Source organism: Kitasatospora sp. NPDC034023 (genome assembly GCF_055575795.1).
The window spans coordinates 1-42,077 of record NZ_JBVIRY010000055.1 but is presented as its reverse complement, the minus strand read 5'-3'; the positions used below and the strand labels follow the sequence as shown (position 1 = coordinate 42,077).

The 42,077-nt window shown below is 73.5% G+C and carries 39 protein-coding genes; 15 read left to right on the top strand and 24 right to left on the bottom strand.

The genetic code is table 11. The features are described 5' to 3' along the window. Positions 1-250: hypothetical protein (locus tag ACZ52R_RS40185; protein ID WP_465755266.1), on the top strand; the 250-nt coding region annotated here is incomplete at its 5' end. Positions 251-416: 166 nt separating this feature from the next. On the opposite strand, the gene ACZ52R_RS40180 is transcribed toward ACZ52R_RS40185, so the two are convergent. Further along, the gene (locus ACZ52R_RS40180; protein WP_360507986.1) at positions 417-1,421 is read right to left on the bottom strand and encodes a stage II sporulation protein M; all 1,005 of its coding nucleotides are present in this window, start codon (positions 1,419-1,421) and stop codon (positions 417-419) included. 306 nt (positions 1,422-1,727) lie between these two features. Between ACZ52R_RS40180 and ACZ52R_RS40175 the strand changes: the two genes are divergently transcribed. Further along, entirely contained in the window at positions 1,728-2,732 is a 1,005-nt protein-coding gene (locus tag ACZ52R_RS40175; protein WP_465665251.1) for an RDD family protein, read from the top strand. 79 nt (positions 2,733-2,811) lie between these two features. Here ACZ52R_RS40175 and ACZ52R_RS40170 read toward each other — a convergent pair whose 3' ends face one another. Further along, on the bottom strand, positions 2,812-3,447 hold the full coding sequence (locus ACZ52R_RS40170; protein ID WP_465625915.1) for a hypothetical protein: 636 nt from the start codon (positions 3,445-3,447) through the stop codon (positions 2,812-2,814). 110 nt (positions 3,448-3,557) lie between these two features. Between ACZ52R_RS40170 and ACZ52R_RS40165 the strand changes: the two genes are divergently transcribed. Further along, on the top strand, positions 3,558-4,070 hold the full coding sequence (locus ACZ52R_RS40165) for a SigE family RNA polymerase sigma factor (protein WP_465625917.1): 513 nt from the start codon (positions 3,558-3,560) through the stop codon (positions 4,068-4,070). Then, positions 4,067-5,170, top strand: a complete 1,104-nt coding sequence (locus tag ACZ52R_RS40160) for a hypothetical protein (protein ID WP_465625919.1) — start codon at positions 4,067-4,069, stop codon at positions 5,168-5,170. The genes ACZ52R_RS40165 and ACZ52R_RS40160 overlap by 4 nt, the downstream gene beginning before the upstream one ends. 100 nt (positions 5,171-5,270) lie before the next feature. Here the strand turns inward: ACZ52R_RS40160 and ahcY are convergent, their stop codons facing one another. The 6 genes from ahcY to ACZ52R_RS40130 form a co-directional block, all read right to left on the bottom strand. After that, entirely contained in the window at positions 5,271-6,719 is a 1,449-nt protein-coding gene (gene ahcY, locus ACZ52R_RS40155) for an adenosylhomocysteinase (protein ID WP_360507972.1), read from the bottom strand. 388 nt (positions 6,720-7,107) lie between these two features. Further along, the gene (locus ACZ52R_RS40150) at positions 7,108-8,085 is read right to left on the bottom strand and encodes a cation diffusion facilitator family transporter (RefSeq protein WP_360507969.1); all 978 of its coding nucleotides are present in this window, start codon (positions 8,083-8,085) and stop codon (positions 7,108-7,110) included. A gap of 84 nt (positions 8,086-8,169) precedes the next feature. Next, positions 8,170-9,417 carry an SIS domain-containing protein gene (locus ACZ52R_RS40145; protein ID WP_465625922.1) on the bottom strand — a complete coding sequence of 416 codons (1,248 nt, stop codon included), beginning with the start codon at positions 9,415-9,417 and terminating at the stop codon, positions 8,170-8,172. Between the two features lie 60 nt (positions 9,418-9,477). Continuing rightward, complete coding sequence (locus tag ACZ52R_RS40140; protein ID WP_280686052.1) at positions 9,478-9,660, bottom strand: Trm112 family protein; 183 nt, start codon at positions 9,658-9,660, stop codon at positions 9,478-9,480. Between the two features lie 136 nt (positions 9,661-9,796). Continuing rightward, positions 9,797-11,182, bottom strand: a complete 1,386-nt coding sequence (locus ACZ52R_RS40135) for a phosphomannomutase/phosphoglucomutase (protein WP_465665253.1) — start codon at positions 11,180-11,182, stop codon at positions 9,797-9,799. Positions 11,183-11,314: 132 nt separating this feature from the next. Beyond that, positions 11,315-11,680 (bottom strand): DUF3499 domain-containing protein, encoded by a 366-nt coding sequence (locus ACZ52R_RS40130; protein WP_350520082.1) that lies wholly within the window; start codon positions 11,678-11,680, stop codon positions 11,315-11,317. 163 nt (positions 11,681-11,843) lie between these two features. On the opposite strand from ACZ52R_RS40130, the gene ACZ52R_RS40125 reads away from it, so the two are divergent. Then, positions 11,844-12,296, top strand: a complete 453-nt coding sequence (locus ACZ52R_RS40125; RefSeq protein ID WP_360507960.1) for a metallopeptidase family protein — start codon at positions 11,844-11,846, stop codon at positions 12,294-12,296. Between the two features lie 107 nt (positions 12,297-12,403). Here ACZ52R_RS40125 and ACZ52R_RS40120 read toward each other — a convergent pair whose 3' ends face one another. The 3 genes from ACZ52R_RS40120 to ACZ52R_RS40110 form a co-directional block, all read right to left on the bottom strand. After that, complete coding sequence (locus tag ACZ52R_RS40120) at positions 12,404-14,131, bottom strand: DUF5719 family protein (protein ID WP_465755265.1); 1,728 nt, start codon at positions 14,129-14,131, stop codon at positions 12,404-12,406. Positions 14,132-14,137: 6 nt separating this feature from the next. After that, a complete protein-coding gene (locus ACZ52R_RS40115; RefSeq protein WP_465665257.1) occupies positions 14,138-18,112 on the bottom strand; it encodes a glycosyltransferase in 3,975 nt (1,324 codons plus the stop codon). Between the two features lie 208 nt (positions 18,113-18,320). Beyond that, a complete protein-coding gene (locus tag ACZ52R_RS40110) occupies positions 18,321-18,593 on the bottom strand; it encodes a WhiB family transcriptional regulator (RefSeq protein WP_063349134.1) in 273 nt (90 codons plus the stop codon). Between the two features lie 770 nt (positions 18,594-19,363). Here ACZ52R_RS40110 and ACZ52R_RS40105 point away from each other — a divergent pair. The 3 genes from ACZ52R_RS40105 to ACZ52R_RS40095 are packed head-to-tail and all read left to right on the top strand — an operon-like array spanning position 19,364 to position 22,181. Beyond that, the gene (locus ACZ52R_RS40105; RefSeq protein ID WP_465665273.1) at positions 19,364-19,885 is read left to right on the top strand and encodes a cysteine dioxygenase; all 522 of its coding nucleotides are present in this window, start codon (positions 19,364-19,366) and stop codon (positions 19,883-19,885) included. A gap of 41 nt (positions 19,886-19,926) precedes the next feature. Beyond that, positions 19,927-20,886 (top strand): 2-phospho-L-lactate transferase, encoded by a 960-nt coding sequence (cofD, locus tag ACZ52R_RS40100; RefSeq protein ID WP_360507951.1) that lies wholly within the window; start codon positions 19,927-19,929, stop codon positions 20,884-20,886. Continuing rightward, the gene (locus tag ACZ52R_RS40095) at positions 20,883-22,181 is read left to right on the top strand and encodes a coenzyme F420-0:L-glutamate ligase (protein WP_465755264.1); all 1,299 of its coding nucleotides are present in this window, start codon (positions 20,883-20,885) and stop codon (positions 22,179-22,181) included. The genes cofD and ACZ52R_RS40095 overlap by 4 nt, the downstream gene beginning before the upstream one ends. A 74-nt stretch (positions 22,182-22,255) precedes the next feature. Here the strand turns inward: ACZ52R_RS40095 and ACZ52R_RS40090 are convergent, their stop codons facing one another. After that, positions 22,256-23,185, bottom strand: a complete 930-nt coding sequence (locus ACZ52R_RS40090; RefSeq protein WP_465665259.1) for a DNA-3-methyladenine glycosylase family protein — start codon at positions 23,183-23,185, stop codon at positions 22,256-22,258. A gap of 40 nt (positions 23,186-23,225) precedes the next feature. Between ACZ52R_RS40090 and ACZ52R_RS40085 the strand changes: the two genes are divergently transcribed. Further along, positions 23,226-23,726 (top strand): SgcJ/EcaC family oxidoreductase, encoded by a 501-nt coding sequence (locus ACZ52R_RS40085; protein ID WP_465625935.1) that lies wholly within the window; start codon positions 23,226-23,228, stop codon positions 23,724-23,726. 117 nt (positions 23,727-23,843) lie between these two features. Here the strand turns inward: ACZ52R_RS40085 and ACZ52R_RS40080 are convergent, their stop codons facing one another. Then, on the bottom strand, positions 23,844-24,965 hold the full coding sequence (locus tag ACZ52R_RS40080; RefSeq protein ID WP_465665261.1) for a peptidoglycan recognition protein family protein: 1,122 nt from the start codon (positions 24,963-24,965) through the stop codon (positions 23,844-23,846). 104 nt (positions 24,966-25,069) lie between these two features. Between ACZ52R_RS40080 and ACZ52R_RS40075 the strand changes: the two genes are divergently transcribed. The 3 genes from ACZ52R_RS40075 (at position 25,070) to ACZ52R_RS40065 (ending at position 28,968) form a co-directional block, all read left to right on the top strand. Next, positions 25,070-25,861: a TIGR03089 family protein gene (locus ACZ52R_RS40075; RefSeq protein WP_360507939.1), complete on the top strand. Its 792-nt coding sequence runs from the start codon at positions 25,070-25,072 to the stop codon at positions 25,859-25,861. A 166-nt stretch (positions 25,862-26,027) separates the two neighbouring features. Further along, entirely contained in the window at positions 26,028-27,173 is a 1,146-nt protein-coding gene (locus ACZ52R_RS40070; protein ID WP_465625939.1) for an LCP family protein, read from the top strand. 211 nt (positions 27,174-27,384) lie between these two features. Further along, a complete protein-coding gene (locus ACZ52R_RS40065; protein WP_465665265.1) occupies positions 27,385-28,968 on the top strand; it encodes an LCP family protein in 1,584 nt (527 codons plus the stop codon). A gap of 121 nt (positions 28,969-29,089) precedes the next feature. On the opposite strand, the gene ACZ52R_RS40060 is transcribed toward ACZ52R_RS40065, so the two are convergent. From ACZ52R_RS40060 to ACZ52R_RS40050, 3 genes are all read right to left on the bottom strand, one after another. Next, positions 29,090-30,130: a glycosyltransferase family 2 protein gene (locus ACZ52R_RS40060; protein ID WP_360507930.1), complete on the bottom strand. Its 1,041-nt coding sequence runs from the start codon at positions 30,128-30,130 to the stop codon at positions 29,090-29,092. Positions 30,131-30,402: 272 nt separating this feature from the next. Next, the gene (locus tag ACZ52R_RS40055; protein ID WP_465755267.1) at positions 30,403-32,976 is read right to left on the bottom strand and encodes an ABC transporter permease; all 2,574 of its coding nucleotides are present in this window, start codon (positions 32,974-32,976) and stop codon (positions 30,403-30,405) included. Positions 32,977-32,992: 16 nt separating this feature from the next. Continuing rightward, a complete protein-coding gene (locus ACZ52R_RS40050) occupies positions 32,993-33,781 on the bottom strand; it encodes an ABC transporter ATP-binding protein (protein WP_465625943.1) in 789 nt (262 codons plus the stop codon). Positions 33,782-34,392: 611 nt separating this feature from the next. On the opposite strand from ACZ52R_RS40050, the gene ACZ52R_RS40045 reads away from it, so the two are divergent. Further along, positions 34,393-35,745: an LCP family protein gene (locus ACZ52R_RS40045; RefSeq protein ID WP_465625945.1), complete on the top strand. Its 1,353-nt coding sequence runs from the start codon at positions 34,393-34,395 to the stop codon at positions 35,743-35,745. A 286-nt stretch (positions 35,746-36,031) separates the two neighbouring features. Here ACZ52R_RS40045 and ACZ52R_RS40040 read toward each other — a convergent pair whose 3' ends face one another. From ACZ52R_RS40040 to ACZ52R_RS40025, 4 genes are all read right to left on the bottom strand, one after another. Continuing rightward, complete coding sequence (locus ACZ52R_RS40040; RefSeq protein WP_465755263.1) at positions 36,032-36,634, bottom strand: hypothetical protein; 603 nt, start codon at positions 36,632-36,634, stop codon at positions 36,032-36,034. 199 nt (positions 36,635-36,833) lie between these two features. Continuing rightward, positions 36,834-37,625, bottom strand: a complete 792-nt coding sequence (locus ACZ52R_RS40035; protein ID WP_465755262.1) for an arylamine N-acetyltransferase family protein — start codon at positions 37,623-37,625, stop codon at positions 36,834-36,836. A gap of 160 nt (positions 37,626-37,785) precedes the next feature. Next, positions 37,786-38,280 carry a peptidylprolyl isomerase gene (locus tag ACZ52R_RS40030; RefSeq protein ID WP_465625951.1) on the bottom strand — a complete coding sequence of 165 codons (495 nt, stop codon included), beginning with the start codon at positions 38,278-38,280 and terminating at the stop codon, positions 37,786-37,788. A 71-nt stretch (positions 38,281-38,351) separates the two neighbouring features. Continuing rightward, positions 38,352-38,498 (bottom strand): hypothetical protein, encoded by a 147-nt coding sequence (locus tag ACZ52R_RS40025; RefSeq protein ID WP_465755261.1) that lies wholly within the window; start codon positions 38,496-38,498, stop codon positions 38,352-38,354. Positions 38,499-38,583: 85 nt separating this feature from the next. On the opposite strand from ACZ52R_RS40025, the gene ACZ52R_RS40020 reads away from it, so the two are divergent. After that, positions 38,584-38,961 (top strand): MerR family transcriptional regulator, encoded by a 378-nt coding sequence (locus tag ACZ52R_RS40020; protein WP_360507914.1) that lies wholly within the window; start codon positions 38,584-38,586, stop codon positions 38,959-38,961. Between the two features lie 8 nt (positions 38,962-38,969). On the opposite strand, the gene ACZ52R_RS40015 is transcribed toward ACZ52R_RS40020, so the two are convergent. Next, positions 38,970-39,629 (bottom strand): class I SAM-dependent DNA methyltransferase, encoded by a 660-nt coding sequence (locus ACZ52R_RS40015; RefSeq protein ID WP_360507911.1) that lies wholly within the window; start codon positions 39,627-39,629, stop codon positions 38,970-38,972. 71 nt (positions 39,630-39,700) lie between these two features. Here ACZ52R_RS40015 and ACZ52R_RS40010 point away from each other — a divergent pair, with 71 nt between their 5' ends. Beyond that, positions 39,701-40,315, top strand: a complete 615-nt coding sequence (locus ACZ52R_RS40010) for an NAD(P)H-dependent oxidoreductase (protein WP_465665271.1) — start codon at positions 39,701-39,703, stop codon at positions 40,313-40,315. Positions 40,316-40,324: 9 nt separating this feature from the next. Here the strand turns inward: ACZ52R_RS40010 and ACZ52R_RS40005 are convergent, their stop codons facing one another. The 3 genes from ACZ52R_RS40005 to ACZ52R_RS39995 form a co-directional block, all read right to left on the bottom strand. Then, entirely contained in the window at positions 40,325-40,846 is a 522-nt protein-coding gene (locus ACZ52R_RS40005) for a GNAT family N-acetyltransferase (RefSeq protein ID WP_465755260.1), read from the bottom strand. A gap of 70 nt (positions 40,847-40,916) precedes the next feature. Continuing rightward, a complete protein-coding gene (locus tag ACZ52R_RS40000; protein WP_465755259.1) occupies positions 40,917-41,783 on the bottom strand; it encodes an oxidoreductase in 867 nt (288 codons plus the stop codon). Between the two features lie 204 nt (positions 41,784-41,987). Beyond that, the coding region (locus ACZ52R_RS39995; RefSeq protein WP_144385854.1) for an acyl-CoA dehydrogenase family protein at positions 41,988-42,077 on the bottom strand (90 nt) is incomplete at its 5' end.

The following is a 42,077-nucleotide window of genomic DNA, read 5'->3' as shown; positions in this document are numbered from 1 at the left end:
GTTGACTTTTGGCACGCTGTTGAGTTCTCAAGGAACGGACGCTTCCTTCGGACCGCCTTCCAGCGGGCCCTCCGGGCTTCGTTCTTTCGTGTTTCCAGCTTACCAGATGTTTTCCGCTCCGTTTTCCGGAGTTTCATTCATCCGATTCCCGCTGGCGGGATTTCCTGCAAACTTCGCTCCGAAGCTTATCAAAGCTTTCGGTGTGCTCAGTTCGTGGGATTTGCTTCGTCGGAGGGCGCGCATTTCGTGAAACGCGCTCGCCTCGATTCGGCGGTGTCGTAGACACTAACGCCCGGGCCCGACCGTTGTCCAGTCAGTCCCAACCGTTCAAACCTACTAGCCCACCCTCACCACGTCAATGGTTTGGCCGGGATGAGAGAAGACTAGCAGGTCAGAGGAGTGCTGATCACATCGCCTCAGGCCGCGACGGGCTGCAGGTCCGCCCGGTCAGCCGCGTCCACATCACCGGATTCTCCGCCTTCCGCGGCCTTTCGGCCCAGCACGAGGGCGTACAGAAGGAAGGCCAGCTCTGCCAGCGCACCGATGGCGATGCGCGCCCAGGTGGGCAGGCCGGACGGGGTCACGAAGGCTTCGAGGATGCCGGAGACCGCCAGCACCGTCGTCAGCCCCATCGCCATTCCGATGATCGAGCGGCCCTGTTCCGCCAGGGCCACCGCACGCGTGCGCGGACCGGGGGCGATGACGGTCCAGCCGAGGCGCAGGCCGAGGCCGCCGGCCACGAAGACCGCGGTCAGCTCCAGCAGGCCGTGCGGGATGAGCAGACCGAGGAAGACGTCGAGGCGTCCGGCGGAGGCCATCAGCCCGACCCCGATGGCGAGGTTCACGACGTTGCCCCACATCACGTAGAGCACCGGAATGCCCAGCGCGATCCCGTAGAGCAGGCACTGCACGGCGATCCAGGCGTTGTTCGTCCAGACCTGCGCGGCGAAGGAGCTGGCCGGCCGGTCCGAGTAGTAGGCCTCGTACTGTCCGCCGGGGCGGGTCAGCTCCCGCAGACGGTCGGGGGCGACGAGGCTGTTGCGGACCTCCGGGTGGGTGGCCACCCACCACGCGAGCACGGCGGTGGCGAGCAGCGAGACGATCGCGACCGGCACCCACCAGCGGCGCGCGCGGTAGAGCGCGGCCGGGAAGCTCACCGTGTAGTAGCGGGCGACGTCCTGCCAGCCGTTGGTCCGGGAGCCGGTCACCGCGCTGCGGGAACGTGAGACCAGGCTGGTCAGGCGGCTCAGCAGCGCCGGGTCGGGCGCGGCGGCCTGGACCTTGGCGAGGTGGCCGGTGGTGCGCTGGTAGAGGGTGACCAGTTCGTCGGCCTCCTCTCCGCTGAGCCGGCGCCGGCGTGCGAGGGCGTCCAGCCGGGCCCACTCCCCCTGGTGGGTGGCGACGAAGACGTCCAGGTCCATTCGGCGGCTCCATGATCGGCGGTGGGCGCGGACGTGCGTGCGCGGGCGGGCGGGTACGCGGCGGGCAGGCACGTACGGACAGGTGCGGCCCAGCATGCCAGCAGGGGCCCGGGTCGCGGCCTCCGGGATCTCACTTCCCGTGCGCCCACCGGGCCCCGTATGTTTGCGGCTGCGGATCAGACTGCGGCGGGCGGAGCCTGGGGGGCCGATCCGGGCCGATTCCCTCCCCGGCGCTGCCGCCCCCGGCGGTCCCGGATCCCCATGGGCGAGCCGTACGGGCTCCAAGAACGTGAACGGACAGGTGTCTTGAGCGACCTGGTGACGGGTGAGGCGGTCGTCCTCGGCCTGCAGACGGCGAAGCTTCCGAGCCGGGCATTGGCGATCGTGCTCGACCTGCTCGTGGAGTTCGCCGCCCTGCTGGTGGTCACGCTGCTGCTGGGCGTCGTGCTGGTCGACATCGACAGCGCGGCGCTGGCGGCCGTCATGATCGGCCTGATGGTGTTCTTCCTGGTCGCTGTCCCGGTGATGGTCGAGACCTTCAGCCACGGACGCTCGCTCGGCAAGGCCGCACTCGGCCTGCGGGTGGTGCGCACCGACGGCGGCCCGGTGCGGTTCCGGCACTCGCTGGTGCGCGGGCTGGTCGGTTTCTTCGAGCTGATCGCGCTCACCGGCTCCCCGGCCGTGATCACCTCGGCGGTGCACTCGGAGGGCAAGCGGCTCGGCGACATCTTCGCCGGGACGGTGGTCGTGCGTGAGCGCACCCCGGGGGCGGGCGGCTCCGCCACCCCGCTGCCGCCGGTGCACCCGCACCTGCTGCAGACGATGGGCCACGAGCTGGTCGCGATGGACTTCTCCGCGGTTCCGGAGCCGCTCTGGCTCGCTGTCCGCCAACTGCTCGGCCGGATCGGCCAGTTGGACCCGGCGGTGATGAGCCGGATGACCGCCCGGCTGGCCGACGACCTGTCCGACCGGATCGGCCACCCGGTGCCCCCGGGGCTGCACCCGGCGGCGTACCTGGGCGCGGTGCTCACCGAACGCCAGCGGCGGGAGTGGCTGCGCGCCCAGCAGCAGCTGTGGGCGGCCGCGCCGATACCCGTGCAGCTGCCCGTGCCCCGCCCGGCCTCCGGCCCGGTGCCCGGCACGGCCGACGGACGCCCCCTCCGGGTCCTCGGCATCCCGACGGCGCCCGTACCGACCGCACCCACCCCGGCCGGACCGGTCGCACCGGTCGCACCTCTCGCACCGGCGGCCCAGCCGGCCCCGTCCTTCGACAAGCCCGCCGCCGGCACCGGCTTCGCCCCGCCCTCCTGAGGCCTCAGGCGTTCTGACGCCCGACGAGGACCCCGCTACGAGGACCCCAAGGGGGCAAACACCCGAACCCGGCGGGCCCCTACTCCTCGTCCCCCACCCGCCAGGCGTTCGGCGGAGACTCCAGTTCCTCCAGCTCGACCCCGTCCGCCGACAGCACCACGTCCCCCGCCAGGTGCACGACCTGCTGCTCCCCCGTCTCCAGGTCCGCGACCTGGTACCGCTCGACGAGCAGCGGCCCCGAGTCCGTCTCGTGGGTGTCGACGCCCTCCAGCAGCCATCCCTGGTCGAGGGTGCGGGGTGCCAGCACCGGCTCGGTGAACGCCACCAGCCGCACCCGCGCGCTCGCCCCTTCCCGCAGCCGCAGCAGCCGGGCGGTGGCGACCAGGAAGCCCGGCGAGCGGCCGGTGAAGGCGTGCGCCCGGTCGTGTCCCTCCACCGTGTGCTCGCCGCCCGGGTCGGCCGCGTCGGTCCGGACCCAGGCGACTCCGTCCACCGCGCCGCCGCGCACCTGCCAGCCCCCGGCCCGCAGTTCCATCCGCAGCGGCCGGGCCCGGGAGTCCAGGGTGAGGTCGACGCCGCCGATCACCCGGCCGTCCGGCGCGTAGGTCTTGGAGACGTACCGCCACCCGGCCGGCCCGGGAGCGCAGCTGAAGCGCTCCTCGCCGAGCAGGACGTGGTCGTGCGTGTCGGAGAGGGAGTAGCGGCCGTTGGGCATGCCCGAAAGCCTACGTGCGCACGTCGCGTGCAACCTTCTCCGGTGGTGCGCGCATTAGGGGGGTGGACGGCGCCGGAGCGGTGCCGCCGTCACGACGAGAGGGGGTGCGGATGGCGAAGCAGACGCGCGACGAGGAGTTCACGGAGTACGTGGCCTCCAGGACCGGCTGGCTGCGGAAGGTCGCCTATCTTCTGTGCGGGGACTGGCACCGGGCCGACGACCTGGTCCAGGAGACGATCACCAAGCTGTACGTGAACTGGTCGAGAGCCGCGCGGATGGAGAACCGGGACGGCTACGCGCGCCGGGTACTGGTCAACACCTTCCTGGCCGAGCAGCGCTCCCCGTGGTGGCGCCGCACCGTCCGTTCCGGGACCGATCCGGACGCGGCGGCCGGCGGTGTCGACCTGGACGCCGCCCTCGACCTGCGCCGCGCCCTCGCCGCCCTCCCGCCCCGCCAACGGGCCACGGTGGTGCTGCGCTACTACTGCGACCTGTCGATCGAGCAGGCCGCCGAGGCCCTGGGCTGCTCCTCCGGCAACGTCAAGAGCCAGAGCTCCCGCGCCCTGGACACCCTGCGCGGCAGGCTCACCGCCCGTCCCGCCGTCGCCGAGAGGATGTCATGAGCACCATCGACCCGCACGACCTGGCCAACCGTCTGGCGGCCCTGGCCGACGAACCGGCACCGCCTCCGGGCTTCGACGCCGGCCGGTCCCTGGCCGAGGGCGCGACGCGGCTTCGCCGGCGCAGGCTGGCCGTGATCGGCACCGTCGCGGGCGCGACGGCCGCGGTGGTGGCCGGCGGCGCCCTCCTGTTGCCGGGCAGCGGCACCGCCGCCCCCGTGCTGCCCGCCGCACCCACGGTGGCCACCACCGCACTCCCGACGCTCGCGCCGTCCCCGACCGCCACACCGTCCCCGACCGCCGCACCGGATCGGGCCGGGGCCGACCCGCTGACCCCCGAGCTCCGGTTCGGCTGGCTGCCGGAGTGGGCCGGCGGTGACAACGGCGTGGGGTACCAAACCGCCTTCCACGGAATCCAGTTGCAGGCGAGCGGCCGGGGCGAGGACGCTCCGCAGCTGCAGCTCTCGCAGTACCCGGCCGGGTCCCGTCCCCCGATGACCGGGGCACCCGGAAGTGCGGTCCGCACGGAGGAGGCCGAGCCGGTCGACGGCCGGACCGCCTACTGGGTGGTCTCCGACGCGCAGCCGGACTACCAGCACACCCTGCGGTGGCTGACGCCCTCGGGCCGCTGGGCGGAGCTCGCGGGCTCCGGCGGCCGGCCCGCGGACATCACGCGGGAGGTCCTGCACAAGGTGGCCGTCGGGGTCCGGTACGGCACGTGGGACGTCCCGCTGCCGGTCCGGATCACCGGACTGCCCACGGCGTTCAAGGTCACCAACGTCCGGCTGGCGCGTCCGGACGCGGACGCCAAGGTCCCCTGGAGCATGTGGCTGATGCTGGAGGCGGAGGGTAGGAATGTCTGGTTCAGCGTGAAGCCGTCCACCCCCGGGTCGCCGGCGTCGCCGACCGGGAAGAACGGGTCGCCGGACACCGGCCCGAACCCGCAGTCGTGCTCCGCGGACAACGGGGTGCAGGTGTGCGTCGGAGCCGGGGCCGAGCTGCCGCCCTCGCTGGCGCAGCTCGGCGGACTGCCGTGGATGCTCGCCCACACCAAGGCCCTCGGCCCGGACGCGAGCGCCTGGACGACCGACGTCATGCGCTGAGCCGACCGGAACGCGCCGAGCGGGACCGGAACGCGCCGGTGGCCGGCACCCCCGCGTGGGGGGTGCCGGCCACCGGCGTTCGTACCTCAGCGGCACCGCATCAGTAGCGGTACTGCTCCGGCTTGTACGGGCCCTCGACCGGAACGCCGATGTAGTCGGCCTGCTCCTGGCTCAGGGTGGTCAGCTTCACGCCCAGCGCGTCGAGGTGCAGGCGGGCGACCTTCTCGTCCAGGTGCTTCGGCAGCACGTAGACGCCGATCGGGTACTGCTCGGTCTTCGTGAACAGCTCGATCTGCGCGATCGTCTGGTTCGCGAAGGAGTTGGACATCACGAAGGACGGGTGGCCGGTCGCGTTGCCCAGGTTCAGCAGGCGGCCCTCGGACAGCATGATGATGGTGTGGCCGTCGGCGAAGCGCCACTCGTGGACCTGCGGCTTGACCTCGGTCTTCACGATGCCGGGGAGCTTGGCCAGGCCCGCGATGTCGATCTCGTTGTCGAAGTGGCCGATGTTGCCGACGATCGCCTGGTGCTTCATCTTCTCCATGTGCGAGGCAAGGATGATGTCCTTGTTGCCCGTGGTGGTGATGAAGATGTCCGCGATCGAGACGACGTCCTCCAGGGTGGTGACCTGGTAGCCGTCCATCGCCGCCTGCAGCGCGCAGATCGGGTCGATCTCGGTGATGATCACGCGGGCGCCCTGGCCGCGCAGCGACTCGGCGCAGCCCTTGCCCACGTCGCCGTAGCCGGCGACGACGGCGACCTTGCCGCCGATCAGCACGTCGGTGGCGCGGTTGATGCCGTCGATCAGAGAGTGGCGGCAGCCGTACTTGTTGTCGAACTTCGACTTGGTGACGGCGTCGTTGACGTTGATGGCCGGGAACAGCAGGTTGCCGTCACGGTGCATCTCGTACAGGCGGTGGACACCGGTGGTGGTCTCCTCGGTCACGCCCTTGATGGTGGCGGCGACCTCGGTCCACTTGTTCGGGGTGTCCTTGAGGGTGCGGTTGAGCAGCTCCAGGATGATCCGGAACTCGTCGTTGTCCGCGGTGGACGGGTCCGGCGCGGCGCCGGCCTTCTCGAACTCGACGCCCTTGTGGATCAGCAGGGTGGCGTCGCCGCCGTCGTCGAGGATCATGTTCGGGGTCTTGCCGTCAGGCCAGGTCAGCGCCTGCTCCGTGCACCACCAGTACTCGTCCAGGGTCTCGCCCTTCCAGGCGAAGACCGGCACGCCCTGCGGGTTCTCCGGGGTGCCCTCCGGGCCGACGGCGATGGCGGCGGCCGCGTGGTCCTGGGTGGAGAAGATGTTGCAGGAGCACCAGCGGACCTCGGCACCGAGCGCCGTCAGGGTCTCGATCAGCACGGCGGTCTGGATCGTCATGTGCAGCGAGCCGGTGATGCGGGCGCCGGCCAGCGGCTGCGACTCGGCGTACTCGGCACGGATCGCCATCAGACCGGGCATCTCGTGCTCGGCCAGCTGGATCTCCTTGCGGCCGAACGGCGCCAGGGAAAGGTCGGCGACCTTGAAGTCACCGGTGATGTCGGTCGACATGCGTCTGCTCCTCGCTGATGGGGTGGGGCCAAAGGTCCGGGCATGTGTCGCGCGCGGCAGGCCGTACGGGGGCACGGCCACGCCTGGGCCACCGGATCCCCGCGGTGGCGGACCGGCTCCCTACTGCGCAGCACAAACCGTCGGAGGACCTCTCTCCCTCGACCGGCGCACACGTTACGGGTGCGGACCGCCGATCGACCGCCATCAGCAGCGACGTTCTGGCTCTGGGGACGAATCTACACCGATGGCCCCATCGGCCGTCTGTCGATGACCGATTTCGGTCCCCGACCCGACCGGAGCTCGAGCCTCGCCCCAGGCCGTCCCCGGCGGCCCCGAGTCCCGCCCCGCGTCCCGCCCCGAGTCCCGTCAGTGCACGGCCCGAGGGCCGTCAGTGCGCGGCCTCCGGGCCCGGGCCGCCGGGCGTGGCGGCCGGGTCCTCGCCCGCCGCGGCCTTCTCGGCGCTGTAGACGTCGGGCTCCAGGTAGATCGCGCGGGCGATCGGGACGGCGGCCCGGACCCGCTCCTCCGCCGCGTCGATCGCCGCCGCCACCCGGGCGGCGCTGTCCTCGGCGTTGACAGCGATCTTGGCGGCGACCAGCAGTTCCTCCGGGCCGAGGTGCAGGGTCCGCATGTGGATCACTCCGGTGACTGCGCGGCCGTCCACCAGCGCCTCGCGGATCCGCCGCACCGACTCCTTGTCGGCGGATTCGCCGAGCAGCAGCGACTTGGTCTCCAGGGCGAGCACCGCGGCGATCACCACCAGCAGGAGGCCGATGCACAGGGAGCCGATGCCGTCCCAGACGCCGTCCCCGGTGATCACGGTGAGCGAGACGCCGAACAGCGCGAGCACCAGGCCGATCAGCGCGCCGGCGTCCTCCAGCAGCACGACCGGCAGCTCCGGCGCCTTGGCGGTGCGGATGAACTGCGTCCAGCTTTGGTCGCCCTTGACCTTCGCCGACTCGCGCACCGCGGTGAGGAAGGACCAGCCCTCCATCGCTATGGCGAAGACCAGCACGCCGACCGCCCAGCCCCAGGAGTCCAGCGCCTCCGGGTGGTTGACCTTGTGCCAGCCCTCGTAGATCGCGAACAGGCCACCGACGCTGAACAGCACGATGGCCACCAGGAAGCCGTACACGTAGCGCTCGCGGCCGTACCCGAAGGGGTGCTCCTCGTCCGCCACCCGGCGCGCCCGCTTGCCGCCGACCAGCAGCAGCACCTGGTTGCCGGAGTCGGCCACCGAGTGCACGCCCTCTGCCAGCATCGAGGAGGAGCCGGTGAAGCCGAAGGCGGTGAACTTGGCCGCCGCGATCGCCAGATTGGCGGACAGCGCCGCCACCAGTGCCTTGGTGCCGCCTTCGGTACTCATGCCAGGGGTCCTCACGGGTCGGTCTCGGTCAGCGTCGTCGAGCGCTTACCGTACCGGCCCGGCGGCCCGGCCCGGTCGACCGTCTCAGGACTGCGCGGCGGCGAGGCCCAGGTAGACGGCGGCGAAATCGGTCAGCGCGACCAGGTCGGCCAGCCCGTGCAGGGCGTCCGGCCGGGCGCTCGCGTACTCGGTCAGCCGGACGTCGTGCGCGGCGGCCAGCCGGTGCGCCCGGCTCACACCGAAGCTGCGCGGGCCCGCGTCCTCCTCCGGCACCTCGGCCGGTCCGTCCTGCTCCTCCGGCGACCCGCCGGCCGGGCCCGGGACGTGCCGCAGCAGCAGGACCTGGAGGTGCAGCGGGTCCGGCTCGTCGACCCGGTCGCGGAAGAAGTCGTCCGGGTCCGCGCCCGCGCCCAACTGCCCGGTGAACATGCCGCGGTGGGCGGTGAGCACCTGCGGCAGCTCCCCGGCCAGGGCCGGGCGGCCGGCCCGGTCGGCCAGCTGGGCCGCGAAGCGGGCGGCGGCCGCTCCGGCGATCGGGCCCTCGGCCCACAGCAGCGGAACCGTCCCGGCCAGCCGCGCGGCCAGGCCCTTCGCCGGGTTGGTGTACGCGGCGGCGTCGGGGCGGCAGCGGACGGCGGTGGCGTCCAGCAGGTCGGCGACGCCGGGCAGCGCGTCGTACGGCAGCTGGGTGAGGCCGATCTTCTGGGCGAGCGCCAGCAGCGGGGTGAGGTGGGACCAGAGCGCGGCCGGGTCCTCGGCCGGCAGGTCCGGCTCGGCGGCCGCGGCGGGCGGGCCGTCCTCGGGCAGCACCGAGGTCACGTACGGCAGCGGCAGCGCGCGCACCTGCAGCGCGGCCCCGGCCAGCGGGCTGCCCGCCGGGGCGGTCACGACGATCGCGCAGCCGCGCGCGTAGGCCTGCTCGGCGAGGCCGATCAGGCCCTGCTCGCCGCCGTCGGCGGAGCTGATCACCAGCAGGTCGAGCGGGCCGGCCCAGCCGGGCAGCTGCCAGCCGAGCCCGGCGGTGAAGACGGGCGGGGCGCCGGCCCGGTCGGCGCGCGGGGCGGTGGCCTCGGTCGGCGGCAGCGGGACGACCAGGCTCGCGGTGCCGGCCAGCACGGCCACCATCTCGGCGGCGGTCAGCGCGCTGCCGTGTCCGGCGATCAGGACGGCGCGCGGTCGGCCGTCCGGGCGCAGCCGGTCGAGGCCGGCCGTGTCGGCCTGCCGCAGCGCGGTGCGGACCCGGGCGCCGGCGCCGGCCAGGGCCAGCAGGGCGCGGTCCTGGTCGGCGCGCAGGAGGGCGGCCGGGTCGTCGAGCAGGGTGTCGTCGAGCATGCGGCTGGCCTCCGGCTGCGGTCCTGGGCGGCTGGCGGGGTGGGGCTTCGCCCCCAAGGATCAGGCCGGGCGGCGGGCCTCGTCCACCAGGAGGACCGGAATGCCGTCGCGGACCGGGTACGCGAGGCCGCAGTCCGCGCCGGTGCAGACCAGCTCGGGCTGCTCCTCGGTGCCGCCCTCGGTGAGCGCGGCCCGGCACTGCGGGCAGACCAGGATCTCCAGCAGGAAGGATTCGAGCTTCATGAGGCTCTCCATAGTTCGGTGACGGCACGGAGGTGCCCCGGCCGATAGGCAACCCTACCGGCCGGGGCACCACGCGCTGAGGTCAGGCGCGTCCGCTCGGGCACGTCCGCTCAGGCGCGTCCGCTCGGGCGCTCGTTCAGCCGCGGACGATGGCGAGCACGCCGTCGCGCAGCTCGGCCATCTTCGCCGGGTCCTTGGCCTCGACGTTGAGGCGCAGCAGCGGCTCGGTGTTGGAGGCGCGCAGGTTGAACCACCAGTCGGGGCCGGCCACGGTCAGGCCGTCCAGCTCGTCGACGGTGGTGCCCTCCAGGCCGACGTAGGCGGCGCGGACGGCGGCAGTGCTGGCGGCCTGGTCGGCGACGGTGCTGTTGATCTCGCCGGAGGCGGCGTAGCGGTCGTACTCGGCGGTGAGCTCGGACAGCGTGTCCGGCTGCCCGCCGAGCGCGGCGAGCACGTGCAGGGCGGCCAGCATGCCGGTGTCGGCGCGCCAGAAGTCGCGGAAGTAGTAGTGGGCGGAGTGCTCGCCGCCGAAGACGGCGTCGGTGACGGCCATCTCCTGCTTGATGAAGGAGTGGCCGACCCGGGTGCGCACCGGCTTGGCGCCCAGCTCGCGGACCACCTCGGGGACGGTCCAGGAGGTGATCAGGTTGTGGATGACGGTCGGCTCGGCCTCGCCGGCGGCCCGGGCGCGGGCGATCTCGCGGGCGGCGACCAGGGCGGTGATCGCGGACGGGGAGACCGGCTCGCCGCGCTCGTCCACGACGAAGCAGCGGTCGGCGTCGCCGTCGAAGGCCAGGCCCACGTCGGCGCCGACCTCGCGGACCTTGGCCTGCAGGTCGACCAGGTTCTTCGGGTCGAGCGGGTTGGCCTCGTGGTTGGGGAAGGTGCCGTCCAGCTCGAAGTACATCGGGACGAGCTCGATCGGCAGGCCGTCGAAGACGGTGGGCACGGTGTGGCCGCCCATGCCGTTGCCCGCGTCCACGGCGACCTTGAGCGGGCGGATCGCGGTGAGGTCGACCAGGCCCAGCAGGTGGTCGGCGTAGCCGCGCAGGGTCTCCTGCTCGGAGAGCGCGCCGGGCTTCACGTCCCTGGCCGGGATGGTGACGGTGTCGTCCTCGGCGGTCCAGGACTCGACCAGCTCGCGGATCTCGGACAGGCCGGTGTCCTGGCCGACCGGGGCGGCGCCGGCCCGGCACAGCTTGATGCCGTTGTACTGGGCCGGGTTGTGGCTGGCGGTGAACATCGCGCCGGGCAGGTCGAGCTTGCCGCTGGCGTAGTAGAGCTGGTCGGTCGAGCAGAGCCCGATCTGCACCACGTCGGCGCCGTAGGCCGCGGCGCCCTGGGCGAAGGCCAGGGTGAGCGACGGGGAGGAGGGGCGCATGTCGTGGCCGACCACGATCGCGGACGCGCCGGTGACCTGTACGAACGCGGCACCGAAGGCCCGGGACAGGCTCTCGTCCCACTGGTCCGGGACGACGCCTCGGACGTCGTACGCCTTCACGAGCTGCTTGAGGTCGCGCACTGCGGCTCCACCCTGGTCTCTGTACTGGTCGGTCGGGATACGTCGGGCCACCGCCCGCCCGGTCGACGGGCGCGGTGGCGGTAGACGGGCAGCGTACCCGGGCCGGACGAACGCCCCGTGCCAGGAGAGGCGTCAGTTGTCGGGCGAGCGCAGCACCCGGAGGTGGCCGCGGCGGCTGCCCTCGGTGGACTCGCCCTCGGGCGCGCGGCCCTGACGGGGGGTCTGCGGGCGGGCGGCCTCGCGCACGGCGTTGGCGAGGGCCTCCAGGTCGTCGCTGCTGCGGCGCAGCGGCCCGGCCTCGGCGGCGAGCCGGACGACCTCCCAGCCGCGCGGGGCGGTGAGGCGCTCGGCGTGTTCGGCGCACAGGTCGTAGCAGTGCGGCTCGGCGTAGGTGGCGAGCGGGCCGAGGACGGCGGTGGAGTCCGCGTAGACGTACGTCAGCGTCGCGACGGCCGGCCGGCCGCACGCGGTCCGCGAACAACGACGTACAGAGCTCACGAGGGTGGACGGTACCGCACTCCCCGCCGGGGAGCGAAGACCGCCTGCCCGGAGGGTGTGCCGTGTCGTCTCCGAGCGCCGGGGCCGCGTATCGACCGCCCCGGGCGATTCCCCGTCGGAGTGGTCCACTTCCGACCGTCCAAGGACTACTCTCGGCAGTGATATGGACAGCTCCGCACCGCAGTCATCGACAGGCCCCGCGCGCCGCCCCCGGCACCGCGACCGGCACGGCAGGGGGCTGCGCGGACCGCTGGCGCCGCCGCAGGTGCCGATCTCGCTCACCCGCTCCGAACTGTTCGACGACTACGTGCGCGAGTCGGTGGAGCGGTTGGAGCGGCGTTGGCCGCAGCTGATCGAGGTGGAGTTCGCCGTCCAGGAGGTGCCGCTGCGCGAGCCGGACGGCGCCGACGCCGAGGACGGTGTGCCGCTGGGGCGGGTCTCGCCGGGCAAGCAGGGACACAAGAGCCAGATCGTGGTGTACCGGCGGCCGGTGGAGATCCGGGCGAAGACCCGGGAGGACCGCGCGGCGCTGGTGCACGAGATCCTGATCGAGCAGGTCGCCGAGCTGCTGGGGCTCTCACCGGACGCCATCGACCCGCGCTACGACGAGGACTGAGCCGGGGACCGAAGCCAGGACCGAGACGGGGATCGAGCGGTCGGGGGCGGCACCCGGAAGGTGCCGCCCCCGTCGCTTGCTCGGTTTGTTCGGCGTGCTCGGCTTGCTCAGTGCAGGACGATGCCCGGGTCCTGGGCGGCCTGCGGGACCTTGACGGTGCTGTGGTCGTCGCGCAGCGCCTGGACGGTGAACATCGGCACGTCCTTGGTGGGGATGGAGAGCATCCGGGCGGCGACCACCGGGCCGCCGGAGACGGTCTCCACGGTGAGCGCGAAGACGCCGTTCAGCCCGGCGGGCTCGGGCGCCGGGAGGGCGACCGTGCCGCCGGCCGGGAGCTGGACCTCCTTGGTGGCCGGGGTGCCGCCGCCGCTGCCGGCCGAGGCGGTGACCCGGACGGTGGCGGCGTCGCCGGTGGAGGTCAGGTAGAGCGTGGAGCCGCCGGCCCGGTTGTCGGCGACGGTGGCGCGGGCGCCGACCGGATCGCTGCCGGTGAGCCAGGCCGCGTCGGTCTTGCCGTTGGCCGCCGCCCGGTCGACCCGCAGCCCGGCCACGACCGGGGTGGGGTGCTTGGGGTCGCTGGGCGACAGTCGCAGCCCGGCCACCTCGTCCCGGGTGACCTTGCCGAGGTCGACGGCGGCCACCATGCCCGCCTTGACGTGGATCGACTCGTTGCCGGCCGGGGTGAACCAGCCGTTCTTGCCGGAGAGCTGGATCTTCAGGTCGGCGTCGTCCTCCGGCGGCGCCCAGATCACCAGGCGCGCGGCGGCGGTGTCCGCGGGCAGGCCGGGCAGCGCCTGGGTGGCGGCCGGGGCGGCCGAGGCCGGGATCCAGTCGGCGCCCTTGTTGCCGTCGGCGGCGTGCAGCGCGGCGCCGACCCGGCCGGAGCGGACCACCACGTGCACGGCGAGGTCGGTGACGGCGCCCTTGCTGAGGGTCGACAGCAGGACGGCCTGGGAGCTGCCGGGGGCGACGGTGAGGCCGTTGGCGGCGTCGTTCTCGATCAGGCCCTTGTCGCCGTACAGCTTGATGTCGACCACGGCGGCGGAGGACTCGGTGTTGACCAGGCTCAGGTAGTCGACCCGGTCGCCGGCCGTGCTGGCCCCGGCGAACCAGAAGCTGGTGCCGGCCGGGGTGCAGGTGAGGCCGGACAGGCCGAGGCCGCGCTGCTCGGTGACCACGGTGGTCTGGGTGACGGTGAAGCCCGGGGCGAGGGCGCCGGTGGCGACCGCCCCGGTGCCGGACGCGGTGTCCCCGTTGGCCGCCGGGCCGGTGGCCGGGGTGCCGGGCTTGGTCAGGGTCAGCCGGGCGTCCGCGGGCGCGGCGTTCTTGTCCTGGGCCGGGGCGGTCGGGGCGCCCGAGCCGGTCGGGGCCGGGGTGGCGGGCGCGGTGGCCGCCGGGGCCGAGGGGGTTCCGGAGGGCTGGGCGGCGGGCACGGCTGGCGCGGCCGCGTCGGAGAGCCAGCCGGCGCCGCCGGTGGCGGAGCCCGTCCCGGGCGGGGTGTAGGCGGAGAGCGTGGTCGAGCCGGTCAGGCCCTGCAGAGGCTGCGGGCAGACCGCCCCCGTCCGCTCGACCTGCGCGGTGGTCGGGGCCGCGGCCCCGTCCGCCGTGGCCGGGGCGGCCGGCGGGCGTACCTCGGCGATGCCGAACACCGCCGCGAGCACCACGGCCGCGGCGAGCAGGGACGGGGTGGTCTTCGTCCCGCCGGTCCTCCCGGCGGGACGGCCGGCAGGATCGGCGGCGGGAGCGGACGCGGCCGGCTCCGGCGCGACGGCGGTCCCGACGGTCTCGGGGGCCTCGTCGGCGCCGGACTTCTTCCTGAATGCGGGCTTCTTCATCGCGGGTCAGCTCCCCGATCCGGGCTGGTGCGGGTACCGGCCGGTGCCGTTGGGGTCGTTCGGGTCGTAGGAGGGCTGGGCCTGCGGCTGCCCCGGGGGCCAGGGCTGCTGGTGCTCCGGCTGCTGGTACCCGTCGTAGCCGTACTGCTGGTGCTCCGACGGGTACGGCTGCTCGTAGCCCTGCTGGTCATAGCCCTGCTGGGGGTAGGCCTGCTGCTGGTGGCCGTCGTACCCCTGACTGTCGTAGCCCTGGCCGTCGTACCCCTGCCCGTCGTACCCCTGGGCCCCGTAGCCCTGGCCGCCGTACGGCGCGGCCACCGGCTGCTGGGCCGCGTACTGGTCGTAGCTGTACGGGTCGGCCTGCTGGTACGTCTGGTACGGGTCGGTGTACGGCTCGGCCTCCTGGACGGCGGCGGCCGCCTGGACCGCCTCGGTCACCGGTTCGCCGGCCGGCTGCGCCGGGATCGCGCCCGGCCGGCTCTCGTACACCCCGGCCTCGTCGGCGCCGGGCTCGCCGCCCTCGCCGCGCTCGGCCATCCGGCGGGCCCGGCGGCTGCCGGGAGCGGGAGCCTGCGCCTGGGCGGCGGCGGCCAGCGCGGCGGCGGCCACCACCTCCTCGGGCAGGTCGTCGTCCTTGTGGCTGCGGCGGCCGGGCAGGGCCAGCACCAGGATGGTCAGGCCGAGCAGCACCTGGGCCCAGATCCAGCCGGTGTGGGCGAGGCTGCCCTCCCGGGTGACGGTCAGTTTGCCGCCGCCGGCCGGGAGCTTGAAGCCCTGCGCCCAGCCGTCGACCGTGGTGGGCTCCAGCGCGGTGCCGTCCACGGTGGCCTTCCACTCGGGGGCGGCGGACTCGGCGAGGCGCAGCACCCGGCCGTCCGGGCCGGCCGGGACGGTGGCCGCGAGGTCGCGGGTCCCGGACGGGACGGCCACCGGGTCGGCGCCCGGGCTGGTGATCACCGCGCGGACTGCGGGCGCTCCGCTGACCTGCCAGAGCGCGGTGCCGTTGTCCTGGTTGGTCTTGACCAGGCCGGGCGTGGTGTCCAGGACGTCCTTGAAGACGCCGATCACCGGCTGCTCGACCAGCACGTAGGCGATGCCGTAGCCGGCCAGGGCACCGGCCTGGTCGGCGCCGGAGCCGGCCAGCAGGCTGCCGACCGTCTTGTTCAGGCCGTCCTGGGTGCCGGTCGCCGGGTCGACGGTGGACTCGGCCTGGCCGAGCGTCAGGCCGGCGCCGCGCAGCACGGTGTAGCGGACGGCGCCGCCGCTCTTCTCCCCGGTGACGACGAGGGTGCGGGCCCGGTCGGTGGTGCCGGCCTCCTCGGCGATGAAGGCGGGCACCTGGCCGGCGTCGGCGCGGTTCAGCGGCTTGCCGGCGCCGGTCAGCGCCCACCACAGGCCGGTGCCCAGCGGGGCCAGCACGGCCGCGGCCACCACCAGGGCGGCCACCGGCTGGCGCCAGCCGAAGGCGATCCCGGCGACGCGGGCGTTGGCGCCGTCGGCGCCGATCGCGGCCGCGGCCAGCAGGGCGATGCCGGCGATCAGGGTGGCCGGGCCGGCCCAGGCGGGCACCGCCTGGCCGCCGGAGGCCGGGGTGACGGAGGTGCCCGCCACCGCGACCGAGAAGACCAGGCCGGCGCCGGCCGCGCCCCAGGCGGCGAGCACCGCACGGCGGCGGTCGGCGCGCAGCAGCGCGGCGAGCGCGGCGAGCACGACACCCGCCGACAGCCAGATCGGCGGCACGCCGGCGCCGCCCGGGTTGACCAGCAGCAGGCCGGCCGCGCTCGCGCCGGTGCCGTGCAGCCCGGGCAGGCCGGCCTCCAGCAGCAGCGACTGCGGGTGCGACAGCACCTTGAGCGACCAGGGCGCCAGCACGGCGACCGGGACCGCGAGGATCACCAGGACGCGCAGGCCGAGCAGCCGCAGCGCCGTACCGCCGGAGCCGAAGGCGCCGCCGCGCAGCACCGCGACGACCAGTACCGCCAGGCAGAGCGGCACCGCGAGCGCCCAGGTCAGCGGGACGAAGGCGGTGGCCAGGGAGAGCAGCAGGACGGCCATCCAGACCGGTCGCCAGCCCGGGCGGGCGCCCTTGGCGGCGCTCTCGTCCCGGATGCCGAGGCCGGCCGCGATCGCCGCGGCGCGGGCCAGCGGCGGCAGCAGCACGGCGAGGACGGCGGTGCCGATCCGGCCCTGGGCGAGCGCGCCGGTCGCGGCGGGCAGCAGCGCGTAGGTGGCGCTGGCCCAGGCGCGGACCAGCTTGGAGTCCAGCAGCGGCCGGGACACCAGGTAGGCGCTGACCGCGGACAGCGGGACGGTGAGCACGACGAGCACGGTGAGCGCGAAGTCGGCGTGGTCGAACAGCAGCCAGGAGAGCACCGCGAGCACGCCGAGGTACGGCGGTGCGGCGGCGGTGGAGCCGGTGCCGACCGGGTGCCAGGCGTCCGCGTACATCGACCAGAGGCCGCCCGCGCCGTCGGAGGCGGGCAGCAGGGCGCCGCCGAACAGCTCGCCGCTGCCGAACAGGCCGCGGCAGGCGATCAGGGCGAACACCAGCAGGGCCGCGAACAGCACCGGCGCCGGGCGCCGGGCGAGCTTCTTGATCAGCGCGAACTGCTCGACGACCAGGTCCTCGGAGTCGTCGTCGCCGCCGGCCTCGACCGAGCCGTGCCGGCTGCCGGTGTCGTCGCCGCCCCCTATCCCGAGCGAGCCGATGACGCCCTCGACGGCCAGCCGGGTGGTGGCGCCGGGCGCCGGGAAGAGCGTGCGGTCGTCCAGGGCGTCCGCGGCCCTGGTCCGGGCGCGGCGTTTGCGGGCGGCCAACAGCCTTGGGAACCGGACCAGTTCGTGGCCGAGCCCGGCGAGTTCGTCGACGGCCTGGCGCGGGTCCTTGCCGAGCAGGTTGGTGACGGCCCGCAGCAGGGTGCCGAGCACCAGCCGCAGCAGGACGTAGGGGAAGAGCGCGCCCCGGCAGTTGGCGAGCAGGGTGTAGACGGCGCCGGCCTTGTCCACCCGGTGCGGGTGGGAGGAGGCGCAGTCGATGGCGCGGCGCTCGCGGGCGGAAGCCTCGGCGTGCCGCAGCACGGCGTCGGGGGCGACCACGACGCGGTGGCCGGCGGCGTTGACCCGCCAGCAGAAGTCGGTGTCGTCCCGCATCAGCGGGAGGGCCTTGTCGAAGCCGCCGAGCTCCTCGAAGACGTCCCGGCGCACCAGCATGCCGGCACTGGAGACGGCGAGCACCGGACGGACCTGGTCGTGCTGGCCCTGGTCCTGCTCGCGGCGGTCGAGGCCGGTCCAGCGCCGCCCGGAGCGGGCGATCGTCACGCCGACCTCAAGGAGCTGGCGGCGGTCGTACCAGCTGCGCAGCTTGGGGCCGACCACGGCCGCGCTGGGGGTGGAGTCGGCGACCTGGAGCAGGCGGCGCAGCGCGTCGGTCTGCGGCTCGCAGTCGTCGTGCAGCAGCCAGAGCCACTCGACCGGCTCGGTCTCGCGCGGGCCGCCGCGGCCGAGGTCGTCCTCCTGGGCGAGCGGGTCGCCGAAGTCGTCCCAGCCGCCGGTGACCGGGTCGTAGCCGGAGGGGTCGAGCCGGTAGGACAGGTCCTCGGGGCGCAGCGGCGGGCTGTTGAAGACGGCTTCGGCGACGGCGGTGCCGAAGCCGGCCCGGCGGCCGAGGACGAGCGGGCCGCTCTCGGGGAGCCAGTCGGCGAGGGTGTCGGCGAGCAGCTGCTGGGAGTTGTCGGTGGAGCCGGTGTCGACCGCGAGGACGCGCTGGACCTGGCGGTCCTGCCCGAGCAGGCCGGCCAGCGTCTGCGGGAGCCAGCGGGCGCCGTCGTGCGAGACGATCACGGCGGTGACCAGGTGGCGCGGGTAGGCGGGTGGCCGGGAAGCGGTGAAGCCGCTCTGGTGGCTGTAGACGGTCATCGAGTGCGCGGGCCCCAGTTCTCGGTGGACACAGCCGGTGAACGGCAACCGGATGGCGCACCACACTAACGGCTCCTGGTGGACGGTTCGTCCGGGGTGCCGGTGCGGGGACGGTGAAGGAGGCCGCGGGGGAGACCGTGGAGGAGGCGGTGGGAGGGGTGGCGGGGGAAGGGGCGGGAACACGAAAGCGCCCCACCACCGCGGTGAGGCGCCCGTACAGCTGTGCGATTGTCCGTCGCTGTCGAACGGTCAGCGGGGCCCGGGGGCCGCCCCGTCAGACCGCGCTCTTCTTGAGCCGACGGCGCTCGCGCTCGGAGAGGCCGCCCCAGATGCCGAAACGCTCGTCATTGGCGAGGGCGTACTCCAGGCACTCCGAGCGGACCTCGCAGGCGAGGCAGACCTTCTTGGCCTCGCGGGTCGAGCCGCCCTTCTCGGGAAAGAAGGACTCCGGGTCGGTCTGAGCGCACAACGCGCGCTCCTGCCAGCCGAGTTCCTCCTCTTCCTCCGCGATGCCGTCCCCGATCAACAGCTCAAAGAGCTCGCTCATGTGGCGCGCCTCCTCTGCCCCTACTTGGCGTCCCCGTGGTTGCCGTTGCCTCGTGCGGCTGACGACACGAGTGAAATTACAGTTGCGTCACTCTGGCCCAGTCAAGCCGAGCTCTGGTATTGGGGCCAGGATTCACTCCCCGGCACCAAGCCGTTACGAATAGTGTACATATCCGGACACAACGGACCTTCTGCCGTAAGGCCCTGAACAGTGCCGAACCGTCCGCAACCATTCGCCAGGTGACCCTTGGTCACCACCACAGGCCGGTCATCGGCCTGCCTTCCCGGCGATCTTCCCATCGAAACATAGAGAGTGATGAATCACCCCATCAGGGCAAGATCCGGACCGAATCCACTCGAATGCCTCATCCTTCCGTTTGACACCGACCCTGCGGATGCGGTGTCCTTTCCCCTATGTCAGAGTTCGCCAGCCCCCGGAGCGGTTCCACGCTCCGCCGTGCCGTGAACTCTTGTTGTCGCCTCTGTTCCTGCTGTATCTAGGCGCCCGCGTCCCACCGCGCGCCGCCCCCAGGAAGCACAGAGGCCGCCCGCGATTCCCGCCCCAGGACATCCCGGATCCGGCTGATCCCGACGAACCAGCCGACTCCTCCGAGGACGACTCCCGTGCGCATCATCCGCATCCGCCGGCGGAACCGCGACCGCAACAAGCTCGCCCGCCTTGGCCTCACCCCCAGCCACTCCCCCCGCCACCCTGACCGGCAGCGCCGGACGGACGGGCAGCGCTGGACGGACGGGCTCAGCGACGTCTCCATCGCCGGCGACCCGCTCGCGTTCCCGCACCTGGCCCGCACCGACCTGCCCGCCCACCCCACCACCGTCGCCGGCTACGCCCGGCTGGTCCGCGAGATCGCCGCCGACCGCGCCCGCTGGGAACCGCTCGTCCGCTACGACGCACTGACCCGCTGGTACGCCCGCCTGGCCACCGGCCCCGGCTACGAGATCTGGCTGCTCAGCTGGCTGCCCGGCCAGAGCAGCGGCTTCCACGACCACGGCGAGTCCTCCGGCGTGATGACCGTCGTCCGGGGCGAGCTCATCGAGCGCTCCCTCACGCACGCGGGCGAGGGCGCCCGCACCCTGAAGCCCGGCGGGCAGCGCGTCTTCTCCTCCGGCTACCTGCACGAGGTGGTCAACGGCGCGCTCGAACCCGCCGTCTCCATCCACCTCTACACCCCCGGCCTCACCGAGATGAACCAGTACGGCGCCACCGCCCTCCCCGAGCAGCACGCGCAGCCGCACGCGGACCAGCAGCAGGCGCAGGCCGAGGCGCACTGACGCCGGGCTGACGGACGGTCCGATCGTGGCAGGATGACCCCATGCGCATCGTGGCACTGGCAGGCGGAATCGGCGGAGCGCGCTTCCTGCGCGGGCTCCTCGCGGCGGTCGGACCGCAGGACGAGATCACCGTCATCGGCAACACCGGCGACGACATCCACCTCTACGGCCTCAAGGTCTGTCCCGACCTCGACACCGTGATGTACACCCTCGGCGGCGGCATCCACGAGGAACAGGGCTGGGGCCGGACCGACGAGACCTGGTCGATCAAGAACGAGATGAAGGAGTACGGCGTCGGCCCCGAGTGGTTCGGGCTCGGCGACCGGGACTTCGCCACCCACCTCGTCCGCAGCCAGATGCTCACCGCCGGATACAGCCTCACCCAGGTGACCGAGGCGCTGTGCGTGCGATGGAAGCCCGGCGTGCGGCTGCTGCCGATGAGCGACGACCGGGTCGAGACGCACGTGCGGATCACCGACGAGCAGGGCACCCGGGCGATCCACTTCCAGGAGTACTGGGTCAAGCTGCACGCCGCCGTGGACGCCGAGGCGATCATCCCGGTCGGCGCCGACACCGCCAAGCCCGCGCCCGGCGTGCTGGAGGCGATCGCCGCGGCCGACATCATCCTCTTCCCGCCGTCCAACCCGGTCGTCTCGATCGGCAGCATCCTCGCCGTCCCCGGCATCCGGGAGGCCGTCGTCGCCGCCCCGGCGCCGGTCGTCGGGCTCTCCCCGATCATCGGCGGGGCGCCGGTGCGCGGCATGGCCGACAAGGTGCTCGCCGCCGTCGGCGTCGAGGCGACGGCGGAGGCGGTCGCGCTGAACTACGGCTCCGACCTCCTCGACGGCTGGCTGGTCGACACCGCCGACGAGGCGTCGGTGGCCGCGGTCGAGGCCGGCGGAATCGCCTGCCGGGCCGTCCCCCTGCTGATGACCGACATCGAGACCACCGCCCAGATGGCCTGGGCCGCGCTCGCACTGGCGGATCAGGTCCGCTCGTGACCGCGCCGCTGCAGATCCTGGGCATCGAGGGGATCCCGGAGGTCGATGCCGGGGCCGACCTCGCCGAGCTGATCGCCAAGGCCGGGACGTATCTGGACGGCGACATCCTGCTGGTCACCTCCAAGATCGTCAGCAAGGCCGAGGGCCGGCTGCAGCACGCCGCCGACCGCGAGGCCGCGATCGACGCCGAGACCGTCCGGGTCATCGCCCGGCGCGGACCGGTCCGGATCGTCGAGAACCGCAACGGCTTCGTCATGGCCGCCGCCGGCGTCGACGCCTCCAACACCGCCCCCGGCACCGTGCTGCTGCTGCCCGAGGACCCGGACGCCTCGGCCCGCGCGCTGCGGGCCCGGCTGCAGCACCTCACCGGCCGCCGGCTCGCCGTCGTCGTCACCGACACCTTCGGGCGGCCCTGGCGCAACGGGCTCACCGACGTCGCGATCGGCGCCGCCGGACTGTCCGCCCTGGACGACCACCGGGGGCGCACCGACAGCCACGGCAACGCGCTGGAAATGACCGTCACCGCGACCGCCGACGAACTCGCCGCCGCCGCCGACCTGGTGAAGGGCAAGGCCACCGGCGTCCCGGTCGCGGTCGTCCGCGGGCTCGGCCACCTGGTCACCGCCGAGGACGGCACGGGCACCCGGCCACTGGTGCGGCCCGCCACGGACGACATGTTCCGGCTCGGCACCTCCGAGGCACTGCGGCAGGCCGTCACCCTGCGGCGCACCGTCCGCTCCTTCACCGCCGAACCGGTCGACCCGGCCGCCGTCCGCCGCGCGGTCGCGGCCGCCGTCACCGCGCCCGCCCCGCACCACACCACGCCCTGGCGGTTCGTGCTGCTGGAGTCACCCGACACCCGCACCCGGCTGCTCGACGCGATGCTCGCCGCCTGGCAGCGCGACCTGCGCGAACTCGACGGCTGGGACGAGGCCAAGATCGCCCGTCGCACCGCCCGCGGCGACGTCCTGCGCGACGCGCCGTACCTGGTGGTGCCCTGCCTGCTCATGGACGGCTCGCACGACTACCCCGACACCCGGCGCGTCGGCGCCGAACGGGAGATGTTCACCGTCGCCGTCGGCGCCGCCGTACAGAACCTGCTGGTCGCCCTCACCGGCGAGGGCTACGGCTCCGCCTGGGTCTCCTCCACCATGTTCTGCCGCGACACCGTCCGCGCCGCCCTGGACCTGCCCGCCGACTGGGACCCGATGGGCGCCATCGCCGTCGGCCGCCCCGCCGAGCCGCCCCGCGAACGCCCGGAACGCAGCGCCGACACCTTCATCGAGGTGCGGTAGGGATCAGCGGCCCCGGGAGATCCCGCGGCGGTTGCCCACCGACCCACGCGGGTGTACACCGGGGCGGCCTCTCCTCAGCGGTGGCGGTGGTCGTTGGGGGTGAGGCGGGGGCCGTAGCGGGGGGCGCGGGCGCCGACGGCCAGCAGGAGGCGGCAGAGCCGGTGGCGGTGCGGGCGGAAGGGCTCCAGGAGGGCGAGCATCTGGGCGTCGTCGCTGCGGGGTCGGCCGGCCAGGGCCCAGCCGACCAGGTTGGGCAGGTGGAAATCGCCGACCGAGACCGCGTCCGGGTCGCCGTTGCTGCGCTGCAGGGTCTCGGCCGCCGTCCAGACACCGATGCCCGGCACGGCGGTGAGACGGGCGAACGCCTCCCCGTGGCCCATCGCCGACGCCTCCTCCAGGCGCGGCGCCAGCCGGACCGCCCGCATCACGGTCGCGGACCGCTTCGGGTCCACGCCCGCCCGGTGCCACTCCCAGCTCGGTATCAGCGCCCACTCCCGGGCCGACGGCGCCACCCGCATGCCCTCGGCCGGGCCCGGCGCCGGGGTGCCGAAGTCCCGCAACAGGGTCCGCCAGGCGCGGTAGGCCTCGTCGGTGGTGACCTTCTGCTCCAGGATCGCCGGGACGAGGGACTCCAGCACCAGACCGGTCCGGCTCAGCCGGACCCCGGCGGTACGGCGCTGCGCGTCCCGCAGCGGACCGGGCGGCAGCACCAGCGCCTCCGGCTCGTCCTCCGCGCCCAGCAGCACGGGAAGCCGGTCGAGCAGCCAGTCCGCGGCAGGACCCCAGGCGGTCGCCTCGACCTCGCCCGCGGCGGGGTGCGACAGCACGCGCAAGGTACCGACACCCGCCGGGGTACGGGAGGCGCGCCAGACGGCGCCGTCCCCGGCGGTCCGGTACGACGGGTCGGCGGGGCCGCGGCGCAGCGGCAGCAGCGTCCGGGCCGCGTCCAGCGGGAAACCCGGCCGCCAGCGCCGCACCGAGCCGCCGGCCGTACCGTCCGCCACTGCCGTCGCCTCCTTCGCTGCCGTCACCGACCATGGGGATATGAACGATACGCGGCTGCCGGAACTGCCCTCCGAGGACGAGATCGCGGTGCGGGCGCTGTACCGCCGGATGCTGGAGGGATGGAACCAGCGGGACGGCGCGGCCTTCGCCGGGCCGTTCGCGGTGGACGGGGAAGCGATCGGCTTCGACGGGAGCGGACACCGGGGACGGTCGGTGATCGCCGCCGAGCTGGGCCGGATCTTCGCCGACCACGCGACGCCCCGGTACGTGGCCACCGTACGGCGGGTGCGGGCCCTCGGGGCCGGGGTGGCGCAGCTGGAGGCCGTCGCCGGGATGGTGCCGGACGGCGCGCAGGAGCTGGACCCGGGGCTCAACGCGGTGCAGACGGTGATCGCGGTGAACGCCGGGGCGGGGTGGCGGATCGCGCTGCTGCAGAACACCCCCGCGCGGTACGACCTCCGGCCGGATCTGGGGGCGGGGCTGACGGAGGAGCTGCGGGGGTTGGTACGGCGGTGGAGTGAGGTGGGGGGCGGCAACTGAGCGTTCGCGATCGGGTGGCCCCGACGCGCCTGCCGCGCGCGGTTCCCCGCGCCCTGTCGGGGCGCGGGGCCAGGGGAAGGGGGGAAGGAGCCGGGCGCGGGAGGCGGCGTCGGCGGGTCAGGGGCTCTGGGTCTGGAGGCGGGTCGCTGCCGCGCGCAGGGCCGGGAGTTGGGCGTAGAGGGCGTTGCCGGGGCATTCGGTGTTGAAGGCGTCGCGGTGGCCGGAGACGGTGTCGAAGTCGACGACGGTGCCTTTGGGGTAGCGGCTGGCGTCGGAGGCCGAGGTGAGCTTGCTGTGGCCGTCGGCGGGTTGGCCGGTGAGGCCGAGTTTCCAGGCGGTGATGGCGGCGAGGCCGTCGAGGAGGGGCTGGGGCGGCTGGTCGCCGCCGTAGGTGCCGATCGCGGCGATGCCGGAGGAGTCGGTGTTGAAGCCGAGGGTGTGGGCGCCGTGGACGGGTTGGTCGACGCCGCCGGCGCGGCCCTCGTAGACGGTGCCGCAGCGGTCGACCAGGAAGTTGTAGCCGATGTCGCGCCAGCCGCTGGTTTTGACGTGGTACTGGTAGATCGCCCGGATCACTCGGGGGGCGTCGCCGCAGGCGTAGTCGGTGGCGGTGGCGGTGTGGTGGACGAAGACCTCGCGGACCGGGCCGGTGTACTCGAAGCTCTGGTCGCGCAGCGACTCGTCGGCGCCCCAGCCGGCCCGGGTGACGATGGCCGGGCGTGGGGCCTGGTGCCCGTCGGCGGGCTCGTGGGGCTCGGCGGGCAGGGTCCGTGCGGCCGGTGCGGCGGCGCCCCGGCCGGGGTCGACGAGTTCGAGCCGCAGTCCGGGCGGCGCTCCTGCCGGGCCGGTCCGGACGTCGACCGCGACGCCGTCGCTGCGACCGGTCCACAGGGGTGCGGTGGCGCCGTGCGGCGAGTGGTCGGGGCCGTCCTCGGGCTCGGCTTCGAGCCGCCGCCAGTCGCCCCAGTGGCCGGTGTCCGCGTCCCGGGTGCGGATCCGGATGTCGGCGCCGGCAAGTGCGTCCGGCGGGCCGTCCCAGCTGACACCGAGGAGTTCGAACGGCCGGGTGCCGCGCGGGGCGAGGCCGTGGCCGGCGGGCAGCGGGAACGAGGTGGTCGAGCCGCCGTCGGCGAAGTCGCGGCGCTGGGGGCCGGACGGGTCGGCGGCGGAGGCGGCGGGTTGGACGAGCAGGGCAGCGGTGCAGCCGGCGAGCAGAACGGCTGGTAGTGAAAGGCGCATAATTCGGATCGTCGCCGCAAACCGGACCGCTCGCCACGCCGCCCCGCGGCCGTTCGGCCACCCCTCCCGGCCTCCCACTCGAAGGCCGTAGGCTGGGGCGCACCATGACTGCGCCTTTCGCTGCCGATGCCCACACCCCCGTCGAGCTGCTGCACGCATTCCTGCGCGGCGGCCCCCCTTCGGTCGATCCCGCGGCCCCGCTGGTCACCTTCTACGACGACGCCACCGGCGAACGGGTGGAGTTGTCCGCCCGGACGTTCGACAACTGGGTGGCCAAGACCGCCAACCTCCTGCAGGACGAGCTGAACGCCGGCCCGGGCGACCGGGCGGCGCTGCTGCTGCCCGCCCACTGGCAGAGCGCCGTCTGGCTGCTCGCCTGCTGGTCGGTCGGAGTGGCGGCGGTGCCGGGCGGCGACCCGGCCGCCGCGGACCTGGTGGTCAGCGGCCCGGACGGGCTGGCGGCCGCCCAGGCCTGCGAGGGCGAGCGGGTGGCGCTCGCCCTGCGCCCGCTCGGCGGCCGTTTCCCGCAGCGCCCGGACGGCTTCCTCGACTACGCCGCCGAGGTGCCCGGGCAGGGCGACCGCTTCGCGCCGTACTCCCCCGTCGCCCCGGACGGGCAGGCGCTGGAGACCGCGGTGGACGGGCTGCCGCTGAAGCTGACGGGCGAGCAGACCGTCGCGCTGGCCCGGGAGGGAGCGGCCCGCCTCGGCCTGAAGCCCGGCGACCGTGTGCTGTCCACCCTCTCGTACGACGACTGGGCGGGCCTGGAGGCCGGCCTGCTGGCGCCGCTGGCGGCCGGCGCCTCGGTGGTGCTGTGCCGCAACTCGCAGGCGCTGGACGCCGAGCAGTGGGAGAAGCGGACCGAATCCGAACGGGTGACACTGCGCCTCGGGTGACCCCCCGGCCCGGGCCCGGCGGGTAGGTATCCCTGCCATGGCCGAGGACGACACCGAGCACCCCCCGACCGACGACTCCCCTACGGAGACCTCTCCGACGGACGTTCCCCCCGCGGACGCTCCCCCGGACGGGACCGGACGCCCGCGCAGGCGCCGGCGGTGGCTGATGATCACCGCCGGCGTCGTCGCGTTCCTGCTGGTCGCGACCGGGGCGCTGCTCTGGATCGCCTACCGCAAGCTGGACGGCAACATCCGGACCGACGCGGCCACCGACCGGCTGCTCGCCAAGCTGGAGGCCGAACGGCCGAGCCGCACCGCCGGCGCGCGGGGCGCCGAGAACATCCTGCTGATCGGCAGTGACGACCGCTCCGGCGCGAACGGCTCCTACGGCACCGACGCGGGCACCCAGCGCTCGGACACCACGATCCTCCTGCACCTGGCCGCCGACCGGAAGCACGCGACGGCGGTCTCCGTCCCACGCGACGTCATGGTCAGCGTCCCCGCCTGTGAGAAGCCGGACGGCACCCACAGCAAGCCGGCGCTGATGCAGTTCAACTGGGCCTTCGAGACGGGCGGCCCGGCCTGCTCGATCCGTACCGTCGAGCAGCTGAGCGGGATCCGGATCGACCACTACGTGATCCTCGACTTCAGCGGCTTCAAGACGATCGTGGACGCGATCGGCGGGGTCGAGGTGTGCGTGCCGCAGCCGATCCACGACAAGGACGCCAAGCTCGACCTGCCCGCCGGCCGGCAGACCCTGCACGGCGAGCAGGCGCTCGGCTACGTCCGGGCCCGGGAGAGCCTGGGGGACGGCAGCGACACCCAGCGGATGGGCCGTCAGCAGCAGTTCCTGGCCGCGCTGATCCGCAAGGTGGAGTCGCAGGGCGTGCTGCTGAACCCGGCCCGGCTGTGGCCGGTGCTGGACGCGGCGACCTCCTCGGTCCGGGCGGACGGCGGACTGTCCTCGCTCGGCGCGCTGTACGACCTGACCCAGGACCTGCGCGGCGTCCCCACGGCGAACGTGACCTTCCTGACCGCGCCGCGCCGCCCGTACCGCTACGACTCGGACCGGGACGAGTTCGTGCAGCCGCAGACCACCCAGCTGTTCACGGCGCTGCGCGACGACCAGCCCGTCGCCGTCCGGCCGCCCGGGTCGGCGCCGTCGGCGGGCGCGGCGGCGAACGCGAGCCCGGGCGCGGGACCGAACGCGGGCTCCGCCGAGGCGGCGATGGCGGCGGCGTCACCTTCGGCGGGCGCCTCGCCCACGTTCGAGGGACGCACCGCCGACGTGGACGCCTGCGCGCAGCACTGAGCGGGCCCCCCGGGCCGCGCCGCGCCGCAGGTCGGCGCGGGTGTGTCCGGAAATCGTCTGGCGGAGAACGGAATTTACCTTCGCTTTGTTCACGCATGATGCAGATCACACCCGGAACGATTCCCCCATTCGGCTCGTCTACTGTGTCCGGATCGGCCCGCTCAGGACGGGTGGGCCGGAGCCGTGACCGGTCGAAGGTAGGGAACCCCCCGTGCACGAGGAGCAACCGGAATCCGGTCGGTACCGGGTGGACCCGGCGCCCGGTGTCCCCCGGCAGCGCCGCCGGGCCGCCGAGGCACCCGAGGCACCGGCCGGAGAGGGCCGCCGGGACACCCGGCGGCGGGCTGCCGCCCTCGCCAAGCGCAACCGGCGCCGGCGCGCGCTCAAGTGGACCGCCGGGACGGGCGCCCTGGTGATGGCCGCGGGCTGCGGCGGGGCGTACTACCTGTACCAGCACTTCAACAACAACCTGACCTCGGTCAAGGTCCAGCTGGGCGACGAGGCGGAGCGCCCCAAGGCCGCCGGGGAGGCGCTGAACATCCTGGTGATCGGCACCGACAGCCGGGAGGGCCTCGGCCGCGAGTACGGTGACGCGGGCAGCACCGGGCACGCCGACACCACGCTGCTGTTCCACATCGCCAAGGACCGCTCCAACGCGACGGTGGTCAGCCTCCCGCGCGACCTGATGCTGCCGATCCCGGAGTGCCAGAGCGCCCAGGGGAAGAAGATCCCGGGCTCGGCGCGGGACATGTTCAACAACAGCCTCGGCCAGGCGGGACGGGACGCGGGCTGCACCTGGAAGACCGTCGAGAAGAACACCGGGATCCGGGTCGACCACTTCGTGCAGGTCAACTTCGAGGCGGTGAAGACCCTGTCCACCGCGGTCGGCGGGGTCGAGGTCTGCGCGGCCAAGGACATCAACGACAAGGACTCGCACCTCAAGATGACCAAGGGCCGGCACGTGGTCCAGGGCGAGGAGGCGCTGGCCTTCGTCCGCACCCGGCACGCGGTCGGCCAGGGCGGCGACCTCAGCCGGATCCCGCTCCAGCAGCAGTTCATCAGCTCGATGATCCGCAAGATCAAGACCGACGACACCCTGACCAACCCCGCCAAGCTCTACAAGCTCGCGGACGCCGCCACCAAGGCGCTCACCGTGGACGACGGCATCGGCAGCGTGGACAAGCTGAAGGACCTCGCGCTGGACATCAGCAAGGTGGACACCAAGAACATCACCTTCGCCACCGTGCCCGTCGTGGACGACCCCCAGGACAAGGACCGGGTGATCTTCAAGCAGCCGGACGCCTCCCAGGTGTTCGCGATGGTCGCGGGCGACCGCTCGCTGACCGAGACGGCCGCCCCGCCCGCGCCCGACGGCGCCGGCTCGGCCGCCCCGACGACGCCCGCCGCCACCGCCCCGGCGGTGGACACCAAGGGCGTCCAGGTGACGGTCCGCAACGGCAGCGGCAAGCGCGGGCAGTCCGGGCCGACCGTCGAGAAGCTCCAGGCGAAGGGCTTCGCCAAGGCCGCGGTCGGCAGCGACGCGCCGGTCGCCGCGAGCACCACGGTCTCCTACCCGGCGGGCCAGGAGGCCGAGGCCAACGCCTTGGCCGCCGCCCTCGGGCTGCCGGGTGACGCCGTGAAGCCGGCCGCGAAGACGGACCCGAAGGCCGGGCTGCTCCTGGTGCTCGGCAAGGACGCCCTGAGCGCGCCCGCCACCCCGGGGGCGGCGCCGACCGCGGCGCCCGAGGACCTCCAGCGGGTGCAGGCGGACGACGTCGACGCCTGCGCCAAGTAGCTGCCGGGGCAGGAGGGTTCCGGCCGCCTCGCGGTGCCCTTCGCCGGTTCGGGCACCGCCGGTGGCCGCCTCCTCGTCCGGCAGCGGCTCGCCGGCGCGGCCGACCCGGCGCGACGGGGCGTCAGCCGGTCTTGGAGAGCAGGTTCTTCGAGGACGGGCTGACGCTGGCGATCACCCGGCGCGCCAGCGAGCGCGGTGAGGTGAGGAAGCCGAAGCCCCAGCTGAGGTGCATGGTCGCGAACGCCACCGGCAGCAGTGTCCTGGCCTTGACGGACAGGCCGCGGCCCTCGGTCACGGCGCCGCCGACGATGCCCAGCAGGTAGGCGCCGGGCACCGCGAGGAAGGCCGGGTGGACGGCCGCGCCGAGCACCAGCCCGAGGGTGACCGCCAGCAGCGCGGCCGGCGGGGCGAGGTAGCGCAGGTTGACCGAGCCGCGGTGGTAGCGGGTGACCACCCGGCGCCAGCGGCCGTAGTCCTTGTACTGCTTGGCCAGCGCCCGCACCGAGGGCCGGGGCCGGTACGTCACCTTGAGCTGCGGGGTGAACCAGACCAGGCCGCCGTCCTGGCGGATCCGGTAGTTCAGCTCCCAGTCCTGGGCGCGGATGAACTCCTCGTTGTAGCCGCCGAGCTTCTCCAGCACCTCGCGCCGGAACACCCCGAGGTAGACGGTGTCCGCCGGGCCGGCCAGGCCTCCGGTGTGGAAGGCGGCGTTGCCGACACCGAGCTTGGAGGTCATCGCGGCGGCGACCGCGTTCTCCCACTCGGTCTCGCCCTCGGCGTGCATGATGCCGCCGACGTTCGCCGCGTCCATCTCGCCCAGCAGCCGGACCGCGGTCGCGATGTAGCCGGGGGTGAGCAGACCGTGGCCGTCCACGCGCACCACTATCGGATGGCGGGAGCCCCGGATCGCGGCGTTCAGCCCGGCGGGCGTCCGGCCGGTGGGGTTCGCCACCGTCCGCACCCGCGGGTCCTCGGCCACCAGCTCGGCGGCGATCTCGTCGGTACGGTCGCTGGAGGGACCGAGGGCGATCACCACCTCCATCGGCCCCGGGTACTCCTGGTCCAGGATGCGCCGGACAGCCGTGCGCAGGTGACGTTCCTCGTTGAGCACCGGCATGATCACGGAAACAGCCGGCAGCTCCTCAGCAGCCTTGGTGTTCATCGGGGCCACCGTACCGGTGCGGACGCGTCCCCGTCTTGTCCCGGTCCGGGCGGCCGCGCACTCCTCGCGGCGCGGCACCGGCACTGTGATCAAGGTCACCGCGCTCTCCCGTCGGCGCGGGCCCGGACCGGGGCGGACGCGGAGTTGGTGGGGCCCTCGGCGCGGCACGCGGCAGGGGCCGGGTGCGGTGCGCACCCGGCCCCTGTCCCGCGTCCCCGTTCCGACGCCCCCCGGCGCCGGAACGGGTCCGTCGCGCTTCAGTCCGCCGCGATTCAGTCCGTGGCGATGGCGGTGAGGACGTTCATCCGTCCCGCCCGGAAGGCCGGGACGAGCGCGGCGACCAGGCCGATCACCACCGAGGAGACCAGGGTGATCGCGATCGTGGTGGTGGGGACGGAGAGCGCCCCGAGGCCCTGGTCCCGCAGGACCCCCTGGGCGGTGACGCCCCAGGCGAGGCCCAGCCCGGTGCCGAGGACGGCGCCGAACACCGCGATCACCACGGACTCCAGCCGGATCATCCGGCGCAGCTGGCGGCGGGAGAGCCCGATCGCCCGCAGCAGGCCGATCTCCCGGGTCCGCTCGACCACCGACAGCGCCAGGGTGTTGACCACACCGAGCACGGCGACCGTGATCGAGAGGGCGACCAGCCCGTAGATCAGGTAGAGCAGGGTGTCGACCTGGGACTGCACCAGCTCCTTGTAGCCGGCCCGGTCCTTGATGGTCAGCTGCGGGTACTCCTTGAGCCCGTCCTCCAGCGCGGTCAGCGTCCTGTCGACGTCGGCGCCGGAGGAGGCCTTGGCGAAGAAGGTCCACACCGGCGGCTGCTCGGCGGCGGGGACGACCTCGGCCATGGTGTCCATGGCGACGAAGGAGCCGTCGCCGAACAGCTCACCCTTGGCGAAGACCGCGCCGACCGGCAGCACCTGGGTGTGGCCCCTGCCGTAGTCGACGGTCACCTGGTCGCCGACCTTCAGGCCGTGGTCCTTGGCGAAGGTCTCGCCGATCCCCAGCGAGCCGCGGCCGACCGAGTCCGCCGCACCGGAGTTGACGGTCGGACGGAAGTCGGTGCCGAGGAATCCGGGCGGCACGGCGGTCAGGTCGGTCTTCGCCTTCTGTCCGTCCGGCAGCCGGACCTTGGCGGCCTGGAAGCCCTTCTGGATGGTGACGTGGTCGATGCCCGGGGTGCGGCGCACGATGTCCAGCATCTCCGGGGTGACCTCGGTGCCGCCGCCCGCGATGATGTAGTCCACGCCCACCGACTTGTCGATCTGCGCGCCGGCCGAGGTGACGGCCGAGGAGCTGAACACCGCGGAGGCGATCACCAGCGCCAGGCCGATCATCAGCGCGGCGGCGGTGGCGCCGGTGCGGCGCGGGTTGCGCATCGCGTTGCGCTGGGCGAGCTTGCCGGACGGGCCGAACACGGCCGGCAGCACCGCACCGAGCACCCGGACGATGGCCGAGGCCAGCAGCGGGCCGAGCACCACGAAGCCGACCAGGGTGAGCACCACGCCCAGGCCCAGGTACTGGCCGCCGGTGGCCGCCTTCTCCGACCGCGCGCCGAGCACCAGCAGGGTGCCGCCGCCCGCCGTCAACAGCAGGCCGACCGCCGTACGGACCAGGTTGGCGCGGCCCTCGGCCGGGGTGCCGTGGTCGCGCAGGGCGGCCATCGGCGAGATCCGGCTCGCCCGGCGGGCCGGGAACCAGGCCGCGACCAGGGTGACCACGATGCCGAGCGCGTAGCCGGCGACGAACACGTCCGGCCCGATCCGCAGGTCGGCCGCCTTGAGGTCCATGCCGATCGCGTTCATCAGCTTGATCAGGCCGACCGCGACGCCCAGGCCGGCCGCGACCCCGAGGGTCGAGCCGAGCACGCCCAGGATCAGCGCCTCGACCAGCACCGAGCGGTTGACCTGCCGGCGGCTGCCGCCGATGGCGCGCAGCAGGCCGATCTCCCGGGTGCGCTGGGCGACCAGCATCGAGAAGGTGTTGATGATCAGGAAGCCGCCGACGATCGCCGAGACGAAGGCGAAGCCGAGCATCGCGTACTTCATGAAGGCGAGGCCGCTGCCGACCTGCTTGGCGTTCTCGTCCTTCTGCTCGGCCGCGGTCTTGGCCTGGTAGCCGCCGCCGACCTTGGCCAGCGCCGCGGCCTTGAGCTGGTCGTTGCTCCGGCTGCCGTCGCCGAAGGCCTCGATCGAGGTGTAGGCCGGCTCGCCGAGCAGCAGCTGCTGGGCGGTCGGGGTGTCCAGGAAGCCGAGGGCCGCGCCCGGGTTGGTGGCGGTGAAGGTGGCGATGCCGGCGATGGTGAAGTCGTGCTTGCCGCCGGAGTTCTCGACCCGGATCCGGTCGCCGAGGCCGAGCTTGGCCTTCTTCGCTGTGTCCGCGTCCAGCACCAGCTCACCGGAGTTCTGCGGCGTGTGGCCGGAGGTGATGGTGACCGGGTTGCGCGGGGTGTCGGTCCAGTTCCCGAGCAGGGTGGGCGCGCCGCTGGTCGGGCCGACCAGCTTGTTGGTGGCCGGGTTGACCAGGATCGCGTTCCCGACCATGACCTGGCCGACGGCTTTTTTCACGCCCGGCACCGCGGCGACCTGGTCGGCGAGCGCCACCGGGACGGTCGACGGCTTGGCGGCGGCCTGCTGCTCCTCGTCATCGGCCGGCTTGGGCGGCTGGACCGAGACGTCGGAGGCGGTCGCGGCGAAGAGCTTGTCGAAGGTACTGGTGGCGGTGTCGGAGAACACCAGGGTGCCGGAGACGAAGGCCACCGACAGCACGACGGCGATGAGCGAGAGCGCCATCCGGCCCTTGTGGGCGAAGAAGCTCCGCAGTGAGGTCTTGAGCAGCATGATCGTGTCGTCCCGTCGCTCAGCTGGTGCGCTTGCCGTCGAAACGGCGCATGCGTTCGAGGACGGAGTCGGCGGTGGGCGCGTGCATCTCGTCGACGATCACGCCGTCGGCGAGGAAGAGCACGCGGTCCGCGTAGCCGGCGGCGACCGGGTCGTGGGTGACCATCACCATGGTCTGGCCCAGCTCGTCCACCGAGCGGCGCAGGAAGGTCAGCACCTCGGCACCGGCCCGGGAGTCCAGGTTCCCGGTGGGCTCGTCGCCGAAGATGATCTCGGGGCGGGCGGCCAGCGCCCGGGCCACCGCGACGCGCTGCTGCTGGCCGCCGGAGAGCTGGGTCGGGCGGTGCTTGAGCCGGCCGGCCAGGCCGACGGTCTCCACCACCTGGTCCAGCCAGGCCTGGTCGGGCCGGCGGCCCGCGATGTCCATCGGCAGCGTGATGTTCTCCAGCGCGTTCAGGGTCGGCAGCAGGTTGAACGCCTGGAAGATGAAGCCGATCTTGTCCCGGCGCAGTCTGGTCAGCTGCTTGTCCTTGAGGCCGGTGATCTCGGTGTCGCCGATCCAGATCCGGCCGGTGCTCACCGTGTCGAGCCCGGCCAGGCAGTGCATCAGGGTGGACTTGCCGGAGCCCGAGGGGCCCATGATCGCGGTGAACCGGCCGCGCTGGATGTCGACGTCGACCGCGTCGAGCGCGGTGACCTTGGTCTCGCCGGAACCGTACGCCTTGGTGACCTGACGGGCCGAAGCGGCGACGGCGGAGGCTCCGCCGGGAAGCTGGGGGTCGTACACGGCTGCTGCTGCCGTCGTCACTGGAGTCTCCTAGAGGAAAAATGCGCTCACCCGTTGGCCCCCAGCCTCACGGGCCCACCCGCCTCACGACATGGCGCAGGCGGTAGTCCTCGACCGGGAGTTGTCTCCACCCTCCCGGTGGACCTGGCCACCGGACCCGACCGGATCGGGCCGCTTCCTGGCGGTGGGGATGTAGGAACCACGTTAGGAGTGGACGGCGGACCGCTCGTCATCCGACGGAATGAAGCGGCTCAACCAAGGTTCTACGGGGCGCGGCGCGCCTCCCCCTAGGGGTCGCCGCGGCCCGTCTCGGGGACGCCCCGTACGGGCCGCGGCCGCGGTTGCCGGCCGGTCAGCGCCGGTCGGCGCCGGTCGGTAGCCGGTCGGTAGCCGGTCGGTAGCCGGTCGGTAGCCCGCCAGAAGCCGGTCAGTGCCGGTACGGGCAGCCGCTCCGGGGCCGTGGCGAGGCCCTCGACGACCGGGGCCGGCAGAGCAGCGCGTACTGCCGGGCGTCCGGGCCTTGGCGGACGTTGCGGCGGAACGATCCGGTACGTGCATCAAAACTGCTACAAGAGGCCTGGCTGGGCCCCCGGGGGGAGTCAGCCCGACCGGGGTCGGGCATCCTCGACGGCATGAACACGTGGCAGGAGGGCCGCCCCGGGGGCGGCGGGAACCCGTACGGCGGCAACGGCGGAGGCAGCGGGAACCCTTACGGCGCAGGCGGCGGAGGCGGCACGGCGGCCGAGCCGCCACTGCCGTCCTCGCTGAATCCGCGCGGGCCCGGGGCGTCCACGCCGCAGCAGCTGGGGCAGGGGCAGCAGGGGCCGTCCCGGCTCGGCGGCGTCCCGCAGCAGGGGGCCGGCGCGCCCGGCGTCCGCCCCGGCGGCCCGGCCGGTCCCGGATATCCGGGCGGGCCCGGCGGCCCGGATGGGCCGAGTGGTCCCGGTGGTCCCGGTGGTCCCGGCAGTGCCCGGCCGGCCGGTGCGCCGGCCGCCAAGCGCTGGCCGCGGCGACGGATCGTGAAGTGGTCGGTCTTCGGCCTGCTGATCGCCGTCATGGTGACCTCCGTCTCCACCTGGTTCTGGGCGGACTCCAAGCTCAACCACGAGAGCGTGCTCGCCGACTACCCGGGCCGCCCGGCCGCGGGCAAGGGCACCAACTGGCTGATCGTCGGCTCCGACAGCCGCCAGGGCCTCACCGACTCCGAGCAGGACGACCTGCACACCGGGCACGACGAGGGCAAGCGCAGCGACTCGATGATGATCCTGCACGTCGGGGACAACGGGAACACCCTGATGAGCATCCCGCGCGACTCCTGGGTGCCGATCCCCGAACACCCGGGCAGCAACGGCAAGCCGGTCAAGGGCACCACCGCGAAGATCAACTCGGCCTTCGGCGCCGGCGGCGGCCGCCTGCTCGTCCAGACCGTCGAGCAGAGCACCGGCATCCACATCGACCACTACGCCGAGATCGGCTTCGCCGGCTTCGTCGGCATCGTCGACTCGATCGGCGGCGTCGAGATGAAGATCGACCAACCCGTCAAGGACAAGGACTCCGGCCTCGACCTCCAGGCCGGCGACCAGACCCTCACCGGCAAGCAGGCCCTGGCCTTCGTCCGTCAGCGCCACCAGATGGCCGACCAGGACCTCGGCCGGATGCGCAACCAGCAGAAGTTCCTCGGCGCCCTCGCGCACCAGGCCGCCTCCCCGGGCAACCTGCTCAACCCGTTCACCTTCTACCCGCTGGTCGACTCGGCGCTCGGCACCCTGATCGTGGACGACGACTGCGGGCTGACCGACCTCGGCTCGCTCTTCCTCGCCATGAAGGACGTCAACGGCGGCAGCGGCAAGACGATCACCGTCCCGATCGGCAACGCGGACTACCGGACCAAGACCGGCGAATCCGCGGTGCTGTGGGACGCCAACAAGTCCAAGCAGGTCTTCGACGCCTTCAAGAACGACACCACGGTGCCGGACGTCAAGTGAGCGAGCGGTGACTTCGAGTGACGACGGCGCCACAATGAGTGAATGCCACTCGTCACCGCACTGATCTACCGCCGTCGCCACCGCCTCCTGGGCCGCCTGGTCCAGGAGGCGCTCGCGTTCTCCGGCATGGAGGTGCCGGCCGCCTGCGAGATCGGGCCCGGCCTCACCGTCTTCCACCGCGGCTTCGGCACCGTGCTGCACCCGTACACCGCTCGCCCGTTCCGGCCCAGTCCGCCTCGACCCGGTCCGTCTCGGGCTCTCCCGCTCCGCGCCATCCCGCTCCGGGCTATCCCGCCTCGGCCTGACCGGCGTACGGCAGCAGGCCGGTGCCGCACTCCGGGAGGCGGACCAGCCACTCCCCCGCGCCGCCCGCGGCCTCGGTGGCACCCGCGTAGCCGTAGTGGATCGGCTGCCCGTCGCCGCCCAGCCAGCGGGCGTGCGCCAGTTGCACCGACAGGGCGGCCGGGCGGTGCGGCGCGGCCTGCTCCAGCACCAGCTCGTGCTCGGTCTCGCCGGGCCGGAAGATCACCGCGGTCTCCGTGCTCGGACGGCGGCCGAGGACCCGCGCCCCGTCCGTCCAGTACGCGGCGACCGTCACGGCGAGCGTGCCGTCCACGCTGCCGGTGTCCGGCCGGACGTACTCCTCGTCGGCGACCCAGCGCGCGTGGTGGCGGATCTCCTCCGCGCCGCGGCGCTCGTCCCAACGCGCCCAGTAACCCGCCACCCGCTTGACGGTCATGCCCTCGCGGACGACCCGGACCGCGAACCGCGCGGGGCCGACCGGCTCGCCGGAGGCCGGTTCGAGGGAGGCGGGTTCGCAGGAGGCCAGGGAGACCACCGTCACCTGCTCGTACGTCACCTCGCCGTCGTCGGCGCTCTGCTCGATCATCGGTGAACCACCTTGCCGGAAAGTCGAGTTCGACCGCGGTTCGACCCGCGTCCGAGGAGAGCGTAAGGCGAACGCGGTGACGGCCGGCGCGATTGCCCGGTTCCGGCCCGGACGATCGCACCCCCGGCTACCCTGCCCCTCCCGCGACCCGGCCGGGCCCGCTCCGGTCCGGCCCGGTCCGGCCCGGTCCGGCCCGGCCTCAGCCGGGCAGGCGGTCCAGCGCGATGCCGAAGTGCTCGCGGTAGGCGGCCGGCGTCTCGGCGGCGGTGAGCTGCCGCTCGCTGCGGGTGCCGTCGGGGGCGGTGCGGATGAGCCGGGTGCCGCTGATCGTGGTCCGGCCGCCGTCCTCGGTGGGCAGGGAGCAGGTGGTCGAGCGGGTGAAGTGCGAGTCCGGCAAGGTGCTCTGCCACCAGCAGGTCGGGGCGAAGTCGGCGAGCGGGTACGGACGCGGGTCGAGGCGGTACTGCGGGGCGCCGTCCATCCGGACGTCCAGTTCGCCGTGGGCGCCGTGCGGGGCGACGGTGAACGTGCCGTCCGGGTCGGACTGCGGGCCGCGCTCGTCCAGGCGCAGTGGGTGCCGGGAGAACCGGCCGAAGCCGACGTCGGCCAGCCAGGGCTCGTCCAGGTCGACCCGCAGCGCGAGGTGGCCGAACGGCGGGCCGGGGCGCTCCCCGTCGAAGACCCGGCCGGCCAGCAGGCTCACCCGGTAGCCCAGGGAGCGCAGCAACTCGGCGAAGGCGCCGTTCAGTTCGTAGCAGAACCCGCCGCGTCGCCGGTCCACCACCTTGGCCACCAGGGCCGCCGGGTCCAGGACGACGGGCTCGCCGAGGTGGATGCTCAGGTTCTCGAAGGGGACGGCCCGCAGGTGGGCCTGCTGCAGCCGTGCCAGCGCGCCCGCCGACGGCTCCCCGGGGTCCGGCAGGCCGATCCGCACCAGGTAGGCCGTCCGTTCGGCGGGTGTCAGGCCCTCGCGCACCGTGTCGTGATCCATCCGCCCATTCCAGCCGGGACGGGGGCACCAGGCCATCGGTCCTTGGGCTTAGGACCTGGCGGCGGTGCTCCCGGGACCGGAAACGCCACCGCCCCGGAAAGAAAGTCGGACCTGCCGACTTCCCGCTCCGGGGCGGTACGCGTTGCCAGGGCAGCGGTGATTACTCGACCACGCCGGACTTGGCGATCTTGATCGTGGCCGAGGTGCGGCCGCTCTGCGAACCGAGCGACTCGATCTTCTTCACCAGGTCCATGCCCTCGACGACCTCGCCGAAGACGACGTGCTTGCCGTCCAGCCAGTCGGTGACGATGGTGGTGATGAAGAACTGCGAGCCGTTGGTGTTGCGGCCGGCGTTGGCCATCGACAGCAGACCCGGGCGGTCGTGCTTGAGCTTGAAGTTCTCGTCCGCGAACTTCTCGCCGTAGATGCTCTTGCCGCCGGTGCCGTTGTGGTTGGTGAAGTCACCGCCCTGCAGCATGAAGGCCGGGATGACGCGGTGGAAGCCGGAGCCCTCGTAGCCGAAGCCGTTCTGGCCGGTGGCCAGCTCGCGGAAGTTCTGGGCCGTCTTCGGGACGACCTCGTCGAACAGCTTGAAGACGATGCGGCCCGCCGGCTCGTCGTTGATGGTGATGTCGAAGAAAACGTTGGAACTCATGCAGGGATCATGGCATGAGCGGTCGGCTCCCGCGCGGTACCCCCGGGCGGGCGCGGGCGCGCCCCGCCGTGTTATCCGGCGTGCCGTCCCGCGGGCTGCCCTGCCGGCGCGGGGTAGTCGGTGTACCTCTCGGCCCCGCCGCCGTACATCAGCCCGTCGCGGAGCGGGCCGAGTGCGGAGGGCTGGAAGAGACCCGCGGTTTCCGTGTTCGTCCTCATGCCGGAACGGTGGAAGCTAACATCGATGTCAGGTTCAAGAGGCCTTCACTCGGCTCGGCCAGGCACGGATGACGGGACGGACGGCATGCGGATCGGCGAACTGGCCCGGCGGACGGGCGTGAGCGAGCGTTCGCTGCGCTACTACGAGCAGCAGGGCCTGCTGGCGGCCCGCCGCACCGCCGGCGGCCACCGGGAGTACCCGGAGGCCGCCGTCGACCGGGTGGTGCACATCCAGGAGCTGTACGCGGCCGGGCTGCACAGCCGCACCATCTACAAGATCCTCCCCTGCATGCAGGACGCCGACGGCAGCCCGAGCGAGATCGCCACCCCGCTGCTGGTCGAGGAGCTCACCGCGGAGCGCGAGCGGATCGACCGGATGATCACCGACCTGCTGCGTTCGCGCGAGGTACTGGACGAGGTGATCGTCACCGCCTCCGGGCAGCCGGCGTCCGAGGTCGCCTGACCACCCGGTCAACTGCCGGCCTCCGGCTTGCGGGCCAGCAGGTAGGCCTGCGGGACCTTCTCCTCGCCGTCCGGCTCGCGGACCGTACGGCAGGTGACCGGCAGACCCGCCTCACGGGCCAACTCCTCGACGTGCTCGGGCCGCAGGCGACGGAAGTCCAGCGACACCGGGTGGCCGAAGGGCTGCTCCAGCCGCAGGGGCTCGTCGCCGACCTGGAAGGCGACCAGCAGCCGGCCCCCGGGGGCGAGCACCCGGGCGAACTCGGCGAACACCTCCGGGAGGCGCTCCGCCGGGGTGTGGATGATCGAGTACCAGGCCACCGCGCCGGTCAACTCGCCGTCCTCGAAGGGGAGGTCGAACAGCGAGCCGACGGCGAACGGCACCTCCGGGTAGGCCGCCCGCGCCAGCTCGACCATCCGCGGCGAGAGGTCGATCCCGCACACGTCCAGGCCGAGCCCGTGCAGGTGCTGCGTCACCCGGCCCGGACCGCAGCCGAGTTCGGCCGTCCTGGCGTCCGGGCCCTCGGCGCGGACCAGGTCGGCGAAGAGCGCCAGCACGGCCCGGTCCGTCGGCATGGAGTCCATCGCGTCCCGGAAGCGGTCGGTGTACTCGATGGCGATGGCGTCGTAGAACGCCCTGGTCGTGGCGAGGAAGTCCGGCTCGGTCATGGTCCGGCACCCTACCCGCGGGCCTCGGCCCGTAGCATCACGTTCGCCAACCAACGGGAGGGGAACGGACGATGAGCACGATCGGGGTCTACCTGGCGCATCCGCGGCCGGGCAGCTTCAACCACGCACTGTACGAGGCCGTGGTCGACGAACTGCGGGAGCGCGGCTGCGAGGTACGGGCCCACGACCTCTACGCGGAGGGCTTCGCACCGCTGCTGACCGCCGGGGAGACCGGCACGGTGGACGCGGCGGACCACGCCGACGATGCCCACCTCGCCCTGCACCGCGCCGAAGTGGCCACCCTGGACGCGCTCGTGCTGATCCACCCCAACTGGTGGGGCATGCCGCCCGCCGTCCTGGTCGGCTGGACACAGCGGGTCCTGGTCCCCGGCGTCGCGTACAAGCTCGGCACGGCCGACGGCGAACCGGCCGGGCTGCTGCGGGCCGGACGGGCCCTGGTGCTGAACACCTCGGACACGCCCGAGGAACGCGAGCGCAGCGAGTTCGGCGACCCCCTGGAGCGGATCTGGGCGGCCTGCGTGCTGCCGTACGTCGGCGTCACCGACGTACGGCGGACGGTGTTCCGCACGGTCACCGACTCGCCCGCCGCTGTCCGCGCCGAGTGGCTGCGGCAGGCGCGGGAGCAGGCGGCGGCGCTGCTCGACCGAGGGGGGCCGGGGGCCTGAGGGGGGAGGCTAGAGGTCCAGCTCCGCCACCGTCTGGTCGCCGCTCAGCTCGCCGGTCGGGCGGAAGCCGAGACGGTCGTAGAACTCCGCCGGGCCGTCCGGGCCGGGCACGTACGTGACGGTGGCGCGGGTGCCGCCGCGGCGGCGGATCTCGGCGCAGACCTGCTCCACCGCGAAACGGCCGTAGCCGCCGCGCTGCGCGTCGGCGTCGATCAGCAGGCGCCACAGACCGGAGCGGGCACGGTCGTCGGGCCGCTCCGGGTGGAAACGGAGGTCGAAGAAGGCCATCACGAAGCCGACCGGCACCTCGCCGTCCATGATCAGCCGGGGCCAGGCGGTCTCCCCGTACGCGTACGCCTCGGCCAGCGACTTCACCACCGGCGCGACCAGCCCCTCCTGGTCGGGGCGCACCCGCAGGGCGAGGGCAGCGTCGATGTTCCCGGGGGTGACGGCGGCCAGGCTGAGCTTGGCGGAGGCGGAGGGCGTGGCGGACATGGCGGGCGTGGCGGAGGCGGAGGGCGTGGCGGACATGGCGGGCAGCCTAGGGAGCGGGGCTGCCCGCCGTCGCGCGGTTTTCCTCAGGAGCGGGGAGGCCCCGCCGTCACTCGCCGGCCGGGAAGTCGGTGCCGCGGCCGACCGCCGCCCAGGCCTCGACTTCCTGCCGCGCGCCGTCCAGGTTGCCGAGGACGGCGTCCACGGCGTCGCTGCCGAGCGCGAGCCGCAGCGGGGTCCGCTCGGCGGCCAGGGCGGCCAGGATCGCGGCGGCGGCCTTCGCCGGGTCGCCGGGCTGCTTGCCGTCGGAGTCCGGCAGGCCGGTGCGGACCGGGCCGACCACCGGCTCGTACGCGGCGATCGGGGCGGTGTGGGCGAGCGCGCCGCCGCCCGCGAAGCCGGTCCGGAACGCGCCCGGTTCGACGACCAGCACCTTGATCCCGAACCCGGCGACCTCCTGCGCCAGCGCCTCGGACAGGCCCTCCAGCGCGAACTTGGTGGCCGAGTAGGCGCCCACGCCGGGGAACGAGAAGCGGCCGCCCATGCTGCTCATCTGCACCACCGCGCCGGAGCCCTGGGCGCGCATGTGCGGCAGCACGGCCCGGGTGAGCGCGGCCGGGCCGAAGAAGTGCAGGTCCATCAGGTCCCGCAGGTCGCGGTCGGTGTACTCCTCGACGGCGCCGATCAGGCCGCGCCCGGCGTTGTTCACCAGGACGTCGATCCGGCCGTGCCGCTGCACGGCCTCCGCGACGACGGCGGGGATCCGCTCCTGGTCGGTGACGTCCAGCCGGACCGGGATCACCCGGTCCGGATGCGCGGCGGCCAGCTCCGCCAGCGTCTCGGGGCGCCGGGCCGCCGCGACGACGGTGTCGCCGGCCGCCAGGGCGGCCTCGGCGATCGCCTGGCCGAAGCCGGAGTTGGCGCCGGTGATCAGCCAGACCTTGCCGGCCGGGTGCTGCTCGGGGGTGTTGCCCATGTTCCGTGATCTCCCGCGATTGTCGTTCGCTGCCTGCCAGTTGACGATCATTTATGACACCGGGTGCGGGGATCCGTCCAGGATGGTTCGATGCCGGACGACATGACGGGGGGCGACAGGACGTCGGACAGCAGACGGCCCCCGACCGCGGACGGGCGGTCGGGGGCCGTGGGCACCGGGGTCGCTCGTTGCGACCCGGCCGGATTACGGGAGGTTGCGGGCCATGACGATGCGCTGGACCTGGTTGGTGCCCTCGTAGATCTGCGTGATCTTCGCGTCCCGCATCATCCGCTC

Coding starts and splice junctions, on each gene's coding strand:
- ACZ52R_RS40180 (WP_360507986.1), bottom strand. CDS start 1,421: ATGGACCTGGACGTCTTCGTCGCCACCCACCAGGGGGAGTGGGCCCGG.
- ACZ52R_RS40170 (WP_465625915.1), bottom strand. CDS start 3,447: ATGCCCAACGGCCGCTACTCCCTCTCCGACACGCACGACCACGTCCTG.
- ACZ52R_RS40165 (WP_465625917.1), top strand. CDS start 3,558: ATGGCGAAGCAGACGCGCGACGAGGAGTTCACGGAGTACGTGGCCTCC.
- ACZ52R_RS40160 (WP_465625919.1), top strand. CDS start 4,067: ATGAGCACCATCGACCCGCACGACCTGGCCAACCGTCTGGCGGCCCTG.
- ahcY (WP_360507972.1), bottom strand. CDS start 6,719: ATGTCGACCGACATCACCGGTGACTTCAAGGTCGCCGACCTTTCCCTG.
- ACZ52R_RS40150 (WP_360507969.1), bottom strand. CDS start 8,085: ATGAGTACCGAAGGCGGCACCAAGGCACTGGTGGCGGCGCTGTCCGCC.
- ACZ52R_RS40145 (WP_465625922.1), bottom strand. CDS start 9,417: ATGCTCGACGACACCCTGCTCGACGACCCGGCCGCCCTCCTGCGCGCC.
- ACZ52R_RS40140 (WP_280686052.1), bottom strand. CDS start 9,660: ATGAAGCTCGAATCCTTCCTGCTGGAGATCCTGGTCTGCCCGCAGTGC.
- ACZ52R_RS40125 (WP_360507960.1), top strand. CDS start 11,844: ATGGACAGCTCCGCACCGCAGTCATCGACAGGCCCCGCGCGCCGCCCC.
- ACZ52R_RS40120 (WP_465755265.1), bottom strand. CDS start 14,131: ATGAAGAAGCCCGCATTCAGGAAGAAGTCCGGCGCCGACGAGGCCCCC.
- ACZ52R_RS40110 (WP_063349134.1), bottom strand. CDS start 18,593: ATGAGCGAGCTCTTTGAGCTGTTGATCGGGGACGGCATCGCGGAGGAA.
- cofD (WP_360507951.1), top strand. CDS start 19,927: ATGCGCATCGTGGCACTGGCAGGCGGAATCGGCGGAGCGCGCTTCCTG.
- ACZ52R_RS40085 (WP_465625935.1), top strand. CDS start 23,226: ATGAACGATACGCGGCTGCCGGAACTGCCCTCCGAGGACGAGATCGCG.
- ACZ52R_RS40080 (WP_465665261.1), bottom strand. CDS start 24,965: ATGCGCCTTTCACTACCAGCCGTTCTGCTCGCCGGCTGCACCGCTGCC.
- ACZ52R_RS40075 (WP_360507939.1), top strand. CDS start 25,070: ATGACTGCGCCTTTCGCTGCCGATGCCCACACCCCCGTCGAGCTGCTG.
- ACZ52R_RS40070 (WP_465625939.1), top strand. CDS start 26,028: ATGATCACCGCCGGCGTCGTCGCGTTCCTGCTGGTCGCGACCGGGGCG.
- ACZ52R_RS40060 (WP_360507930.1), bottom strand. CDS start 30,130: ATGAACACCAAGGCTGCTGAGGAGCTGCCGGCTGTTTCCGTGATCATG.
- ACZ52R_RS40045 (WP_465625945.1), top strand. CDS start 34,393: ATGAACACGTGGCAGGAGGGCCGCCCCGGGGGCGGCGGGAACCCGTAC.
- ACZ52R_RS40040 (WP_465755263.1), bottom strand. CDS start 36,634: ATGATCGAGCAGAGCGCCGACGACGGCGAGGTGACGTACGAGCAGGTG.
- ACZ52R_RS40035 (WP_465755262.1), bottom strand. CDS start 37,625: ATGGATCACGACACGGTGCGCGAGGGCCTGACACCCGCCGAACGGACG.
- ACZ52R_RS40030 (WP_465625951.1), bottom strand. CDS start 38,280: ATGAGTTCCAACGTTTTCTTCGACATCACCATCAACGACGAGCCGGCG.
- ACZ52R_RS40025 (WP_465755261.1), bottom strand. CDS start 38,498: ATGAGGACGAACACGGAAACCGCGGGTCTCTTCCAGCCCTCCGCACTC.
- ACZ52R_RS40020 (WP_360507914.1), top strand. CDS start 38,584: ATGCGGATCGGCGAACTGGCCCGGCGGACGGGCGTGAGCGAGCGTTCG.
- ACZ52R_RS40015 (WP_360507911.1), bottom strand. CDS start 39,629: ATGACCGAGCCGGACTTCCTCGCCACGACCAGGGCGTTCTACGACGCC.
- ACZ52R_RS40010 (WP_465665271.1), top strand. CDS start 39,701: ATGAGCACGATCGGGGTCTACCTGGCGCATCCGCGGCCGGGCAGCTTC.
- ACZ52R_RS40005 (WP_465755260.1), bottom strand. CDS start 40,846: ATGTCCGCCACGCCCTCCGCCTCCGCCACGCCCGCCATGTCCGCCACG.
- ACZ52R_RS40000 (WP_465755259.1), bottom strand. CDS start 41,783: ATGGGCAACACCCCCGAGCAGCACCCGGCCGGCAAGGTCTGGCTGATC.